Source organism: Lactococcus sp. FSL K6-0773 (assembly GCF_038006485.1).
Lineage (GTDB): Bacteria > Bacillota > Bacilli > Lactobacillales > Streptococcaceae > Lactococcus > Lactococcus lactis.
The window spans coordinates 1,326,445-1,383,520 of sequence record NZ_JBBOVF010000001.1 but is presented as its reverse complement, the minus strand read 5'-3'; the positions used below and the strand labels follow the sequence as shown (position 1 = coordinate 1,383,520).

63 protein-coding genes, 2 tRNA genes and 2 pseudogenes (1 of these 67 cut by a window edge) are annotated in these 57,076 nt (G+C 34.9%); 53 read left to right on the top strand and 14 right to left on the bottom strand.

Going from position 1 to position 57,076, the window contains the following annotated elements; translation table 11 throughout:
• The first annotated feature begins 240 nt into the window (after window positions 1–240).
• From nifJ to glmM, 4 genes and pseudogenes are all read left to right on the top strand, one after another.
• Window positions 241–3,911 (top strand): annotated as a pseudogene (gene nifJ, locus MHB61_RS06655) (pyruvate:ferredoxin (flavodoxin) oxidoreductase).
• A gap of 207 nt (window positions 3,912–4,118) precedes the next feature.
• Complete coding sequence (gene cdaA, locus MHB61_RS06650; protein ID WP_003131542.1) at window positions 4,119–4,997, top strand: diadenylate cyclase CdaA; 879 nt, start codon at window positions 4,119–4,121, stop codon at window positions 4,995–4,997.
• The gene (locus MHB61_RS06645) at window positions 4,987–5,946 is read left to right on the top strand and encodes a CdaR family protein (protein ID WP_012897245.1); all 960 of its coding nucleotides are present in this window, start codon (window positions 4,987–4,989) and stop codon (window positions 5,944–5,946) included. The genes cdaA and MHB61_RS06645 overlap by 11 nt, the downstream gene beginning before the upstream one ends.
• A 45-nt stretch (window positions 5,947–5,991) precedes the next feature.
• Window positions 5,992–7,350 (top strand): phosphoglucosamine mutase, encoded by a 1,359-nt coding sequence (glmM, locus tag MHB61_RS06640; RefSeq protein ID WP_003131539.1) that lies wholly within the window; start codon window positions 5,992–5,994, stop codon window positions 7,348–7,350.
• 75 nt (window positions 7,351–7,425) lie between these two features.
• Here glmM and treR read toward each other — a convergent pair whose 3' ends face one another.
• Complete coding sequence (gene treR / locus MHB61_RS06635) at window positions 7,426–8,142, bottom strand: trehalose operon repressor (protein ID WP_003131538.1); 717 nt, start codon at window positions 8,140–8,142, stop codon at window positions 7,426–7,428.
• A gap of 110 nt (window positions 8,143–8,252) precedes the next feature.
• On the opposite strand from treR, the gene MHB61_RS06630 reads away from it, so the two are divergent.
• From MHB61_RS06630 to pgmB, 4 genes are all read left to right on the top strand, one after another.
• Entirely contained in the window at window positions 8,253–8,738 is a 486-nt protein-coding gene (locus MHB61_RS06630) for a PTS sugar transporter subunit IIA (protein WP_003131536.1), read from the top strand.
• A gap of 136 nt (window positions 8,739–8,874) precedes the next feature.
• A complete protein-coding gene (locus MHB61_RS06625) occupies window positions 8,875–10,440 on the top strand; it encodes a PTS transporter subunit EIIC (RefSeq protein WP_014570385.1) in 1,566 nt (521 codons plus the stop codon).
• Between the two features lie 67 nt (window positions 10,441–10,507).
• Window positions 10,508–12,817 carry a glycoside hydrolase family 65 protein gene (locus MHB61_RS06620; protein WP_003131533.1) on the top strand — a complete coding sequence of 770 codons (2,310 nt, stop codon included), beginning with the start codon at window positions 10,508–10,510 and terminating at the stop codon, window positions 12,815–12,817.
• Between the two features lie 145 nt (window positions 12,818–12,962).
• Window positions 12,963–13,628: a beta-phosphoglucomutase gene (gene pgmB / locus MHB61_RS06615; RefSeq protein WP_003131530.1), complete on the top strand. Its 666-nt coding sequence runs from the start codon at window positions 12,963–12,965 to the stop codon at window positions 13,626–13,628.
• Between the two features lie 58 nt (window positions 13,629–13,686).
• Here pgmB and MHB61_RS06610 read toward each other — a convergent pair whose 3' ends face one another.
• Window positions 13,687–14,454 carry an alpha/beta hydrolase gene (locus tag MHB61_RS06610; protein ID WP_003131528.1) on the bottom strand — a complete coding sequence of 256 codons (768 nt, stop codon included), beginning with the start codon at window positions 14,452–14,454 and terminating at the stop codon, window positions 13,687–13,689.
• A gap of 111 nt (window positions 14,455–14,565) precedes the next feature.
• Here MHB61_RS06610 and MHB61_RS06605 point away from each other — a divergent pair, with 111 nt between their 5' ends.
• The 12 genes and pseudogenes from MHB61_RS06605 to MHB61_RS06550 all read left to right on the top strand — a co-directional run bounded on the left by MHB61_RS06605 (window position 14,566) and on the right by MHB61_RS06550 (window position 24,897).
• Window positions 14,566–15,261, top strand: coding sequence for an ATPase (locus tag MHB61_RS06605; protein WP_137016368.1), 696 nt, complete (start codon window positions 14,566–14,568; stop codon window positions 15,259–15,261).
• Between the two features lie 207 nt (window positions 15,262–15,468).
• Window positions 15,469–15,915 (top strand): tRNA (adenosine(37)-N6)-threonylcarbamoyltransferase complex ATPase subunit type 1 TsaE, encoded by a 447-nt coding sequence (gene tsaE, locus MHB61_RS06600; RefSeq protein WP_003131526.1) that lies wholly within the window; start codon window positions 15,469–15,471, stop codon window positions 15,913–15,915.
• Window positions 15,912–16,430 carry a GNAT family N-acetyltransferase gene (locus MHB61_RS06595; RefSeq protein ID WP_003131525.1) on the top strand — a complete coding sequence of 173 codons (519 nt, stop codon included), beginning with the start codon at window positions 15,912–15,914 and terminating at the stop codon, window positions 16,428–16,430. The genes tsaE and MHB61_RS06595 overlap by 4 nt, the downstream gene beginning before the upstream one ends.
• Window positions 16,431–16,534: 104 nt before the next feature.
• The gene (locus MHB61_RS06590) at window positions 16,535–17,920 is read left to right on the top strand and encodes an LCP family protein (protein ID WP_137016366.1); all 1,386 of its coding nucleotides are present in this window, start codon (window positions 16,535–16,537) and stop codon (window positions 17,918–17,920) included.
• A 78-nt stretch (window positions 17,921–17,998) separates the two neighbouring features.
• Window positions 17,999–18,072, top strand: a tRNA-Arg gene (locus MHB61_RS06585).
• 148 nt (window positions 18,073–18,220) lie between these two features.
• Window positions 18,221–18,982 (top strand): tRNA pseudouridine(38-40) synthase TruA, encoded by a 762-nt coding sequence (truA, locus tag MHB61_RS06580; RefSeq protein WP_003131523.1) that lies wholly within the window; start codon window positions 18,221–18,223, stop codon window positions 18,980–18,982.
• Window positions 18,983–19,014: 32 nt separating this feature from the next.
• A complete protein-coding gene (locus MHB61_RS06575) occupies window positions 19,015–19,803 on the top strand; it encodes a bifunctional hydroxymethylpyrimidine kinase/phosphomethylpyrimidine kinase (RefSeq protein ID WP_010905393.1) in 789 nt (262 codons plus the stop codon).
• Window positions 19,804–19,842: 39 nt separating this feature from the next.
• The gene (locus MHB61_RS06570) at window positions 19,843–20,343 is read left to right on the top strand and encodes an ECF transporter S component (RefSeq protein WP_003131521.1); all 501 of its coding nucleotides are present in this window, start codon (window positions 19,843–19,845) and stop codon (window positions 20,341–20,343) included.
• On the top strand, window positions 20,324–20,866 hold the full coding sequence (locus MHB61_RS06565) for a TIGR01440 family protein (protein ID WP_010905395.1): 543 nt from the start codon (window positions 20,324–20,326) through the stop codon (window positions 20,864–20,866). Before MHB61_RS06570 ends, MHB61_RS06565 begins: the two co-directional genes overlap by 20 nt.
• Window positions 20,867–22,003: a pyridoxal-phosphate-dependent aminotransferase family protein gene (locus MHB61_RS06560; protein WP_003131519.1), complete on the top strand. Its 1,137-nt coding sequence runs from the start codon at window positions 20,867–20,869 to the stop codon at window positions 22,001–22,003.
• Between the two features lie 234 nt (window positions 22,004–22,237).
• The gene (locus tag MHB61_RS06555; protein WP_003131516.1) at window positions 22,238–23,845 is read left to right on the top strand and encodes a CTP synthase; all 1,608 of its coding nucleotides are present in this window, start codon (window positions 22,238–22,240) and stop codon (window positions 23,843–23,845) included.
• Window positions 23,846–23,983: 138 nt separating this feature from the next.
• Window positions 23,984–24,897, top strand: a pseudogene (locus tag MHB61_RS06550) (lactate/malate family dehydrogenase).
• 31 nt (window positions 24,898–24,928) lie between these two features.
• Here the strand turns inward: MHB61_RS06550 and MHB61_RS06545 are convergent.
• The 5 genes from MHB61_RS06545 to MHB61_RS06525 all read right to left on the bottom strand — a co-directional run bounded on the left by MHB61_RS06545 (window position 24,929) and on the right by MHB61_RS06525 (window position 28,117).
• Window positions 24,929–25,801 carry a DUF1003 domain-containing protein gene (locus tag MHB61_RS06545; RefSeq protein WP_003131512.1) on the bottom strand — a complete coding sequence of 291 codons (873 nt, stop codon included), beginning with the start codon at window positions 25,799–25,801 and terminating at the stop codon, window positions 24,929–24,931.
• Window positions 25,802–26,148: 347 nt separating this feature from the next.
• Complete coding sequence (locus MHB61_RS06540; protein WP_012897261.1) at window positions 26,149–26,349, bottom strand: YjzD family protein; 201 nt, start codon at window positions 26,347–26,349, stop codon at window positions 26,149–26,151.
• Window positions 26,350–26,446: 97 nt separating this feature from the next.
• On the bottom strand, window positions 26,447–26,926 hold the full coding sequence (locus MHB61_RS06535) for a nucleoside 2-deoxyribosyltransferase (protein ID WP_010905396.1): 480 nt from the start codon (window positions 26,924–26,926) through the stop codon (window positions 26,447–26,449).
• Entirely contained in the window at window positions 26,910–27,464 is a 555-nt protein-coding gene (locus tag MHB61_RS06530) for an LOG family protein (RefSeq protein ID WP_003131507.1), read from the bottom strand. The genes MHB61_RS06535 and MHB61_RS06530 overlap by 17 nt, the downstream gene beginning before the upstream one ends.
• Window positions 27,464–28,117, bottom strand: coding sequence for a deoxynucleoside kinase (locus MHB61_RS06525; protein WP_003131506.1), 654 nt, complete (start codon window positions 28,115–28,117; stop codon window positions 27,464–27,466). Before MHB61_RS06525 ends, MHB61_RS06530 begins: the two co-directional genes overlap by 1 nt.
• A gap of 479 nt (window positions 28,118–28,596) precedes the next feature.
• Here MHB61_RS06525 and MHB61_RS06520 point away from each other — a divergent pair, with 479 nt between their 5' ends.
• Window positions 28,597–31,779, top strand: coding sequence for a DNA polymerase III subunit alpha (locus MHB61_RS06520; RefSeq protein ID WP_003131504.1), 3,183 nt, complete (start codon window positions 28,597–28,599; stop codon window positions 31,777–31,779).
• 30 nt (window positions 31,780–31,809) lie between these two features.
• Here MHB61_RS06520 and trhA read toward each other — a convergent pair whose 3' ends face one another.
• Window positions 31,810–32,463 carry a PAQR family membrane homeostasis protein TrhA gene (gene trhA / locus MHB61_RS06515; protein ID WP_137016363.1) on the bottom strand — a complete coding sequence of 218 codons (654 nt, stop codon included), beginning with the start codon at window positions 32,461–32,463 and terminating at the stop codon, window positions 31,810–31,812.
• A 201-nt stretch (window positions 32,464–32,664) separates the two neighbouring features.
• Between trhA and MHB61_RS06510 the strand changes: the two genes are divergently transcribed.
• The 5 genes from MHB61_RS06510 to MHB61_RS06490 all read left to right on the top strand — a co-directional run bounded on the left by MHB61_RS06510 (window position 32,665) and on the right by MHB61_RS06490 (window position 36,608).
• Complete coding sequence (locus MHB61_RS06510) at window positions 32,665–33,501, top strand: DegV family protein (protein ID WP_014570388.1); 837 nt, start codon at window positions 32,665–32,667, stop codon at window positions 33,499–33,501.
• Window positions 33,494–34,354 carry an SGNH/GDSL hydrolase family protein gene (locus MHB61_RS06505; protein WP_137016361.1) on the top strand — a complete coding sequence of 287 codons (861 nt, stop codon included), beginning with the start codon at window positions 33,494–33,496 and terminating at the stop codon, window positions 34,352–34,354. The genes MHB61_RS06510 and MHB61_RS06505 overlap by 8 nt, the downstream gene beginning before the upstream one ends.
• A complete protein-coding gene (locus MHB61_RS06500) occupies window positions 34,351–35,562 on the top strand; it encodes a glycoside hydrolase family 3 N-terminal domain-containing protein (protein ID WP_003131498.1) in 1,212 nt (403 codons plus the stop codon). The genes MHB61_RS06505 and MHB61_RS06500 overlap by 4 nt, the downstream gene beginning before the upstream one ends.
• A 9-nt stretch (window positions 35,563–35,571) precedes the next feature.
• On the top strand, window positions 35,572–36,228 hold the full coding sequence (locus MHB61_RS06495) for a YpmS family protein (RefSeq protein WP_010905401.1): 657 nt from the start codon (window positions 35,572–35,574) through the stop codon (window positions 36,226–36,228).
• A 104-nt stretch (window positions 36,229–36,332) separates the two neighbouring features.
• Window positions 36,333–36,608 (top strand): HU family DNA-binding protein, encoded by a 276-nt coding sequence (locus MHB61_RS06490; protein WP_010905402.1) that lies wholly within the window; start codon window positions 36,333–36,335, stop codon window positions 36,606–36,608.
• 107 nt (window positions 36,609–36,715) lie between these two features.
• On the opposite strand, the gene MHB61_RS06485 is transcribed toward MHB61_RS06490, so the two are convergent.
• The 5 genes from MHB61_RS06485 to MHB61_RS06465 all read right to left on the bottom strand — a co-directional run bounded on the left by MHB61_RS06485 (window position 36,716) and on the right by MHB61_RS06465 (window position 40,224).
• Window positions 36,716–37,864, bottom strand: coding sequence for a tyrosine-type recombinase/integrase (locus tag MHB61_RS06485; RefSeq protein WP_137016359.1), 1,149 nt, complete (start codon window positions 37,862–37,864; stop codon window positions 36,716–36,718).
• A gap of 126 nt (window positions 37,865–37,990) precedes the next feature.
• Window positions 37,991–38,488 carry a hypothetical protein gene (locus MHB61_RS06480; protein WP_137016357.1) on the bottom strand — a complete coding sequence of 166 codons (498 nt, stop codon included), beginning with the start codon at window positions 38,486–38,488 and terminating at the stop codon, window positions 37,991–37,993.
• A gap of 18 nt (window positions 38,489–38,506) precedes the next feature.
• A complete protein-coding gene (locus MHB61_RS06475) occupies window positions 38,507–39,406 on the bottom strand; it encodes an exonuclease domain-containing protein (RefSeq protein ID WP_137016355.1) in 900 nt (299 codons plus the stop codon).
• A gap of 38 nt (window positions 39,407–39,444) precedes the next feature.
• Window positions 39,445–39,879, bottom strand: a complete 435-nt coding sequence (locus MHB61_RS06470; RefSeq protein ID WP_058212482.1) for a hypothetical protein — start codon at window positions 39,877–39,879, stop codon at window positions 39,445–39,447.
• Between the two features lie 9 nt (window positions 39,880–39,888).
• A complete protein-coding gene (locus tag MHB61_RS06465) occupies window positions 39,889–40,224 on the bottom strand; it encodes a helix-turn-helix domain-containing protein (RefSeq protein WP_023163790.1) in 336 nt (111 codons plus the stop codon).
• 295 nt (window positions 40,225–40,519) lie between these two features.
• Between MHB61_RS06465 and MHB61_RS06460 the strand changes: the two genes are divergently transcribed.
• The 20 genes from MHB61_RS06460 (at window position 40,520) to MHB61_RS06365 (ending at window position 51,436) form a co-directional block, all read left to right on the top strand.
• Window positions 40,520–40,726, top strand: a complete 207-nt coding sequence (locus MHB61_RS06460) for a hypothetical protein (RefSeq protein ID WP_023163791.1) — start codon at window positions 40,520–40,522, stop codon at window positions 40,724–40,726.
• A gap of 15 nt (window positions 40,727–40,741) precedes the next feature.
• Complete coding sequence (locus MHB61_RS06455; protein WP_137016353.1) at window positions 40,742–41,002, top strand: excisionase; 261 nt, start codon at window positions 40,742–40,744, stop codon at window positions 41,000–41,002.
• Window positions 41,003–41,160: 158 nt separating this feature from the next.
• Complete coding sequence (locus MHB61_RS06450; protein WP_014573405.1) at window positions 41,161–41,355, top strand: DUF1655 domain-containing protein; 195 nt, start codon at window positions 41,161–41,163, stop codon at window positions 41,353–41,355.
• 4 nt (window positions 41,356–41,359) lie between these two features.
• Window positions 41,360–41,785 carry a hypothetical protein gene (locus MHB61_RS06445; RefSeq protein ID WP_137016351.1) on the top strand — a complete coding sequence of 142 codons (426 nt, stop codon included), beginning with the start codon at window positions 41,360–41,362 and terminating at the stop codon, window positions 41,783–41,785.
• 34 nt (window positions 41,786–41,819) lie between these two features.
• Window positions 41,820–42,059: a hypothetical protein gene (locus MHB61_RS06440; protein ID WP_010905408.1), complete on the top strand. Its 240-nt coding sequence runs from the start codon at window positions 41,820–41,822 to the stop codon at window positions 42,057–42,059.
• Window positions 42,056–42,310, top strand: a complete 255-nt coding sequence (locus MHB61_RS06435) for a hypothetical protein (RefSeq protein WP_137016349.1) — start codon at window positions 42,056–42,058, stop codon at window positions 42,308–42,310. The genes MHB61_RS06440 and MHB61_RS06435 overlap by 4 nt, the downstream gene beginning before the upstream one ends.
• The gene (locus MHB61_RS06430; protein ID WP_012898685.1) at window positions 42,307–42,501 is read left to right on the top strand and encodes a hypothetical protein; all 195 of its coding nucleotides are present in this window, start codon (window positions 42,307–42,309) and stop codon (window positions 42,499–42,501) included. The genes MHB61_RS06435 and MHB61_RS06430 overlap by 4 nt, the downstream gene beginning before the upstream one ends.
• Window positions 42,488–42,814 carry an HTH domain-containing protein gene (locus MHB61_RS06425; protein ID WP_137016347.1) on the top strand — a complete coding sequence of 109 codons (327 nt, stop codon included), beginning with the start codon at window positions 42,488–42,490 and terminating at the stop codon, window positions 42,812–42,814. Before MHB61_RS06430 ends, MHB61_RS06425 begins: the two co-directional genes overlap by 14 nt.
• A gap of 7 nt (window positions 42,815–42,821) precedes the next feature.
• On the top strand, window positions 42,822–43,400 hold the full coding sequence (locus tag MHB61_RS06420; RefSeq protein WP_046780977.1) for a hypothetical protein: 579 nt from the start codon (window positions 42,822–42,824) through the stop codon (window positions 43,398–43,400).
• Window positions 43,393–44,835: a VapE domain-containing protein gene (locus MHB61_RS06415; RefSeq protein ID WP_010905412.1), complete on the top strand. Its 1,443-nt coding sequence runs from the start codon at window positions 43,393–43,395 to the stop codon at window positions 44,833–44,835. Before MHB61_RS06420 ends, MHB61_RS06415 begins: the two co-directional genes overlap by 8 nt.
• Window positions 44,836–45,144: 309 nt before the next feature.
• Window positions 45,145–45,729, top strand: coding sequence for a hypothetical protein (locus MHB61_RS06410; protein ID WP_010905413.1), 585 nt, complete (start codon window positions 45,145–45,147; stop codon window positions 45,727–45,729).
• Between the two features lie 176 nt (window positions 45,730–45,905).
• Entirely contained in the window at window positions 45,906–46,091 is a 186-nt protein-coding gene (locus MHB61_RS06405) for a hypothetical protein (protein WP_063283421.1), read from the top strand.
• A gap of 25 nt (window positions 46,092–46,116) precedes the next feature.
• On the top strand, window positions 46,117–46,737 hold the full coding sequence (locus tag MHB61_RS06400) for a hypothetical protein (protein ID WP_137016345.1): 621 nt from the start codon (window positions 46,117–46,119) through the stop codon (window positions 46,735–46,737).
• Entirely contained in the window at window positions 46,734–47,324 is a 591-nt protein-coding gene (locus tag MHB61_RS06395) for an HK97 family phage prohead protease (protein WP_137016343.1), read from the top strand. Before MHB61_RS06400 ends, MHB61_RS06395 begins: the two co-directional genes overlap by 4 nt.
• Before the next feature lie 213 nt (window positions 47,325–47,537).
• Window positions 47,538–47,867, top strand: coding sequence for a hypothetical protein (locus tag MHB61_RS06390; protein WP_003131981.1), 330 nt, complete (start codon window positions 47,538–47,540; stop codon window positions 47,865–47,867).
• Window positions 47,868–47,969: 102 nt separating this feature from the next.
• A complete protein-coding gene (locus MHB61_RS06385; RefSeq protein WP_063283419.1) occupies window positions 47,970–48,320 on the top strand; it encodes a sigma factor-like helix-turn-helix DNA-binding protein in 351 nt (116 codons plus the stop codon).
• 711 nt (window positions 48,321–49,031) lie between these two features.
• Window positions 49,032–49,211: a hypothetical protein gene (locus MHB61_RS06380; RefSeq protein ID WP_058221429.1), complete on the top strand. Its 180-nt coding sequence runs from the start codon at window positions 49,032–49,034 to the stop codon at window positions 49,209–49,211.
• Between the two features lie 117 nt (window positions 49,212–49,328).
• Window positions 49,329–50,009: a hypothetical protein gene (locus MHB61_RS06375; protein ID WP_058221430.1), complete on the top strand. Its 681-nt coding sequence runs from the start codon at window positions 49,329–49,331 to the stop codon at window positions 50,007–50,009.
• A 10-nt stretch (window positions 50,010–50,019) separates the two neighbouring features.
• Entirely contained in the window at window positions 50,020–50,673 is a 654-nt protein-coding gene (locus tag MHB61_RS06370) for a hypothetical protein (RefSeq protein WP_021215908.1), read from the top strand.
• 702 nt (window positions 50,674–51,375) lie between these two features.
• Window positions 51,376–51,436 (top strand) — tRNA-OTHER (locus MHB61_RS06365).
• 251 nt (window positions 51,437–51,687) lie between these two features.
• On the opposite strand, the gene MHB61_RS06360 is transcribed toward MHB61_RS06365, so the two are convergent.
• Window positions 51,688–52,185, bottom strand: a complete 498-nt coding sequence (locus MHB61_RS06360) for a GNAT family N-acetyltransferase (RefSeq protein WP_003131761.1) — start codon at window positions 52,183–52,185, stop codon at window positions 51,688–51,690.
• Between the two features lie 146 nt (window positions 52,186–52,331).
• On the opposite strand from MHB61_RS06360, the gene MHB61_RS06355 reads away from it, so the two are divergent.
• From MHB61_RS06355 to MHB61_RS06325, 7 genes are all read left to right on the top strand, one after another.
• Entirely contained in the window at window positions 52,332–52,841 is a 510-nt protein-coding gene (locus MHB61_RS06355) for a methylated-DNA--[protein]-cysteine S-methyltransferase (RefSeq protein WP_003131760.1), read from the top strand.
• 13 nt (window positions 52,842–52,854) lie between these two features.
• Window positions 52,855–53,415: a bifunctional transcriptional activator/DNA repair enzyme AdaA gene (locus MHB61_RS06350; protein ID WP_003131759.1), complete on the top strand. Its 561-nt coding sequence runs from the start codon at window positions 52,855–52,857 to the stop codon at window positions 53,413–53,415.
• Between the two features lie 93 nt (window positions 53,416–53,508).
• Window positions 53,509–54,318, top strand: a complete 810-nt coding sequence (locus MHB61_RS06345; protein ID WP_010905426.1) for an ABC transporter ATP-binding protein — start codon at window positions 53,509–53,511, stop codon at window positions 54,316–54,318.
• On the top strand, window positions 54,315–55,040 hold the full coding sequence (locus tag MHB61_RS06340; protein ID WP_003131757.1) for an ABC transporter permease: 726 nt from the start codon (window positions 54,315–54,317) through the stop codon (window positions 55,038–55,040). The genes MHB61_RS06345 and MHB61_RS06340 overlap by 4 nt, the downstream gene beginning before the upstream one ends.
• Window positions 55,041–55,102: 62 nt before the next feature.
• Window positions 55,103–55,561: a LytTR family DNA-binding domain-containing protein gene (locus tag MHB61_RS06335; protein WP_003131756.1), complete on the top strand. Its 459-nt coding sequence runs from the start codon at window positions 55,103–55,105 to the stop codon at window positions 55,559–55,561.
• Window positions 55,558–55,935 carry a hypothetical protein gene (locus tag MHB61_RS06330; protein ID WP_003131755.1) on the top strand — a complete coding sequence of 126 codons (378 nt, stop codon included), beginning with the start codon at window positions 55,558–55,560 and terminating at the stop codon, window positions 55,933–55,935. Before MHB61_RS06335 ends, MHB61_RS06330 begins: the two co-directional genes overlap by 4 nt.
• A gap of 113 nt (window positions 55,936–56,048) precedes the next feature.
• Window positions 56,049–57,076, top strand: partial view of a cysteine desulfurase family protein gene (locus MHB61_RS06325; RefSeq protein WP_137015772.1) — the 5' portion only. It continues 118 nt past the right edge of the window; 1,028 of the gene's 1,146 nt are visible here — the first part of the coding sequence; it begins with the start codon at window positions 56,049–56,051; its stop codon lies off the right edge, out of view.

The following is a 57,076-nucleotide window of genomic DNA, read 5'->3' as shown; positions in this document are numbered from 1 at the left end:
AAAAAATTACTGATAGGTCTTGTAAATAAAGGCTTTTCAACGATAATGTCAAAGATAATTGACACTAAGCAGCTTCAACTTTTCAGGCTTAAAATGCTAAAATTAACTTAGTCAAAATAATATTATTAGGAAAGCTCTCGTCTTTTTCGATTTAGTACTAAATCACATAAAGAACACCGACACCGCTCTTTATGCCGTAAAAATGTCGAATAAATGCTCTCCTGAGAAGGTTTGAAAAAAATGAAAAAAACAATGGACGGAAACATGGCGGCAGCACATATTGCTTACGCCTTTTCAGAAATTGCCGTAATTTATCCAATTACCCCAAGTTCACCAATGGCAGATTATACTGACGCGTGGTCAGTTGCTGGTCGTAAAAATATCTGGGGCTCAACAGTAAAAATTACAGAACTACAATCAGAAGCCGGTGCAGCAGGTGCCATGCACGGTGTTCTTAAAGCAGGAGGGCTTGCGACAACTTATACCGCTTCGCAAGGGCTCCTTTTAATGCTTCCAAATATGTATAAAATGGCTGGTGAACTTTTGCCAGCAGTTATTCATGTCGCAGCTCGTGCCGTAGCGGCTGGGGCGCTTAATATTTTTGGAGACCAGTCTGACGTGATGTCAGCCAGAACAACTGGGTTTGCCATGTTAGCAGAGTCATCTGTTCAAGAAGTGATGGACTTGTCAGCAGTTGCCCACTTAGCAACACTTGAAGGTTCAGTTCCTTTCTTGAATTTCTTTGACGGTTTTAGAACTTCTCATGAAATTCAAAAAATTGATGTTATTGATTATCAAGATTTATTACCAATGGTTAATCAAGAAAAATTAGCTGATTTTCGTGACCGTGCAATGAACCCTGATCATCCTACAGTTTCAGGGACAAATCAAAATGCAGATATCTATTTCCAACAAAGGGAAACGGTCAATTCTTACTATGAAGCTCTTCCTGAAATCGTTCAAAAGTACATGGGAAAAATCAATAAACTTCGTGGGACAGATTATGATTTAGTCAATTATTATGGCGCACCTGATGCGACAGAAGTCATTGTTTCTATGGGTTCTGTTGCTGGGACAATTGAGCAAACAGTTGATTATTTAAATGAACAAGGCCGAAAAGTTGGTTTTATCAATGTTCACTTATATCGTCCATTTCCATTGGAAAACTTTCTTGAAAAATTACCAAAGACAGTCAAATCAGTAGCGGTCTTAGACCGTACAAAAGAATCGGGTTCAAATGGAGAACCTCTTTTCCTTGACGTTCAATCAGCGCTTTTCAATTCTAATGTTAAACAAGTGATTGGTGGCCGCTATGGAATTGGTGGAAAAGATACTCGTCCAGAACACATCGTCAGTGTTTTTGATGAATTAGTCAAAGCACAACCAAAACGTATGTTTACAATCGGAATTAATGATGATGTTACAAACTTGTCTCTGACAAATTCAAGAGTCCTTGATTTAACACCAGCAGATACATTTCAAGCAAAATTCTGGGGCTTTGGTTCAGATGGAACAGTTGGTGCCAATAAAGCAGCAATCAAAATTATTGGTGACCATACTGATAAATATGTTCAAGCCGCTTTTGAATATGATTCAAAAAAATCAGGTGGATTAACCATTTCACATTTACGTTTTGGTGATTCGCCAATTACTTCTGAATATATGACAGCTACACTTGATTTTGTTGCTTGTCACAACATGACTTATGTACGTAAATATAACTTGACCAAAGGCTTGAAAGCTGGAGGCCTATTTCTATTAAACACAAGTTGGAATCTAGAACAACTTTCAAAAAATCTTCCGAATGAAATGAAGAAATTCATTGCCGAAAATCAAATTCGATTTTATACGATTGATGCCATGAAAATTGCTCATGAAACCGGAATGGAACGCAGAATTAATACGATTATGCAGGTCGCCTTTTTCAAATTGGCTCATGTTATGCCTTTTGATGAAGCCTATGAGATTCTGAAAAAAGATGCTCAAAAATATGCAAAGAAATCACCAACCATTGTTGAACAAAATTTGAATGCAATGGCACTTGCTTTGAACGGCTTGCATGAAGTAAAGATTCCAGAAAGCTGGGCTGAAACTCAAGAAGAAAAAACGAAAGTTCTTACGACAGAAAGTTCTCGTAAAAAATATGTTTTTGAAATTGTAAATAAAACCAATGCCTTTGAAGGTGATGAACTTTCGGTACAAACCTTAGTCGATAACAAAATGACTTTTGGAGATGAACCATTGGGAACAAGTGCTTCTGAAAAAAGGGTAATTGCCTTAGAAATTCCTGAATGGAATGCCCAAGCTTGTATTCAATGTAATGAATGTTCATTTGTTTGTCCACATGCTGCAATCAGACCATTTTTAGTCGACGAAGACGAATGGAATCAAGCGCCAGAAGGTTTCCATGTTATGGATTATAAAGGAGCTGATGGCTTAAAATATCGGATTCAGGTCTCTGTTGAAGACTGTACAGGTTGTGGATTATGTGTTGAAGCTTGTCCTAAAAAGGGTGAAGCTTTAAAAATGATTCCTTATGAGGGACAAGAAAAAGAATCTGTCAATTGGGCTTTTGCGCAAACCCTTAAAACAAAAGAAAATCCAGCTCGTCCAGGTACAATTGCCGCTAGTCAATTTGAAAAACCACTTTTTGAATTTTCAGGAGCATGCTCAGGCTGTGGTGAAACACCATATATTAAATTATTGACACAAATGTTTGGTGACCGAATGATGATTTCCAATGCAACTGGCTGTTCAGCCATTTATGGTGGAACACAAGCAACACCATATACAACAAATGAGTTTGAACAAGGCCCTGCATGGTCAAACTCACTCTTTGAGGATAATGCGGAATACGGATATGGAATGTGGCTAGCTTCTCAAACCAGACGTCAAAAATTAGCAGCCCAAGTCCTTGAAGCCTTGCCAGAAATGTCAGATGATTTGCAAAAATTGGCGAAAGACTGGGTAGAACACTTAGAAGATTCAGAAGGAACACGAGCAAGAGCCGAAAAAATGAAGGGAATGCTTGCTTCTGAACACTTCAACTCAGCTAAGTTGGATGAAATATATAAACAAAAAGATCAATTTGTAAAACCAACCCAATGGATATTTGGTGGAGATGGTTGGGCCTATGATATTGGTTTTGGCGGTTTAGACCATATCGTGGCTTCAGGTGCTGATGTTAATATCTTAGTTATGGACAACGAAGTCTATGCCAATACTGGGGGACAAGTTTCTAAAGCAACTCCAGCTTCAGCAATTGCACAATTTGCTGCTGGCGGTAAATCTAATACGAAAAAAGATTTAGGAGCGATGCTAATGACCTACGGAGATGTTTATGTGGCTCAGATTGCTTCTGGAGCAAACATGATGCAAACAATCCGTACCTTTGATGAAGCTGAAAAATTTAAAGGTCCATCAGTCATTATTGCTTATACTCCATGTATTTCACATGGTTTATATGGAGGAATACATTTAGCACTTGATGAAGCAAAAGAAGCCGTGAATTCTGGTTACTGGCAACTTTATCGCTATAATCCTCTTCTTGAAGATTTGGGTAAAAATCCGATGATTCTTGATTTCAAAAAACCTGATTTTAGTAAAGTTAGAGATTTCTTATTGACACAATCTCGTTTTGGTAATCTATTAAAAGTTGATGCTGAACATGCAGAAAGTTTGTATGCTAAAGCTGCCAAAGATTCTCGTAAACGATTTATGCGTTATGCTAGAACATCAGGAGATTTAGATAAGTATTTAGAACGTGAAGCAAAAGCACTGGCGAAAAAAATCCTGAATCAGAGGGGACTATAGAAGCTACTCTGCCAAAAGAACGTAAGAAACGTCCAGTTGATCCTGAGCGTGAAGCAAGACGAGCTGCTCGTAAAGCAGAACGTGAGGCTAAAAAATAATATATTCTTACTAATGAAAAGTTACTGACAGAGTTTTTGTCAGTAACTTTTTTATTCTCGTCAGCTAAAAACTACAGTTTTGCTAATGTAAAAATTACAGATAGATTAAGGTAATAAGAACAAGATGATAAATCTTTATTTGGGAATAAAGCAGTTCACTTAAAATTTTGGTATAATTAGACTAACAATATAAAAGGAGGGGGACTTTTGACCGACTTCAATCAATTTTTTAACCTTGAGTTTTGGCAAAAGATTTTTGAATTGAATGAATCACCTCTGCGAATTGCTATTGCAATATTAGACATTGCAATTATCAGTTTTTTCCTTTATCAAGCGATTAGGTTTGTACAAGGAACAAAATTAATGACGCTTGTTCGTGGTGTGATTATTTTCATTTTTATCAGAATTATTGCCGGACTTATTGGACTTACAACAGTTGAGTGGTTACTCAACCAAGTTATTACCTATGGGGTTATCGCCGGAGTTATCATTTTTCAGCCTGAAATTAGGCGAGCGCTTGAAAGCTTAGGAAGAACAACCACATTATTTACACCAACGAGAAAAAGTAGCCCTGATGGGCATATTTCAGCTTACGAGAAATCTTTTGCTTACATGTCTGAGCGAAAAATTGGCGCTTTGATTGCGATTGAGCAAGGGCAAAATTTAAATGAATTTGTAAGTACAGGGATTCGTTTAGATGCGGATATTACTAGTGAATTACTTATTAATATTTTCATTCCAAATACACCTTTGCACGATGGCGCGGTCATTGTTCAGGGAAACAAAATTGCTGTAACCTCTGCCTATCTTCCTTTGACCGAAAAATCGGGGATTTCAAAACAATTTGGGACTAGACACCGTGCTGCAATTGGACTTTCTGAAGTCTCAGATGCTTTAATTTTAGTGGTTTCCGAAGAAACTGGTGGAATTTCAATTGCTCACAATGGAGAATTTTTCGCGGATATTTCCAAAGAAAAATTCCATGATATTCTAGTGGCCATTTTAGTTCCTAAAGTTGAAAAAAATGAAAAAGGAACAGGGAAGAATAGAAAAAATAAAGCAGGAGGAAAGAAAAATGGCAAATAAATTTTTTAATTCCAAAACATTTTATATCCTTGCCTCTGTTTTCTTTGCGATTGTCCTTTTCTTTAATGCTAATGCAACATCCATCCGTAATCAGGGAACTAATCAGTCTGGAGAAGTTTACACAGCCACAATTAATAACGTTCCAGTAGAATTAAAATATAATTCTAATAAATATTTCGTTAGTGGTTATAACAGCACTGCGACGGTTCATCTTTCTGGATATAATCGCTTGTCTATCACTAATGAAGAAAATTCGGACACAAGAAATTTCTTTTTAAGTGTTGATTTGACCAAACTAAAAACAGGAAAATTTGATGTACCAATTCGGATTGAACAACTGCCTGGCGGAGTAACGGCAACGATTGAACCTAAAACAATGAATATCACTTTAGAAGACAAGGTGAAGAAAGAGTTTGAAGTAACACCAAAAGCTGATTCAACTCAATTGCCAGAAGGTTTTACAATTGATTCACTTTCAGTGAGTGATGAAAAGGTAAAAGTGACTGCCGGGGAAGAGAGCATCAAAAAAATTCAAGCAATTGAAGCTGCTTTACCAAATGATGTTAATTTAAATGAAAATTATTCAGGCACAGTCACTCTTCATGCCGTAGATAGCACAGGTAAAATTCTTCCAGCACAAATTGAACCTTCAACGACTCATTTAAAAGTTGTAGTAAATAAATTAACTAAAGATGTGCCGGTTAAAGTGACACAAAAAGGAACGCTTGATAAGACTTTATCATCTATTAAGACAAAAGTATCTGATAAAACAGTTACTCTTTCAGGAGAAAAAAGTGCTTTAGAAGCAATCAACGAGGTTGAAGCATCAGTGGATATCTCTGGAGTTGTAAAAGAAACGAAAGTAACTGTTCCTATACGTGCAACAGGAGTAAGTGCTGATCCACAAGAAGTTGAAGTAACATTAACACCTGTAAAAATAAGTGGATAAATTTTCAGAGTCAAATAAAAATAATAAAAATGGAGACAAGAAAAAATGGGTAAATATTTCGGAACAGACGGTGTTCGCGGGGAAGCAAATGTTGAATTAACGCCGGAGATGGCTTTTAAACTTGGTCGTTTTGGTGGCTATGTCCTTAGTCAACATGAATTAGGTACACCAAAAGTTTATGTTGGTCGCGATACACGAATTTCTGGACAAATGCTTGCGAGCAGTTTGATTTCAGGACTTTTGTCTGTTGGGATTGAAGTTTATGATTTAGGAGTCATTGCAACACCAGGTGTAGCATATTTAGTTAAAAAAGATGGTGCCTCTGCTGGGGTCATGATTTCAGCCAGCCATAATCCAGCACTTGATAATGGAATTAAATTCTTTGGTGGTGATGGTTATAAATTAGAGGATGAAAAAGAACTTGAAATTGAAGCATTGATTGACGCTGAAGAAGACACATTGCCACGTCCATCTGCTCAAGGCTTAGGAATGCTGCATGACTATATCGAAGGTGTTCGTAAATATCAAGCTTTCTTAAAAACAACAGCAGAAGGTAATTTTGAAGGCTATAAGGTTGTTCTTGATACCGCTAATGGTGCAGCTTATACTTCTGCTCGTGCCGTTTTTGCTGATTTAGAAGCGAATTTGACAGTTATTGGTGAAAATCCTGATGGACTCAATATCAATGTAAAAGTAGGCTCAACTCATCCTGAAGCGATGGCTAAAAAAGTTGTCGAAACAGGAAGTGACCTCGGACTTGCCTTTGACGGTGATGCTGACCGCCTGATTGCCGTTGATGAAAATGGAGAAATTGTTGATGGCGATAAAATTATGTTTATCGTTGGGAAATATCTTCTTGGACAAGGAAAATTGGCTCAAGATACGCTAGTAACAACTGTGATGTCTAATCTTGGATTTCATTTAGCGCTTGAAGAAGCAGGGATTAATTCAGTGATTACAGCCGTTGGTGACCGTTATGTTGTTGAAGAAATGAAGAAAAATAATTACAACTTCGGTGGTGAACAATCGGGTCATATGATTTTCCTTGATTACAACACAACAGGAGATGGTCAACTTTCAGCCATTCAATTGTTGAAAGTAATGCGTGAAACTGGCAAATCTTTATCTGAATTAGCAAGTGAAGTTACGATTTATCCACAAAAATTAGTTAATGTTCGGGTAAAAGATAATGCAGCTAAAAAATCAGCAATGGATGTGCCAGCGATTCAAAAAGTAATTTCAGAAATGGAAACTTCAATGAATGGGAAAGGTCGTATTTTAGTTCGCCCTTCAGGAACTGAACCACTCTTGCGTGTCATGGCTGAAGCGCCAACTCATGAAGAGGTCAATCATGTTGTAGATACCATTGTTGAAGTTGTTGAAGCAGAAATTGGTGTAAAATAAAGAAAAAAAGCAAGAACTGATTTTGTTCTTGCTTTTTATTATCAAGTAAAAACTCTCCTTATTGGGAGAGCTTTTTTATCTTTTTTGTCGTCTGGCAAATTCTGTGAAACGAAAGCGGTCGACTTGATGTCGAGATTCAGTATACTGAAAAAGAGTATTATCAGCAAGATAAACATGAGATTTGACAGACACGACATGATGGTCTTTGGGATTTAAGTCAAGATATTTAAAGTCATCTTCGCAGGCAAAATCAATCGTGACTTCCTTTTGAGCATAGGCAATATCAAGCCCTAGAGTATCTTCTAAGTAGTCATAGGTTGAAATTTTAGCATGTTCTGGAGTTAAACCTTCGGAATATTTTTCTAAAAATAAATCCCAATCTAAAATTGAAAATTTGCCATCTACTTTGCGCCTTCTGAGAATACTTATGGCGTGTTCACCAACGGCAAAACCAGTTGTTTCTGAAAGTTTAGGGTTAATTTCAAGTCTTTCAAATCGAATGACCTCAGTTTCACTATGGAAACCCATAGAGGTTTGTAGTTCTTTGTATGAAGTTAAGCCAGAGATAGGGAAAAGGAGCCTATCGTGAGCGAGGACAATGCTACCATAGCCATGTCGTCTTTGAATAAGCCCTTTCTCTTCTAAAATTTTTAAAGCCTGTCTGACTGTTGAACGACTGCTCTCGTAATTAGCAGAGAGCTCATTTTCACTTGGAAGAATATCGTTCGTTTTATAGATATCGTTAAAAATCTTTTTTTCTAAATCTTGCAAAATCACTTCATATTTCTTCATACTTTATATTTTATCATAAAAATAATTGTTACCGCTTGCTGAAAACGTTTTTATATGATACAATGATTTTGTTAACTTGTACGTACAACTTCAAAAGATAGGAGATTCTTATGTTTGGAATAGGAAAAAAGAAAGAATTGAAAGACGATAAAGAGCTATATAATCCAGTTTCTGGAGAAGTTATTGAACTTTCAAAAGTAAACGATCCGGTATTTTCAAAGAAAATAATGGGTGATGGTTTTGCAGTTGAGCCCAAAGAAAATAAAATTTTTGCTCCAGTTTCTGCAAAAGTAACTTTGGTTCAGGGACATGCAATTGGCTTTAAACGTGCTGATGGCTTAGATATTCTTTTACATCTAGGTATTGATACAGTAGCTCTTAAAGGGGCACCATTTAAAATTAAAGTTAAAGTGGATGATATTGTTAATGGTGGTGATGAGCTGGGAACTGTTGATTGGGGGCAGATTGAAGCTGCTGGTTTGGATAAGACAACAATGGTTATTTTTACAAATACTAAAGACCTTTTATCTGGCTTTGAGGTTAAATATGGTTCAGCCAATGCACGTGATGAATTAGGTCAGGCAAGTGTTAAGTAAGTAAAAATATCAACCAATGAATTTATAGCACAAAGAAGACGAGAACTTTGGATATAGATTTTGTGACTATTAAACTCGTCAATTATTATTTTATATTATGAAATGCTTCATAGATAATGAAGCAAAAGGAGAACTTATGGCAAATTATTCACAACTTGCGACTGATATTATCGCAAATGTAGGTGGCGCTGAAAATGTCACAAAAGTTATTCATTGTATCACTCGTCTTCGTTTCACTTTAAAGGACAAGGATAAAGCCGATACAGCAGCAATTGAAGCCTTACCTGGTGTGGCAGGCGCGGTTTATAATTCAAACTTGAATCAATATCAAGTGGTTATTGGACAAGCGGTTGAGGATGTTTATGATGAAGTTGTTGAACAACTTGGTGATGCGGTAGTTGATGATGAGGCAACGGCACAAGCAGTCGCTGTAACAGCACCAGCTAATGGTAAAAAACAAAATCCGATTGTTCATGCTTTCCAAGTGGTCATTGGAACAATTACTGGGTCAATGATTCCTATTATTGGTTTACTTGCAGCTGGTGGGATGATTAATGGTTTACTTAGTATCTTTGTTAAGGGAAATCGCTTAATCGAAGTGATTGATCCTGCAAGTTCAACTTATGTCATTATTTCAACACTGGCAATGACGCCCTTTTACTTCTTACCTGTTTTGGTTGGTTTTTCAGCAGCAAAACAATTGGCACCTAAAGATACTGTTTTACAATTTATTGGTGCTGCAGTCGGCGGATTTATGATTAATCCAGGGATTACTAACTTGGTAAATGCGCATGTTGGAACGAATGCGGCAGGTAAAAATGTTGTTGTTGAAGCAGCTGCTCCTGTTGCAAATTTCCTTGGAGTAACTTTTAATACAAGTTATTTTGGAATCCCCGTTGCTTTGCCAAGCTATGCTTATACAATTTTCCCAATCATTGTAGCCGTGGCAATTGCTAAACCACTGAATGCTTGGTTGAAAAAAGTTTTACCACTTGCCTTGCGTCCAATTTTCCAACCAATGATTACTTTCTTTATTACCGCATCAATTGTTTTACTTTTGGTAGGTCCAGTAATTTCTACAATTTCTTCTGGATTGTCATTTGTGATTGATCATATCTTGTCATTGAATTTAGGAATTGCAAGTATTATCGTTGGTGGTTTGTATCAATGTTTGGTTATCTTTGGGTTGCACTGGTTGGTTGTACCACTTATTTCACAAGAATTGGCGGCTACTGGAGCAAGTTCACTCAATATGATTGTTTCTTTCACAATGCTCGCTCAAGGGGTTGGTGCCTTGGCTGTCTTCTTTAAATCTAAAAAAGCAGACCTCAAAGGACTTTCTGCTCCAGCAGCAATTTCAGCCTTTTGTGGGGTAACTGAACCGGCAATGTATGGGATTAATTTGAAATATGTGCGTGTCTTTATCATGTCTTCAATTGGTGCCGCGATTGGTGCAGGTGTTGCTGGATTTGGCGGATTACAAATGTTTGGGTTCTCAGGTTCTTTGATTGGTTTCCCTAACTTTATTTCTAATCCTTTGACACATCACGCTCCTGCGGGTAACTTGATGCTCTTCTGGATCGCCACTGCGGTATGTGCGGTTGCAACTTTCCTATTGGTTTGGTTCTTTGGTTATAAAGATACAGATGTAATGGGAGAAGGTGTTGAACAAAAAAATGCATTTAAAGATGCAGTTAAATAATTAATAAACTCAGTTGGAGGCAGTGCTGATAAATTCTGCTTCCTTTAGTTTTATATGAGGGGGAAAAATGACTGAAAAAGATTGGATAATCCAATATGATAAAAAAGAAGTAGGGAAACGTTCTTATGGTCAAGAATCTTTAATGTCATTGGGAAATGGTTATTTAGGGCTTCGAGGTGCGCCTTTATGGTCAACTTGTTCTGACAATCATTATCCTGGCTTGTACGTAGCTGGTGTCTTCAACCGGACGAGTACAGAAGTCGCAGGACATGATGTCATTAATGAAGATATGGTAAATTGGCCAAATCCTCAATTAATAAAAGTATATATTGATGGTGAATTGGTTGATTTTGAAGCGTCAGTTGAAAAGCAAGCTACAATTGATTTTAAAAATGCTTTGCAAATTGAACGTTATCAGGTGAAATTGGCCAAAGGAAATTTGACTTTAGTAACAACAAAGTTTGTAGATCCAATTAATTTTCATGATTTTGGTTTTGTTGGTGAAATTATTGCTGACTTCTCTTGTAAATTAAGAATTGAAACTTTTACTGATGGCTCAGTTTTAAATCAAAATGTTGAACGTTATCGGGCTTTTGATAGTAAAGAATTTGAAGTAACAAAAATTTCCAAAGGACTTTTGGTTGCTAAAACAAGAACAAGTGAAATTGAACTTGCAATTGCTTCTAAATCATTTTTGAATGGATTGGCTTTCCCAAAAATAGATTCTGAGAATGATGAGATTTTAGCAGAAGCAATTGAAATTGACTTACAAAAAAATCAAGAAGTTCAGTTTGACAAAACGATTGTCATTGCAAGTTCTTATGAAAGTAAAAATCCTGTTGAGTTTGTACTGACAGAGCTGTCAGCAACTTCTGTCAGTAAAATTCAAGAAAATAATACGAATTATTGGGAAAAAGTTTGGTCAGATGCCGATATTGTTATCGAATCAGACCATGAAGATTTACAAAGAATGGTCAGGATGAACATTTTCCATATTCGTCAAGCGGCACAGCATGGTGCTAATCAGTTTTTAGATGCATCAGTAGGTTCACGTGGCTTGACTGGTGAAGGTTATCGGGGTCATATCTTCTGGGATGAAATTTTTGTTCTTCCTTACTATGCGGCTAATGAGCCAGAAACGGCGCGTGATTTGCTTTTGTACCGAATCAATCGATTGACCGCAGCGCAGGAAAATGCGAAGGTTGATGGAGAAAAAGGAGCTATGTTTCCTTGGCAGTCCGGCTTAATTGGTGATGAACAATCGCAATTTGTTCATTTGAACACAGTAAATAATGAATGGGAACCAGATAATAGCCGGCGTCAAAGGCATGTTAGTTTAGCCATTGTATATAATTTATGGATTTACTCACAACTGACAGAAGATGAAAGCATTTTGACTGACGGTGGTTTAGATTTAATCATTGAAACGACAAAGTTTTGGTTAAATAAAGCCGAATTAGGAGATGACGGCCGTTATCATATTGATGGGGTCATGGGACCTGATGAATATCATGAGGCCTATCCTGGGCAAGAAGGGGGAATCTGTGATAATGCCTATACTAATTTAATGCTCACTTGGCAATTAAATTGGCTGACAGAATTATCAGAAAAAGGATTTGAAATTCCTAAGGAATTACTTGAAAAAGCTCAAAAAGTTCGGAAAAAACTGTATCTAGATATTGATGAAAATGGCGTGATTGCGCAATATGCTAAATATTTTGAGCTTAAGGAAGTGGACTTTGCAGCTTATGAAGCAAAATATGGGGATATTCATCGCATTGACCGTTTGATGAAGGCCGAAGGTATTTCCCCTGACGAATATCAAGTGGCTAAACAGGCTGATACGCTGATGTTAATCTACAATTTGGGTCAGGAGCATGTGACTAAGTTGGTCAAACAATTGGCTTATGAGTTGCCCGAAAATTGGTTGAAAGTCAACCGTGATTATTATCTTGCTAGGACTGTTCACGGTTCAACGACTTCACGTCCGGTTTTTGCTGGGATTGATGTGAAATTAGGGGATTTTGATGAAGCGTTGGATTTCTTGATTACAGCAATTGGCAGTGATTATTATGATATTCAAGGGGGAACAACGGCCGAAGGGGTTCATATTGGGGTCATGGGCGAAACGCTCGAGGTGATTCAAAATGAATTTGCTGGTCTGAGTCTGCGAGATGGCCAATTTGCAATTGCTCCTTATTTACCAAAAAGCTGGACAAAATTGAAATTTAATCAAATTTTTAGAGGAACTAAAGTTGAAATTTTGATTGAAAATGGACAATTATTACTGACAGCGTCGGCGGATTTACTGACCAAAGTTTATGATGATGAGGTTCAATTAAAAGCCGGAGTGCAGACGAAATTTGATTTAAAATAAATGGTTTTACTCTTAATAAAGTTTTGATACAAGGATTTACAATTATTTTTTAATAAAAAAATTACTGACAGAATTTCTGTCAGTAATTTTGGAAAGTCATTGCTTAAAAATATATTTTTAAAATGACGAGAAAGAAGGTAAAAAGATGTTTAAAGCAGTATTGTTTGATTTAGATGGTGTAATTACAGATACCGCAGAGTATCATTTTAGAGCTTGGAAAGCTTTGGCTGAAGAAATTGGCATTAATGGTGTTGACCGCCAATTTAATGAGCAATTAAAAGGGGTCTCACGAGAAGACTCGCTTCAGAAAATTCTAGATTTAGCTGATAAAAAAGTATCAGCTGAGGAATTTAAAGAACTTGCTAAGAGAAAAAATGATAACTATGTGAAAATGATTCAGGATGTGTCGCCAGCCGATGTCTATCCTGGAATTTTACAATTACTCAAAGATTTACGTTCAAATAAAATCAAAATTGCTTTAGCATCGGCTTCTAAGAATGGTCCATTTTTATTAGAGAGAATGAATTTAACTGGATATTTTGATGCAATTGCTGATCCGGCTGAAGTTGCAGCATCAAAACCAGCACCAGATATTTTTATTGCAGCAGCACATGCAGTGGGTGTTGCCCCCTCTGAATCAATTGGGTTAGAGGATTCTCAAGCTGGAATTCAAGCCATCAAAGATTCAGGGGCTTTACCAATTGGTGTAGGGCGCCCAGAAGATTTGGGAGATGATATCGTCATTGTGCCTGATACTTCATACTATACATTAGAATTTTTGAAAGAAGTTTGGCTTCAAAAGCAAAAATGATTCGTAATTAATAAATTAGATAAAACCAATAAAAAAATACCACTTTTGAGTGGTATTTTTAATTTTTGATTTGTCTTTCCAACCAATCAGAAGCCCAAGAAACCCAGCGATGCACTGACGGAAGACAATAGGCATCAGAAGGAGCGGTTGTCCGATTAGCCAAAGAGACACCATGAGGTCCAGATTCAAAAAAGTGAGCTTCAAAAGGAACTTGATGTTTTGAGAGTCGATCACAATATTTAAGGCTGTTATAGATAGGAACACCCTCATCATCAGCCGTATGCCAAATAAAGGTTGGAGGAGTTGAGGAAGTGACTTTTTCCGAAATATTATATTCTGAGATATTTTCAATTTCAAAATTAAAATGTGACAAATCACTAGGCCAACCAAAAGTGAAGGAAGTTACTGGATAGCAGAGAATAACTCCTTTTGGTCGATGGATTTGTTCAGAATTACCATACCAAGCGGCTAGATGCCCTCCGGCAGAGCAACCAAGTAAGAAAACTTGCTCAGGATTGATTTGCCATTCTTTATGATTTTGATGAATCAGAGAAAAAACAGCTTGAACTTCTTCAAGATTTTGTGATAAAAAGTTATAGTTTGTTCCTTTATTCATCACGGTGTAATTAAGGAGAAGCACTTGATAACCTTGGGCGAGAAAAGCTAAGGCAAGAGGGTCAGATTCTCTTTGTGAAATATGTTGATAACCACCACCAGGGCAGATAATAATAGCAGGAAAAGTATAATTTTCGTTTTGACGAGGATTTTGGAGCTGATAAAAATCAACCCATGCAGTATCATTTAAAGAAAACGTTGATTTATTCATAAGTTTATTGTACCAAAAAAGGGTTGAAAGAAATATCAAAATACCTCGTTGTTTATTTATTACATTAATAAATTTTAAGTTCGTTTAAGAAAACTATCATAGAATTTGATTATGAAGAAAATTATTTATAGTATAGGTCTGATATCCTTGCTTAATTTTGGAACGATTGCTTATGGAGAAACGGCAACCGGGACTTCAGCAAGTTCAGGAGATGCAACAGCTCAAAGCTCAACAGGGACTTCAAGTACCTCAAATTCAGCAAGTTCAGCTAGCAGTAGTTCGCAAAATACAAGTTCCTCTGAAGGAACGAATTCGACAAGTCAAAATCAAACACAAACAAGTACAACTGCTCAAAATCAGACAGATAATGTTGGGCAAAATCAAACGCCTCCGGTAGTAGAAAATCGAGACAGTTCAACAGATAAAAATTCTGGCAGTCAAAAAGAAACTAAAAATTCAACCACAATTATTAATGAAACCGTCAACAATAATGCAAAAGGGAACAATATTCTTTTGATGACATTGACCAGTTTGTCAGCATCAGTCACAATCATTGGGGGAATTATTGCCTTTGTGCGTCATTTGCGTGGCCGTGGCAAGAAGAAAAATCCTGGCAGTAAGGCACAAAGTTCTAAAAATGGGAAAACTCCTTCAAATTCAATGACAGCTGAGCCATCAGTAAGTTCTAAAAAAACGCCAAATGAAGAAAAAGTACTGACAGAAACTCAGCAAATTAATATGCAGGCGGATGAATTGCTCAAAAATCATAAAAAACAACAAAAAGAATATCGTCGCAGAAGAAGATAAAAAGCCATTTAAGGTTTTTTATTTTGCCCAAATTTTTGAAAAACTGTCAGTAAAATTTACTGACAGCTTTTATTTTAAAGACTGTGATAATGAAGGAGATAAACTTTTTGAAGTGGCAACACTGAAATTTTCTAAAGTTTGATTGTTTTTAGACTCATCAGTTGCAAACGTTAGATAGTGTCTTAGGGGATGTGTTATAATAAAATCATGAAATTTAACGAAGAAGAAATGTTACAATTTGCACAAAAATTGGGAAGAAAATTAGAGGCTCAAGATGTTATTGTTTTAACTGGCGAGCTTGGGGCTGGAAAAACAACTTTTACCAAAGGCTTGGCTTTGGGCTTAGAGATTCATCAAATGGTTAAAAGTCCAACTTATACAATTGTTAGAAGCCTGGAAGGACGTTTGCCACTCCATCATATGGATGTTTATCGCATTGGTGATGACCCGGATAGTTTTGATTTAGATGATTATTTATTCGGTGATGGGGTTTCGGTCATTGAATGGGGCGAAATGTTAGGCGATGATTTGCCAAAAGATTATCTGGAAGTCATTTTTGATAAGTATTCTAAAGATTTGGTCAACGATCAAGAGCGTGAAATTATTTTGAAACCACATGGAAAAAGATATGAGGAGCTCGTTAATAACTTATGACTACAGAGCTAATTGTTAGAGAAGCAAATGGCGCCGACAGTTCTAGAGTCATTGAATTTCTCAATAAGGTTGGAACAGAAAGTAATTTTTTGACCATTGATGAAGTAGGAATTTTAATCTCTGAAGCAGAAATGACGGACTTTTTAAATCAACAAGCTGAGAAAGATAATAATGCTTATTTTCTTGCATTCGTTGGTGATGAAATTGCTGGTATTTTGCATTTGACGGCGGATTATCATTATCGAGTACGTCATATTGCGGAACTTTTTATCGCTGTGTCAGAAGATTATCAAGGCTATGGCATTGGGACGATTCTACTAGAAGATGCACTTGAGTGGGTAGAAGAAGTTGGAACAATCAAACGTTTGGAATTAACTGTCCAAGCACGTAATAAAAAAGCACGTCATCTTTATGAAAAGTTTGATTTTGAATTAGAAAATGTCAAAAAATGGGGCGCCCGAGATGAAAATGGTCAATTAATTGATGTTTGCGAATATGTTTTATTTTTTGACTAATAGTTGACCCTTTTGTCAGTAAAATTAAATATAATTAAAGAAAAATTAAAATCTAATTTTTCTTTTTTTGTTGTGAAAAATCAGAATTTTGATATAATGCTAATATGAAGCTTTGGATAAAAACACTTCTCATGCTTGGAAGTATTATTTTAGTAACGGCAATTGCTGCAGGCGGATATACATTAACCGTTCTGAACAGTACAACAAAAGCCTTTAAAATGACTTACACTAATGCTGGGAATAAAAAGACAGAACAAGTCATTCAGGCAACTGAACCTCTAACAATCCTACTTATGGGGGTTGACACAGGAGGCGAAGGGCGTGGAACTTCCGATTCATGGAATGGGAATTCTGACTCACAAATTCTGATGACGCTTAATCCTAAAACGCACACGACAACAATGGTTTCAATTGAACGTGATACGATGACTAACATTTTAGATGCTGACGGAAACATTGTTTCTAAGCAAAAAATGAATGCAGCATATCCCTTAGGTTATAACTCAGGGTCATCTTCTGACGGTTTAAAAAATGCCGTAAGTTATGCTATGAAAACTATTAGTGCTCAGACTGGTATTAATATTGACAGTTTTGCAACAGTCAATTTTGATGGGCTAGTCAATATGGTTGATAATGTTGGTGGGATTGATATTAACAATACCACAGGCCAAACTCTCTATATTTCAGATACAGAGCCGCAATATACTGCGAAAGTTCCACCTGGAAAACAACATATTAATGGTGACCAAGCCTTAGTTTATACCCGTGACCGACATCATTTACCAAATGGTGACTATGGTCGGGCAGCTCACCAACGTGAAGTCATTGCAGCACTCATGAAGAAAATTTTAGCCTTAGATAATATCACACGCTATGAACAATTTTTGAATGAAGCCTCAAAAGATTTTAGAACTAATATCCCAATTAATGCTTCAACAATTACTTCATTACTAGGTTATAAAGATTGCTTTAACAAAGTAGTTTCTATTCAATATGAAGGCGTTGGTGAAATGGTTGATGGTGCTTCTTATCAATTTATGCCAACAGATATTTATCTCGCGATGCAAAATATCATGAAGAAATCGCTTGATGAATCAACAGTGACCACTTTGCCAAGCAGTTTGATTACTTATGAATCAGTTTTTGGCTCAGGAACAGCACCTTTTTATTATCTTCCGTCAGCTACTGTAACTGAAAAAGGAAAATCAACGGTGACTTATGGTGTTGATACGCAAGGAAATCTTGTTTCTTTGAATTCTAAAAATTCAGGGAATTATGTTTCGACAAGTGGTGCCTCAGTTCAATCAGATTCAAGTTCGGGCTCCTCTAGCTCATCAAGTGATTCCACGGCAACCTCAAGTTCTGATTCTACTTATCAACAAGATAATACTTACAATGATGGCTATAATAATAGTAATGACAGTACAACATCTAGCTATGGAACAGATGATACAAACACAGGGAACTATGGCTACGGTACAAGTCAATAATTGAAAAAAATAAGAGAATATGATAAACTTGTTTCTGTCAGTAATTTTAGCTTAAAAATTTACTGACAGAAATAATTTGGTCCGATAGCTCAGCTGGATAGAGCATTCGCCTTCTAAGCGAACGGTCGAGGGTTCGAATCCCCCTCGGATCATGGTGCCAAACCTCGCCCCACCTTCGTAGTGGGGCATTTTTTTATACTTTTTTACGAAAAGCAATTTAAAAGAAACATATTAAAAAAGGATAAACCATTATAAAAAAAGAAAATAAAGTCCTAATAAAAATTGTGCTATAATAGAAAAATGACAAGATACAAAGCCACAATAGCCTATGATGGCACAGATTTTGCAGGTTTTCAAAGCCAAACAAATCAAAGAACAGTTCAAAAAGAAATTGAAAAAATACTGACGAAGTTAAATTCTTTTGAGCCAGTTATTTTACAAGGCTCAGGCCGAACAGATTCTGGAGTTCATGCTTTTGGTCAAGTCATTCATTTTGATTTAAAGGGTAAAGTTCGTGATTTGGAACGTCTGCGATTTGGTTTAGACACTCAAACCCCAGCAGATATTGCAGTAAAAAAAGTGGAACTTGTCCCAGATGATTGGCATGCAAGATATCAAAAGCATGAAAAAACCTATGAGTATTATCTAGAAAATTCAATTACACGAAGTCCATTTCAAAGACATTCTAAAGCCTATTTTCGCTATCCACTTAATTTTGAGCGGATGCAAGAAGCAATGTCAAAGTTGGTTGGAGAACATGATTTTACAGGTTTTACAGCATCGGGTTCATCAGTTGATGACAAAGTAAGAACGATTTATCAGGCAGAAATTATCCGTCTTGACGAAGAAAATTTCAAATTTATTTTTCGTGGCAATGGCTTTTTGTATAAACAAGTGCGAAACATGGTTGGAACAGTCATTAAAATTGGTAATGACCGAATGCCTGTCAGCCAAATAGATAAAATATTGACCTCTAAAAATAGAGATTTTGCAGGACCAACAGCGGCACCTGAGGGTTTATATTTGAAAGAAGTCAAATATGCGGAAAATACTGACATCTAAAAGCTACTGTCAGTAAAATTAATGGAGAGAAGATGCCAAAGAATTTAAATGAAAGCAAAAAAATTCTAACAATTGCAGGTTCAGATATCCTATCCGGAGGCGGGATGCAAGCTGATTTAGCGACTTTTGCAGCCAATGGGCTTTATGGCTTTTGCGCCTTAACAAGCATTGTAACTGTCAAAGAAGATAAATTTTTTGTTCATCCAGTAGAAAAAGAACTCTTTCAAGAAGAGTTGGAAAGTTTAAGCGATGTGGACTTTTCAGCCATAAAAATAGGACTATTACCCAATAAAGAAATACTTGAACTGACCAAAAACTGGTTGACAGATCTGTCAGTGAAATCTGATACTCCAATTATATTAGACCCAGTCATTGTTTTTAAAGAAAATGCTGACTATTCGGTCAATGAAATGCGTGACCTTTTCATCAGCCAACTCTTTCCTTTGGCGACTGTAATTACCCCGAATCTCAAAGAAGCAGAAATACTGACAGGGCTGTCAGTAAAAAGTAAATCAGAGATGAAAGAAGCAGCCAAACTTTTGCATGATTTTGGAGCAAAAAATGTCGTCATCAAAGGAGGAAATCGCTTTGACCAAAAACAAGCCATTGACCTTGCTTATGATGGAAAAGCTTTTTATGAATTATCAAGCCCGATTATAGAAAATAATAACAACGGAGCAGGTTGTACCTTTGCTTCATCAATTGCGGCCAATATGGCTTATAATCACCCCTTTAAAGATTCAGTCAAGAATGCAAAAGACTTCGTTTATCAAGCCATTCAAAATGCAAATGAATATGGTGTTTTTCAAAATAAAAAATAAATTTCCAAAAGTAAACCAAACTTCTAGGAAAAGTAGGAGATGAAACTCATGGACAACAGAAATATCAAAAAATTAACTTTACTTGCGATTTGGACAGCAGTCACTTTTGTTCTAGGTCGCCTATTTACCTTCCCTATTCCAGGTTCAGCCGGTAATATATTAACCCTTTTGGATGTCGGAATTTATACAGCAGTCTTTCTGTTTGGTAAACGAGAGGCGGCAATAATTGGGGGCTTTGCAGCCTTTCTACTTGATTTGACTGCAGGCTACAGTAACTACATGTTTTTCAGCTTAATTATTCATGGCGGGCAAGGCTATCTCGCAGGATTGACAAGATACAAATGGCTTAACTTTTTGCTCAGTCTTGTCTTTATGGTTGGAGGATATTTTATTGTTGGTGGATTAATGTATGGCTGGGGTTCAGCCATTGCGGGACTTTGGGTAAATATTATTCAAGTTGTGGTTGGCTTTGCTTTAGCAAAAGTCTTGAGCCCGCTCATTGAAAGGACAGGTATTTTAAATGGATTTAGAAAAGCTTAAAAAAGACACACAAGTCATTATCGATGATGTCATAAAACAAACAGAAATTAAAGCTGGTCAAGTCTTTGTTCTTGGTTTATCTTCATCAGAAGTAAATGGTGGTTTAATTGGCCATGCCAGTTCTAGTGAAATCGGTCAGGTCATTGTTTCTGTCATACACAAGACATTGTCAGACAAAGGAATCTATCTGGCGGTCCAAGCATGTGAACATCTTAATCGTGCGTTACTCATTGAAGAGGAATTAGCCGAAAAAAAAGACTGGGAAATCGTTTCTGTGATTCCGCAACTCCACGCTGGTGGAAGTGGTCAAGTTGCCGCCTACCAACTCTTTAAATCTCCAGTTGAGGTAGAACATATTGTTGCCAACGCCGGTTTAGATATTGGTGATACTAGTATTGGAATGCACGTAAAACACGTCCAAATTCCCGTTCGCCCAATTTTAAGAGAACTTGGTGGCGCTCATGTAACAGCTCTTAAATCACGTCCTAAACTCATTGGTGGAGAACGTGCGAGGTACAAATAAATGAAAGAGATGTTAATCATGACCCCAGGTCCAACTGAGGTGGCTGAAAATGTACGATTAGCAAGAGCAAAGGCAACAACGAATCCGGATATTGATTTAGCCTTTTATGACTTTTACAAAAAAACTTGTAGTAAACTTGCTCAATTTTTAAAAACCAAAAACGATGTCAGAGTTTTAGCTGGTGAAGGAATTTTAGGATTGGAAGCGGCTTGTGCTTCGTTAACCGAAAAAGGTGACCGCGTACTTGTGCTTGATAATGGTATTTTTGGTCATGGCTTTAGTGATTTCATTGAGCTTTACGGAGGTGAAGCAATTCTACTGGAGAGTTCAGGAAAAGAAGCATTTTCCTTAGAAATTCTAGAAAAATTTTTAGAAAAAGACCATGACTTTAAATATGCAACAGTCGTTCATTGTGATACACCCTCAGGCGTCTTAAATGACCTCTCAAGCATTTGTCCTCTCTTAAAAAAATATGGAATTCTAACCGTTGTTGATTCGGTTGCGGCAATGGGTGGTGAAGAGTTACAAGTTGATAAGTGGCAAATTGACATTGCTCTTGGTGGCTCTCAAAAAGTGATTTCAGCTCCACCAGGCTTAACAATTGCATCTATTTCAACAGAAGCTTATCAAGCGATGACAGAGAGAAAAAGCCCCATCGCAAGTTTTTATTGTAATCTCCTTACTTTTAAAGATTATTATGAAAAAAAATGGTTTCCATATACCATGCCAATTTCTGATATCTATGGATTAGACCAAGCGATAGATAATCTTCTTGCCGACCAAGAAATTTTGAAACGTCATGCGATGATTGGTCATGCGACAAGACAAGCAATTGAAAATTCTCCTTTGGAACTTTATTTGCAGAATGGCTATTCAAACACCGTTTCTGTTATTAAAGTGCCAGAAGGTCTGAATGATCAAGAAATCTTAAGGAAAATGCGTGAGAACTATCGAGTGATGATCACAGGATCATTTGATCATTTAGCAGGTAAAGTTTTAAGAATTGGGCACATGGGAGAGAATGCGAGACCAAATAAAGTGGCTTACAGTCTATATGCGCTTCAAAAAGTATTAGAAGATTTTGGTATTGCATTTAAAAATAATTTACAAGAAGATTTTTTAGAAGCTCTGAATTGAAAAAGAAGTGAAGCTTATAGCTTCTAATACAAATAAAAAGAAAAATCTGATATTACAATGGTTCATGAAAAATTAAAAAACAGACTTTTGACAAAAAAGGAAAAATCAGATATAATTATTTTCGGGCACTGGTTTTTTATTATAAAAAATCAGTAACGGTAGGCTCCCCTCTGGGGAGCTGTTTTTGTTTTTCCCAGTTATTTCTGTTTTGTAAAAAGATTAGAGGAGATTTAGATGTCAACTAAGTATATTTTCGTCACTGGTGGTGGTACTTCGTCAATGGGTAAAGGGATCGTAGCGGCATCGCTCGGTCGTTTGCTTAAAAATCGTGGGCTTAAAGTCACTGTCCAAAAATTTGACCCATACCTTAACATCGACCCAGGGACAATGAGCCCTTATCAACATGGTGAAGTCTTTGTTACTGATGATGGTGCTGAAACTGACCTTGACCTTGGTCACTATGAACGTTTCATTGACATCAATTTAAATAAATATTCAAATGTTACTTCCGGTAAAGTTTACAGTGAGATTCTTCGTAAAGAACGTAAGGGAGAATATCTCGGAGCAACTGTCCAAATGGTACCGCATGTGACTAACATGTTGAAAGAAAAAATTAAACGTGCAGCAACAACAACTGATGCAGATATCATTATCACAGAAGTTGGTGGAACGGTTGGCGATATGGAAAGTTTGCCATTTATTGAAGCTTTACGCCAAATGAAAGCCGAAGTTGGTGCGGACAACGTCATGTACATTCACACTGTTCCAATTCTTCACTTGCGTGCTGCTGGAGAATTGAAAACTAAAATCGCCCAAAATGCGACTAAGACACTTCGTGAATATGGTATCCAAGCTAACATGCTCGTATTACGTAGTGAAGTTCCAATCACGACAGAAATGCGTGATAAAATTGCGATGTTCTGTGACGTAGCACCAGAAGCAGTCATTCAATCGCTTGATGTTGAACACTTATACCAAATTCCATTGAACCTTCAAGCACAAAATATGGACCAAATCGTTTGTGACCATTTAAAACTTGATGCACCAAAAGCAGATATGACAGAATGGTCAGCAATGGTTGACCATGTCATGAACCTCAAGAAAAAAGTAAAAATTGCTTTGGTTGGTAAATATGTAGAATTACCAGATGCTTATATTTCAGTGACTGAAGCGCTTAAACATGCAGGTTATTCATCTGATGCCGAAGTTGATATTAACTGGGTTAATGCTAATGATGTAACTGATGAAAATGTTGCTGAACTTGTTGGTGATGCTGCAGGAATTATTGTTCCTGGAGGATTTGGTCATCGTGGCACAGAAGGTAAGATTGCAGCTATTAAATATGCGCGTGAAAATGACGTTCCAATGCTTGGAATCTGTCTTGGAATGCAATTGACAGCAGTTGAATTCGCTCGTAATGTTCTTGGACTTGAAGGAGCTCATTCATTTGAATTAGACCCTGAAACAAAATATCCAGTCATTGACATTATGCGTGACCAAGTTGATGTTGAAGACATGGGTGGAACACTACGTCTTGGACTTTACCCAGCTAAATTGAAAAATGGCTCACGCGCTAAAGCAGCCTACAATGATGCTGAAGTGGTTCAACGTCGCCACCGTCACCGTTATGAATTCAATAACAAATTCCGCGAAGACTTTGAAAAAGCTGGTTTCGTATTCTCAGGCGTTTCACCAGATAACCGTTTGGTTGAAATCGTTGAACTTTCTGATAAAAAATTCTTCGTGGCATGTCAATATCACCCAGAATTGCAATCACGTCCAAACCGTCCAGAAGAACTCTACACAGAATTTATTCGTGTAGCGGTTGAAAATAGTAAATAATATAGGCTAAAAAACCTCCGAGATTAGGAGGTTTTTTATTTGTTTTAAATAATCAGAATATTTAAACATAGCTTGTTTTCCCATACTTTTTGTATTATAATAGATTCAATTTAAATCTGAAGAAAAAGGGGTGAAAAGATGCGTAAAGTAGGTCTAATTGGTTGTGGTCATGTTGGAGCAACGGTGGCTCTTGATATTGTTCAAGGAGGTCTTGTAGATGAGTTGATCATTATTGACAAAAAAAGAGAAAAAGCTGAAGCAGAGGTTCTAGACCTGCTAGATGCCCTTTCTCTTTTGCCGTTCTATGTCGAAATTTATGTTGGAGAATATACTGATTTAGTAAATGCCGATATCATTTTATCGACCTTAGGCCATATTGAACTAATTAAACCTGGCGGAGACCGTTTTACAGAATTAAAAGCAAATATTCCAGAAATTAAAGAAGTTTCTGAGCAATTAAATAGGATTAATTTCAAAGGAATTCTGATTGCAACAACTAATCCAAATGATGTGATTGTCAATCTCTATTCTCAATTACTGAACCTTCCTCAAAGTCATATTATTGGAACGGGAACATATTTAGATACTGCAAGAATGAAAGCACAAGTAAGTAAAGCATTAAAGATTGATGGGCGGGCTATTGAAGGATATGTCCTTGGAGAACATGGAAACTCACAATTTACCGCTTGGTCAACGGTCAGAGTTGGGGACAATCTTTTTTAGAGATTGCTAAAGAAAAAAATCTAGATTTAGAAGACCTAGAAGAAAAAGCGCGTCAAGGAGGCTTTGCTGTCTTTAATACGAAAGGTTATACTAATGTTGCCATAGCTGCAGCAACAGTATCTTTGATGAATCTGGTGCTTTCTGATGCTAAGAGTATTGCTATCTGTTCACATTATGATGAAAAGTTTAAATCCTATATTTCTACCCCTGCTTTGATTGGTAAAGAGGGAGTAGAGGCCCTTGTAAAACTTCCCTTAACTTTTGAAGAAGAAGTTAAGCTCAAACAATCAGTCTGTGAAATTCAGGAAAAAATAGATTATTTTAGTTAAAAAAAGAGCCTGTTCATTTGAACAGACTTTTTTAATCAGCATTAGCCATGCCTTCTTCTTCCTCATCGTCAGTATTTTCTTCAATACTGTCAAGAGTTTCTTCAAAACTATCAAAAGTTTCTTCAAAATCATCAAGTTGATCTTCGACATCATCCAAACGCTCACGAATATCTTGGTTTTGTTGATAAACTTCGTTAAGAAGAATTTGGATATCTCCAAGCATTTCGGTTTGAATTTTTTGAATTTGCATATTTGAAGCTTGATCATCCATCATCAAATGGTCAAGTTTTTCATGGAGGGCAGCTACCCCTTTTTCTGATTTAACATTGACTTGGAAGTCATTTTTAGCAGACAAGCGGTCATGGTGTGCAGCACGATTTTGACTCATCATAATCAAAGGGGCTTGCATTGCGGCCGTAATCGATAGAAAAAGGTTGAGGAGAATGAATGGATATTTATCCCACTCAACTCCGAAAATACCAGAGACATTAACAAACATCCAAACGACTAAAATTCCAAGATAAGTTAGAATGAAAGCCCACGAACCGACAAATTCAGTAACTTTATCAGCCACACGTTCACCGATAGTTTCTTGGGTTTGAAGTTGTTCTTCCACGTCATGAATCTCAAAATTTGCCTTAGTTAATTCTTCATTAAGTAAATCATTAACGGTAAAGTTTTTTTGCAAGTCAAGATGAAAAAGGGTATCTAAGACCTCCAAACGGAATTTAACCTGATGTTCATTACAGATGAAATCATGACTGGTTGCTTCTGGGTAATCGCGCATGATAACGGTTTGAAGGCTAGGGTCAAGATTCTCAAGGAAATCTCCTCCTGACCGGCGATGAACACGACCGTTAACAAGACAGACGACTTTATTTTTATTAATTGGAGTTGGAGCCATTTTATAGCATGGTTCAAGCTTGTAAAATCTAATTTCTTATTTTGTGAAATGGGTCAAGTTTTTTGAATTAAAATCAAAAAGTTGGCACAAGAAGAGCGCCAATCTACTCTTGGTCAATTTGACAGAATAAGTAATCATAATAATTGCGGGTTTGGGTCGACCTTTCAAAGCTTGAGCGCTCTCCTTTCATTTAGGTTTTTAAAGGACAGTTTAAATATGTCCATATTAAATTATAAGGTATTTTAAGAAATTTGCAAGCCTCAGGACCAAAATAAAAACTCCTGCAGAGCAAGAGTTTTTATTTTCAAACGCTTTTTAGCGAAAGAACCTGATAAAATATCAGTAATTTAGTTTGCTTTAGCCTCTTTTTCCACAGCTACAGCTTGGAAAAGATATACAAAAAGACCAAAGATAAGCGAGATAATCGTTGTCCAAAGTTCAGGGTCTGGAACGCCAGCAAGAGCAGTTGCAACATAACCTACAACTTGTCCAAGAGCAAGCGACCAAAAAAGTGTGACAATAAGTTTCATATTTACGCTTCTTTCCATTATTTTCTATCCGCCTATAGTATAGTACAAATTATGACAAATTTCAAATTTTATATATAAAGGAGCAGATAAAAATAAGCAGGTACTTATCTCTTTACTACTGGTATTTTCCACTATATGGGATTAGTTTAGACTCTAAAAAATCATATTCTTCAACTTGTTCAATCTGGGTGAAGAAAGCTCTATTTCGCTCAGTGAGCATTATATTTGCTGGAATAGTATCTTCAAAACGAATAAGATAGGTTGGTTTTTCTAAAGCGATGGCGTAGCCAAGCTCCCAAGCTGTTCCAGAATCAGTATCTTGATGATCGAAATCAACAATTGCAACGATGATATCTGCTTTATTTACCTCATTTACATCATTTTCCATTGTCGCTTTGGCCCATTCAGGGGTAAAAGCTTCAACTTCTTGTGGTAAAGATTCAGGATGTTGACATCTCATTGGGCTAAAAAAGTTTGCTACTGTTTTATTTTTTGAAAGTGCATTTTCTAAAAGTTCAACTTTTTTTATTTGACTTTCACTAAAAAATGGTGCGGCAAGGTAAACGTTAACTGCTTGATTAAACAACTTGTTCAAGTTTCAAATCTCCTAATAATTCTATGGTTTCTTCGGCGGTATCAACAAGAGAAATGGCATCTATGACTTCTTTAGAAATCATTCCTTCCTTAAGTTGCAAGCGCAGTAGGTCAAAAAGAGGTTGATAAAATTTTCGACCAACAAAAATGACTGGGCGGACAGCGGTTTGGTTGATAGACATCTCAGTTAAAAGTTGAAAACTTTCTTCCATTGTCCCAAATCCACCAGCTAAAATGACAAAAGCTTCTCCTAAATCAATGAGTTTACGTTTGCGCTCATCCATTCCACTTGTTAAATAAAGTTGACTGGCATTTTGACGAGGTGGTTCTAAAGGGAGAATTCCATCAGGATAAACGGCAATAACTTTACCTTGATGACGAATGACTGCATCTGAGACCATTCCCATACACCCTTCTTCGGAACCACCATAGACGAGGGTATGGCCTGATTTAGCAAGTAATATTCCTAATTTTTCGCTTGTATCTTTATAGATTGGATTTTTTCCATCTCTTGAAGAAAGAAAGACGGTGACATTCATTAATTATTTTCTCCTTCAATTTCTTTTAATTTTTCTTTGATTTGTTGCAAAACATGAATTTTTGATTGTTCGTCCTCCACAAAATCATATTTATCGCCATCAATTTGGATTTTGGGACAAATATCAAAGTCTTCAAACCAAGTATCATATCTGCTATTTAATTCTTTATAGTAGTCATATAAACTTGGATCGTATTCCAATTGTTCAAATTGACGTCCTCTTTTTTTGATTCTTTCTAGCATTTTATCAAAAGAAACTTTGACATGAATGAGTAAATCAGGCCTTTTTTTGAAAGATAAACTATCAATTTCTTCCAACATATTGTTAAGTAAGTCATCATAAACCTCGACTTCCGTTTCATCTGCTCGTCCTAAATCGGCGTTCAAATGAAAAAGCAGACTATCTTCATAAATCGAGCGGTCTAATACATTATTATTATCAGACAAGGCTCTTTTGATTGAATCAAATCGCTTATTTAAAAAGTATATTTGTAATAAGAAGGCATATTTTTGAGGGTTCTCATAGAATAATGGCAAAACTTTATTATCGTCAACACTCTCATAAAAAGCTTGTGTTTTCAATTCCTCCGCCAACATCTCAGTTAAAGAGCTTTTTCCTGCTCCGATTGTTCCAGCTAATACTAGCACTGTCATTACACCTTTACCATTCTATTTTTAGTTTTAGTGATTGTTTAATTAAAAATTAGTAATAAATAAACAAGGCTTGCTCATTATAGTGCAAAAAAATGTTCTCGTCAAATTGCTAATATATAAGCTATAAATGCTGTTGTTAAAGGATTCTTTTAGTTTTTATAATTTTTTTATTACGATTAATAAAAAGGTGAAACATCTTAGTTTTTTGTAATAAAAACGAATTAAAAATAAGAATGAAAGCAGTTTTTAAAATCAAAAAATGTCAAAAATGTTGGACGTTTTCAGCCGTTAAGTTGTTTTTTGATATCAATTCAGTTAAATTTAATTACTTTTGTTTGCGTTTAATAACTAAAATTTGACACTTTTTTTGTTCTTAGTTTGTCTAAACTTATCCCAAGTTCAAGCTAAAATATAGTATAATAAAATTAATATCTTTTAATTAAGAAATACCAGTCGTTTTAGCAAGAAAGGAGGAAAATATGTTTGCACCCTTGAATACAAAAACTGAATATAGTTTTTTAGATAGTGTCGTTAAAGTTGATGACTATTTGGAAACGGCGCACCGTTTAGGTTATCAAACGGTTGGAATTTGCGATGTTGGGAATCTTCATGCTGCTTTTCGTTTTGTCAGAAAAGCTCAAAAATTTAATTTGCAACCCATTATTAGTATTGAGCTAAATTTTGAATGGCGGGGTTTACCAATTGCTTTTTCTTTTATTGCTAAAGATACTGAAGGTTATAAAAACTTACTTCGGATTTCGACGCTTCATAACTATGGACGCCGTCAATTTTCTGATATTCAAAATCATTTATCAGGAATCGCCTTGATTATTCCTGAAACTTACGGAAGTTTGAGCGAGCTGACAGAACTTTCGTCAGTAGCTGATGAAGCTTTTATTGGGATTGATCAACTGACAGATAAAGGGGCTAAATTTAATTTACCAACACTTCCTTTTCCTGCTATTCGCTATTTGAATTTTGCTGATAATGAAATTTTAGCAATTTTGCATGCAGTGCGTGATGGAGTTTCTTTCGATGAAAGTTTAACAATCAGTTCTAATGAACTTCTTCAAAGACCAGAAGCTTATGAGACTTACTTCCTGAAATATTTTCCACAGGCTTTGAAAAATCTGTCAGCATTAACAGCAAAGATTGCTTATCAGTTCGATGAAAAATTGGAGCTTCCTAGATTCGATAAGAAGAGACAGGCAGTTGAACATTTACGAGAAGAAGCGACTTTAGGTTTGTCAGCTCGACTTGAAGAAAAAAATTTACTGACAGAAGTCTCGTCAGTAAATTTGCAAGATTTGTCAGTTTATCAAGAACGTTTAGAAAAAGAGTTGTCAGTCATTCATCAAATGGGATTTGATGACTATTTCTTGATTGTCGCGGATTTGTTGCGTTATGCCCGTGAACAAGACATTTATTGTGGAATGGGGCGTGGTTCAGCGGCCGGCTCCTTAGTTGCCTATGTTTTAGGAATTACACAAGTTGACCCTGTTCAACATAATCTTTTCTTCGAACGTTTTTTGAATCCAGAACGTGTGGCCATGCCCGATATTGACATTGACATGCCAGATGACCGTCGTGCTGAATTATTGGCCTATATGAAAAACAGATATGGTTCAGACCATGTCGCACAAATTGTTACTTTTTCAACCTTGGGTAAAAGACAGGCGCTTAGAGATGTTGGTAAAGCTTTTGGAATGACTGAAGCTGAATTATCCAATTTGACTCGGATGCTTGTGCGTCGTTTTGGAACTTTGGCTGATGAGTATGAAAATAATCAACGTTTTAAAGCTGAAGTGTTAAAAAATGGAAAATTGAAAAGAATTTATGAAGTTGCAAGACGAATTGAGGGAATGCCCCGTCAGACTTCAACACACGCTTCAGGTGTCGTTCTTTCTGAAGAATCTTTGGTGAATTATGTATCATTAAAACCGTCAGAAGATTTGGCTTTGACGCAATATGAGGCGCCAGATGTTGAAGCAATTGGACTTTTGAAAATTGACTTTTTGGGATTACGTAATTTAACAATAATTTCTAGATTACGTGATTTGGTGAAAAGACGTCAAAAAATTGATATTGATCCACTAAAAATAAATTTGGAAGATGAAGACACATTGGCCCTTTTTCGGGCTGGAAACACCATGGGAATTTTTCAGTTTGAAAATCCACAAATGCGACGTTTTTTAAGAAATCTTGCCCCAAGTAAATTTGATGATATTGTTGATGCAACTTCAATTTTCCGTCCTGGTCCATCACAGTTTATTCCACAATTTGTTGCTCGACGACATGGGAAAGAAATTGTGCCTACTGTGGATGATTCTATTAGTGAAATCTTAAAGCCAACATACGGAATTATGATTTATCAGGAGCAAATTATGCAGGTGGCTCAAGCTTTTGCTGGCTTTTCTCTTGGGAAAGCTGACCTTCTTAGACGAGCAATTTCTAAGAAAAAAGGGTCTGAGTTAGAAAAGTTGCGTGAAGATTTCTTAGATTCAGCAAGCCATAATGGACATTCTAAAGAAAAAGCAGAAGAAATCTATGACTTAATTGAACGTTTTGCTAATTATGGTTTTAACCGTTCACACGGTTTTGCTTATGGGGCACTTGCTTTTCAAATTGCTTATTTTAAGGCACATTTTCCTGATGAATTTTATGAAATTCAATTACGTGATCGCAAACGTGAAGTAATGATTTTAGATGCGTTAGAAAATGGGTTTGAAATAGAAAAACCAAGCATCAATCTGATGAAAATTGGCGATTTTGTAAAAAATAAAAAGATTCGTTTAGGATTGGCTCACGTTCAAGGAATTTCTCGTGATTTAGCAAAATGGATTGTTGAAAATCAACCCTATAAAGATTTAGCAGACTTTGTCGAAAAATTACCTAATAATTTTCATAAAAAAGAAAACATTCTCCCTTTGATTCAGATTGGAGCCTTTGATTATGCAGATTCAAATCGAGGGAAATTAGCTTATAATTTGGCTGACCATGCTAATTTATTAAATTATTATAGTGATGATATTTTTATGGCAAGTTCTGGTGGGGGCTTTGCCTATCATGAGGCAGAAGATTATTCAGAAACTGAAAAATACGATTTTGAAAAAAATTTATTAGGAATTGGGGTAACACCACATCCTTTGCAAAATCTAGCTCGCAGATTTGAAGGTAATTTTACACCTCTTGCTCAACTTGTGAAAAATAGGCGAATGACTATCTTGGTTGAAATCAATTACATTAGAACGCATCGGACTAAGACAGGGCAAACAATGGCCTTCTTAACAGTATCTGATAGTCGTGAAAATTTTGATGTGACACTTTTTCCAGAGATTTATCGTCAATTTTCTGGTGAGCTTGAACAAGGGAAATTTTATCTCATCAGTGGAAAAGTAACAGAACGTAATGATGAATTACAGCTGGTTACTGACCGAATAAGTCCAGCTTTAGAAACGGATAGAAAACTTTGGCTAAATTTAAGAGATGATAAGTATAATCAAAAAATTTCACAAATTTTGCGTGAATTTCCGGGCTCTCATCAAGTGATTCTTCACTATTCAAATTTGAAAAAAACAATCCAAACAAAAATTTATGTGGAAGAATCGGAGATTTTACAAAAAAGGCTAGAAGGGTATGTTATAGCTGGTATTTATAAATAAAAAACCCGTTCATCCGAACGGTTTTTTATCTTATCCCACATAAAGGTAAACAGAGAAGAACATGAGCATTGCAGCCAGTAAAACAAAGAGGTGCCATACCACATGGGCAAAAGGAAATTTAAAGTGATAGATGAGTGCTCCAACAGAATAAACAACGCCACCAGCGACTAAAAGCCAGAAACCTACGGGATCCAGGGCATTCCATAAAGGATAAATGACAATTAAAATCATCCAACCAAGAACGACGTATAAAACGGTTGATAATTTTGGTGTTTTACCCCATTTTGGTAAGTATATTGATGTTAAAACAATCCCTAAAATAGAACATATCCAAATAACTGCTAGGACAATCCAACCTAGCCAATTGTTTAAAGCAACTAAACAGTAAGGGGTATAAGTTCCAGCAATCAAAAAGAAAATTCCGTTGTGGTCAAAAACTCGAAAGACTTTGACTGCTTTAGTAAAATGTAAACCGTGCGCTAAAGTTGAACATAGAAAAAGAATGACTAACGAAGCTCCATAGATTGTAAAAGCAACCACTTCAAGTGCAGAACCAGATGCGGCACCTTTAATGACAAGGAGAACTAATGCTGCAATTGCTAGACCAGTTCCTGCTCCATGAGTAACTGCATTGAAAATCTCATTGAGAATCTGATAGGTTTTTGAACCTTGTGTTTTTTCCATTTGGTCTCTCCAATTTATTGATTTATTCAGCTTTTGAGCAATTTTTAATTTGTTTTTGGAATCAAAAAAATAATATTATCAACCTTTTTTGCTCTTTCCAACTGAAAATTTGTTATAATATATGATAGCACAAATTGTATAGAAAAGGAATTGGACTGCCGACTTTCTCTTATGAGAAAAATGGGAGTTCAGATAGTAAATATGCCAATAAAAATTGTGACAGATTCATCCATTACGATTGAGCCAGGAATTGCTCGTGAACTTGACATTACTATTGTTCCGTTGTCAGTAACGATCGATGGAACAATGTATTCAGACGACGACTTGAAGTTTGAAGATTTCATGGTCAAAATGGCTGCATCAAAAAACTTGCCTAAAACAAGTCAGCCACCAGTTGGTGTTTTTGCCGAGGTTTATGAAAAAATTGCTGCTGAGGATGATGAGATTATCTCCATTCATTTAACAGAAGCATTGTCAGGAACAGTAGAAGCAGCACGCCAAGGGGGAATGCTTTCAGGTCGTAACGTAACGGTCATTGATAGTGACTTTACTGACCAAGCACAAAAATTCCAAGTGGTTGAAGCAGCGCGCCTAGCAAAAGCAGGAGCATCTAAAGAAGAAATTTTAGAAAAAATTAAATATATTCGAGAAAATACAGAGCTTTTTATCGGATTTTCAACATTAGAAAATTTGGTTAAAGGTGGTCGTGTTAGTCGAATGACAGGACTATTTGGAAGTCTTTTACAAGTTCGCGTTATTGGAACTTTGAAAGACCGTGAATTGAATACTCTTTTACGTGGACGTGGAAGTAAAACTTTTTATAAATGGCTTGAAGAACTTTCAGATTCTATTAGTAGTTCTGGACGTAAAATCCGTGAAATTGGAATTTCTCATGCTCAAGGTTTAGAATTTTCACAAAAAGCGAAAGAAGTTTTGCAAAAATTTGTTGAAAAACCTATTTCAATTTTAGATACCAACACGACAATTGCCACTCATACAGGTCCTGGAGCTTGGGCAATTATGATTGATTATGAATGATAAATCTAAAAATATGATGAAAAATTTTATACGTACATTTGCCGGCTTGTTGCTGGCAATTTTGCTAATTTTGGGCTTCTTTTTGCTCGTTTTTCCAAAGGCAGGAGACCGATTTTTAGCTGACAAAAAAGTTTCAACTCTGTCAGCAAAAAATCTGACTTATGCAGCTTTAGGAGATTCACTGACAGAAGGAGTTGGAGATGCCACAGGACAAGGTGGTTTTATCCCTTTATTTGCCAAAGATATTGAGAATAAGACAGATAGCTCTGTCAGTAGTCAAAATTTTGGGAAAGCTGGAGATACAAGTACTCAAATCTATAATCGTATGATGAAAAGTAAAAAAATTACTGACGGCTTAAAAAAGGCTGATATCATTACGATTACCATTGGAGGAAATGACGTCTTAAAAGTCATTCGTGATAATGTCAGCAAACTCTCATCAATGACAGAAAAAGATTTTACTAAGCCAGAGGAACTTTATCAAGCACGAGTGAAAAAATTATTAGATAAAATTCGTGAAGACAATCCCAAAGCGCAGATTTATGTCCTCGGAATTTACAATCCTTTTTATCTTAATTTTCCTGAGCTTACAGTCATGCAGAATGTGATTGATAGCTGGAATACAGCGACTGCTGGCGTTGTAAGTCAAGAAAAGAACACTTATTTTATTCCAATCAATGACTTACTTTATAAGGGTTCAGGAGATAAACAAGCGGTTGAATCTGGCAGTACATCCGATGCAGTTTCCAATAACTTACTTTATACAGAAGACCATTTCCACCCAAATAACGTAGGTTATCAACTTATGGCTGATGCAGTATTTGCAAGTTATAAGGAGGTCAACCAAAAATGACTAAGCGCTTAAAGAAAAAAGCAAAACCAGTTGTTTTTCTAGCTCTTGTTCTTGGTTGTGCATTAATTTTATCAGGAGTTCTTGGTTTGGCGGGACATTTAAACGAACAAGAATCGTCTAAAACAAAAAAGAAAAGTCAATTGTCAGAAACTAAAAGGAGTTCAACTTCCCCAAAAAATATGGATAAAAATATTGAGCAGATGACTTTGGAACAAAAAGTTGGTCAGTTATTTATGACAGGAATGCCAGCAAATAACTATAATCAGGCAACTTTTGATGCGATTGAAAAGTATCAAGTAGGTAGTATTATTTTGACTGGTCGCTCTAATCTCAGTGTCCCAGAAATGAAAGATATTACTGACAAACTACAAGGCTTAGCACCGGCTAATCGCAAACTCTTGATATCCTGTGACCAAGAGGGAGGAAATGTTCAAGTTCTCCAAGGTCAGGGTTTTTCACAGATTCCTGATGGATTAACTCAAGGAAGTTGGACAGCTGATAAATTACAAAAGGAATCACAAACTTGGGGAAGTGAACTTTACGCAGCTGGAGTGAATTTTGACTTAGCACCAGTTGCTGACCAAGTTTTATCTGCCGACTTTGCTCCACAAAATGCTCCAATTGGCTATTGGAGTCGCCAATATGCTTATGATAAAGCAAGTATCATAAGCCATGCTCAAGCATTTACGGAAGGCATGAAAGCAGCCAAGGTTTTGACAACTGCTAAACATTTTCCAGGGCTTGGAGCGGTGACAGGCAATACAGATATCAGTGCAGGTGTTAGAGATGACCAAACGAATTCCAATAGCGAATCTGTTCAAATTTTCAAAGATTTAATCTCTTCTGGGACACCTTCGATTATGACCGCAACCGCTATTTATGATAAAATTGACCCTAATCTTCCCGGTGCTTTTTCATCCAAAATGGTTGATGGTTTACTACGGAAACAATTAGGCTTTGATGGTTTGGTTATTACAGATGATTTATCAAATGCTGTCCAAGTACAATCATGGACGCCTGGTCAAAGGGCAGTTTTAGCATTGTCAGCAGGAAATGACCTTGTTTTAGCAAATGAGCCTACACAAATTCCAGAAATGATCTCAGAAGTTTTGCAAAAGGTAAAAGCAGACCCAGACTTTGCTAAAAAAATCAGTCAATCAGCCACAAGAGTGATTAAAGTAAAAGAAGAAATGAAACTTGTAGAATAGAGAAGCAAAATGGAAAATAACGAAAATCAAACAAGAAAATCAAAAACAAAAAATTCCACTAAGCCAAAAACTGAAAAAGAAGAAGGCCTTAAAAAACGTCCTATTTGGAAATGGCTCTTTATTATTCTTTTGGCTCTGAATATAGCTGGAGTTGTGTTTATTGCCATTCGCGTGACTAGCCCAAGAGACCAAACGGTTCTCAATCAAAAATCAACTAATAGTTCAGACCAAAAGGTTGCTCAGATTACGAGCACAACTTCGCAGCTTAATGAATTGATAAATAGTTATTTAGAAACTTATCAAACTAAAGAAATGACTTATAAGTTTTATATTTCTAATCAACAAGCAGTTCTTGAAGCATCTTATAAACTTTTTGGAACCAAAATTCCACTTTATATTTATTTTGAACCTCTGGCACTCTCAGATGGTTCAATTAGTCTATCTGTCCAAAATATTTCCGCTGGAAGTTTGAGTTTACCAACTTCGGAAGTTCTGCAAATCGTTAAGGCATACGACTTGCCAGACTTTGTTCAAGTTGAAAGTAAGAAAAATCAAGTGGTCATTAATTTGTCCAAAATAAATGTCTCAGGTAATCTTTATATTAAAGCGAATCAAATTGATTTAGCCAAAGGGAATTTTGTCTTTGATTTCATGAAAAAAGCCTGAAAAACGCATTAAAATGGCATTTTGACTTGCAAACTAGGCTAAGATTTGCTAAAATGAAAATTGCCTATGTTTAAGGTAAAAAACAAATGGAGGACATTTCTAAAATGGCTAACAAACAAGATCTTATCGCTGAAGTTGCAGCAAAAACAGGATTGACTAAAAAAGATTCAGAAAAAGCAGTTAATGCTTTTGGTGAAGTTGTAACTGAATTCCTTGCAAAAGGTGAAAAAGTTCAATTGATCGGTTTTGGTACTTTCGAAACTCGCGAACGCGCAGCTCGTGAAGGACGTAACCCACAAACTGGTGAAGCAATCAAAATCGCTGCTACAGTTGTTCCTGCATTCAAAGCTGGTAAAGCATTGAAAGACGCAGTTAAATAATTATAGCTATAAAACATCAAGTATCACGCTAGTTCGTGGTACTTTTTGTTTTTTTTAAAATGAAAAAGGGGCACAAAAGGGGCACAAAATAAAAAACTGGCAAAGGCTCAGTTCTTTTTATTTAGTATATCTATTATCGAAGATTTCATATTTTCGGTAACGTGAGTGTATATAGCAGTTGTTGTTTTACCGCCATCCTTATGCCCTACTCTATCGACAATTTCTTTGAGGGGAACATTGTTTTCTGCCAGATAGCTTATTAATGTATGACGGAAGATATGGCTTGATAGATTCTTGTTTATTGGCGATTTAAGGCGAGAATTTGCTCTTTTAATTGCAAGGTTAAAGGAGTTTGTCTGCAACGGAATACCACGCTTAGAAACGAAAATATAGCCCATTTCGTTATAATCGTTTCTTACAGATTTGGACAAATTATTTTGTTCAATTATTTCGTCTAATATCTCTATTTCTCGGTCACTCAAATCTACTGTTCTAAAACTAGATGCGGTTTTAGGAGTTGTTTTGACTCCTTTTGAATAACCAACCGTTTTATCTAAAGTACCGTGAATGTCTATTTTTCGTTCACTTCTTTTATAATTTTCTTTTTTTAAAGCTATCGCCTCTCCCATTCGACATCCATTCAATGACATGAACTCAGCAAGTAAAGCCAATCTACGAGTGTTTGACCTGCTGTACAGTTCTGAAAGTAGGGCTTTTAATTCGTTTTGTTCAAGGTATTTGTTTTGTATTTTCTCTAAATCCTTTACTGTCTGAATCTTTTTTGGAAGTTTAGCTTTTCGAGCTGGATTATATTCAATGTATTCTAAATCAACAGCATAATCAAATATAAGATTTAGGGTTGATTTTGAGCGTTCTAACTTGCTACGAGGACAGTCTGCATCATTTATAAATTTTTGTATAACTTTAGATGTAACATTTGATATTTTAATTTCCTTGTCAAAATAATCAATTATAAAATTAAAAGAACTTTGAAGAGCACTAATGGAGGATTGTTTTATAGATTTTTTATAAAAGCTCCACCATTCTTCAGCTATATCTGTAAATTTAGCATTGGAAGTAGAACTGTTATTAATTTTAGATTCTATTTTTTCAAGGAGTTCTGCCTGTGCAACTTTCTGTGCTCGTGGAGTTTTTTTATCAAGTGTAACAGATACTTTTTTTAGTTTCTCTGTTAGTGGATCACGGTATCTTTCAAAATACTTATATTTCCCGTTTGGTAAATCTTCTATCCACATTTGCTTTTTATACCTCATTTCTGATAAAATGGTATAGTAAAAAGCTTGTTAAAAGCCTTTATACTATATTTATAGTTTAAATCTGCCCCCTCCGTCGTAAGTTGTGGCGGATTTTTTTATAGATAATTATAAGTCAAAAGATAAGTTAGAATTTTCAGCATTTATGTGCTTCTTAGAATTTTCAAGCTCATCGTTGATTTGTATATTTAATGTACTAATAGAGTCTTCAATTTTACGAATTTCTGCTGTGCTATACTCTAATATATACTTTTTGAAGTTTTTGAAAATTAGTGTTGGTAAATTATTTTTCTTTCCGTATTTTTCTTCAGAATTTGTTTTAGAAACAGCATAGGAAAATCCTTCTCGAATTATTTGTTCTCTATTAGAAAATATCTTTGGCATCAACGCTTCTATAGCTTTATCAAAAGATTGTTCATCGAGAAGCCCCTCTCTGCATATAACTTGTTTGTTTAACATAATTATTACAAATTTAGACTCGTTTTCGTATTCTATCTGTCTAATTAACTCTTTTTCAAATGCCTTTAAATCACGAAGTTTTTGTTGTTTCCCTTTAAGATTTATCTGCATTTTTTCGAGATTAGATTTCTTTGATTCCTTTACCATTTTTTCTCCATCTAAATTTTAATGTTGGCTTATTATGTCAAGAAAATCAGATTCAGTAATAATAATTAAATCTTGTCCTTGCTCAATAAGCATCTTTGCTTTTTTCATTTTTGAAGTTTCTTTATTTCCTTTAGTATATTTGTAATCAATATCTCCAACAACTAATATATTGGTTGATTTTGTGACATTATTTTTTTCAGGAATGGCACCAATAATTTTAGATATCTCTATAGCTTCGTTTCTTTTAAATTTATTTAAACTTCCAGTAAAGATTATTTTTTTATTATATATAAATGAAGTTTCGTCTAAATGATAATTTTCAAAACTAATTTTATCTTTTACTTTTAGTGCTTGTGATTGATAACGAGGGACAAAAAAAGTATTAAGGTCTAATTTTTTATATTCATTTTTTAGTATATTAAATGCATGATATGTTGTTTTCACGTCAGATAAAGCTCTGTGAGCTTGCTCTTCAGAAATATTGAAATTATTTTTTAAATCCTTTAATCGATAGTGTGGCCAATTTTTAAATATTTTCCTCGTTAAGGTCATAGTATCAAAGTATTCGTTATCTAAATGCCTGTTTATACCAGCGCTCACAAAATTTATATCAAATTTTACATTATGACCAATTAGATAGTCCTGACCAACAAAGCTAACAAATTTTTCTAAAGTTTCTTTTTCTGGTTCACCATAAAATAAGTCTTCATCAGAAATCCCTGTTAGTGTTTTAATGATACTGGGTAGTTCAAAATCTATTTTAATCAATGAACTTAACTCATCCACTATTTTATTATTTCTTACTTTTACAGCACCTATTTCAATGATTTTGTCATTTCGTGGGGAGAACCCTGTTGTTTCAACATCAAAAACGACATAATCTGTAATCTTATCTATTTCTATTTCGCTATTAGTCATATTTCATCCTTTTAGACTTGAGGTATTTTTTGAATGATTCAAAAAATTAATTGTGATTGATTCTCAGCAGCGATTTGTTCCATCTCCTGAGCTGCCATATCATAAAATTCTTTCACGGATAGTTTAAATCTAGTCAAAAATCGTTCTGGAGTATAGTAGCAAGCGTTATAGTCGATTTCTTCTAAATAATCGACAGCCTTACAATGTATCATGAATCTATTTGCCTTAGCTTCATTAATAATATGCAATTGACTTGGACTTAGTTTAGAAAGTGTACGTCCTTTAATTTTATGTCCGCATTCATGTAATATTACGCATTCAGTTTCATCTTCACTTAGACCTAGTCTAACAAATACAATTCCGTTTTCCGATTGACACTCTTCGGCATAAGGAACATAAAAACCCTTATCGTGCAACTCAGGAGCCCATATTAAGACTATTCCTGTTTCACGCAAAATATCGTGATAGTCCATATAAACTCCTTATTTTTTGTTCTTACCTGCAAAATAACCAGCTAGAAGGCCTTTTATTATTTCCTTATCATGATCATCCATTGGTTGACCTGAATAACCTTCTGCATTATCAATTGCTTCAAGAAGTTCAGGAGAAAACTGAGGCCCGTCAATTTCTTCTCTACCTAGCAAATAATCTACAGAAACATGGAAGTAATCCGCTATTTTAGCTAAATCCTCACCTTTTGGTTTACGAGTTTTCCAACCGTAAATAGCATTTTCGCTGAGACCGATATCTATTGCAACTTTTTGTAAGCTAATTTTTTGGTTATCAGCTAAATTTTTTATTCTTTCAAACGTAGTCATATCAAGCCTTTCAAGGTATCACAAAAAAATATTTTATAATTTTGAATAAAACACTTGACAATGTTTATGAATTTGTATAAAATAGTTTTTGTAAAGATAAATAGTTATTTTTATAAATGAAAGATAAAGAAAACCTAAATAAATACTAATGAACAACGCCGCCAAGCTAGTTTTATAAAGTGTTTTATAGGCTCTTTAACTATGCTCTTATTTTATGACATTGAATAAAAAAAGTCAAGAGTTAACTACGAAAAATAATAAAAATACTTTACTAATACTTTGAGAGGAGTAAAAAATGACGGAAATTGCATTAGAAAAAATGCGAACAGCAGTGAATAAATACCGTAAAGAATCTGGTATTTCAATTAAAACATTAGCGTTTGCACTTGATGGAATCAGCGAACAACAATTGAGAAATGCACTCAATAAAACTGATGGTGGTCCTAAGGCTGTTGAAATGCTTGCAAAATTAATGGAAATTTATCCAATTAAATTTAAGTAAAGAAAGGAATAAAGCATGCCATACGCAAAAATAACATACCTACCTGTAGATAAAGAAGAAGACGCAGAATGGTGTGACAAAAAACACCTTATGGAAGTCTGGCAAGGCTTATCAAAAGGCACATTAACAGCCTGGCTTACTGAAATGAGAGATCGACCTGAATTTAAAAAAGGCGTACTTAATCCAACTCACGGACTTGTATTTATCAATAAAGAAATATTCAAAGAGTTTGTAGAGTGGAAAGAAGCAACTCGCTATAAAAGTTATAAAAAGTAGGAAGAAATATGCTTCTTGATACAGTTACTATTAAATCCATAATAACAACAAAAAAAGCCGAACATCTCCCCAGATAAACGACTTTAAACTATAAGTAAGGCAAGCTCTAACAAAGCTTTTCTTACTCTAATTATAACAAATTGGAGAATAAAAACAAAATGAATAATACAGCAAACAAAGAAACTTATATCTTAGATGACACCGTAGCTTTTGAACTCATGGACTTATTAAAAGCTAAAGCAAGACACTTTATCCAACTTAACGAGTACGTTTATCGCTTGTTTGACGGTCAATCAGTAGTAACTTTCACAACTTTAGAAAACGATATTCAAGTAGAAATGGTTAAGGGGTAAGAATATGAAAACAATAGACGAAAAATTGAATGTACGTGAAGAAATCGAACAAGCAGTCGCAAAAGAATGCAATTATATAGAATTTAACCCAGTATTTGAAGATTTGTTTTTCTCTCTTAACTGGCCCGAAGAACAAGACGGCTTAAAATTGGAAAAATACGATATCTATCAAGCATTAATGACCGCTTATAGTGTGGGATTTAATCGCGGTAAAAAAGCGCACAAACCTACAAAATGGCTAGAAAAAGAAACCAAAGAATTTGAAAATTATTGGCAACTCTATAACACTGTAAAAAATCAGGCTATTAAAGATATATCAGGCGGAAGCGTGGCAAGAAAAAGCCGTGAATTTAATTCTTTGGTAACTCGTAGAATGTACGAGGCAGGAATGGCAGAGGAAAAGAAAAACTGGACTTCTTGGGATAAGTAAGGGGTCAAGGCAAACTTTTATCAGAGGATTGAAAATGCAAAATATTATTAGAGCTTGCCCTTATGTGGCTGGTATTGATAGCGTAGGGTTGCGAAGTTTAAAAGGCTATCACACAGAGCTGACAGATAAGCAGATTGAAAAATTAGACCCATTGAACGCCAATACAGGCACTGTTGATTATAGCTTTAAAGTTCGTAAATATAAGCAAGGTGTCCGATTTGAGGGCGAAAAAGAGGGCGGAGAAATCAGTCTCTTTGATGAGGTAGCGAAATGATTGAATACCACCAAGGTTACACGGCTATTAAACGGTACGGACGGAATAGTTTTAGACCAGCAGGCAAACACCCGTTTAAGATGATTCACAATGCACGAGCAGTCAAATATGACTTGATACAGCAGTTCGAAGCAAGTACAGGTATTCTCTTATCTAGCGGAGTGAAAAGCAATTTATGCACGCAACCAGTACCGTTTTTAGGTAAGCAATTAGCTGTTATGAAAGTACAAATAAAGGAAAATAAACCATGAAAATTACGATTGATGTCCTTGAAAATGAAAGTAATAAGGACAATTTAGAGTATCTTATCAGCGATACAAGCAACGAAGCTATTACTGTTTTAATGTTTGCCTTGATTGGCGAAGCTAGACAGAGAGCAAGCTATGAGCAATTTTTAGAAACCATTACTAGAATTTGGGGGTATCTCAATGAAGATAACTGATTTACAGAAATTAGATCAAAACATTATTAAAATACTGGCAGACCATAAAGGGATTGATAAAGCAATTAACGGTAAAATGTTGGCTCAATCTCTAAATGTAGATTTTCGGACGTTGCAAGGAAGAATTGCATTTTTGCAAGGGAAGGGTTGCGCCATTGGCTCAATTGATAATATTGGATATTTTGCCCCTACTAATGAAGAGGAGCGCACCAAAGGCATTACGAAAAAAGAAAACATGGCTTATAGCACTCTAAAAGCGGTCATGGGCGTTCGAAGTGCCTCACTTGACTGGTTAGATGAAATGATTGATTAGGGGAGATATGGAACTATTAACAATTCGCCTAAATAAAATAGTAGCTAAAAAACTGATGAAAGGTGCAGGAGAGACACTCATTTTGGAGAAAGAAGATTTCTATCAATATGTTTATCTTGTCCCTAATAATATGAGCTTTAGTGGTCATTTTGATTCGGTTCTTGATATCAGTGTGAGCCAACATTGGGAGATTTTTAACTTTCTAACCTCTAAATATCAAGAACAAGGGTATAAAAAAGTGCATTATAAACATCCAGCGCATCCATCCAATAAATTTATGAAGTTTCTTAATAAGCTGCAGCGTGATCAATCTGAAAAAGTCGCTACCGTTTATCGACAAAATGCCTTCGAGAAATTCAAAGATGAAATCGTGATGCATCAGGGCTTCTTGAATAGTAAGAACATGATGAAGTTTATTATTTTAGGAAAGAAACACGGCTATAACTATAAATATCTCATGATGTGGGCTGTTTCAGAAATTGAAGCGACTTGTGACGGGACTCAGAAACAAGGCTTACTGGCTGATTTTATAAGTCTTGCGGATGAATATTTTGATGAAAAAGAAAGAGAGGTGTTGAGTGACTAATGTAGATGATGATTTTCAAAATATGATTAACAGCTACGAGGAAGAAAAAGCAAAAGCAGAGAGTAAGAAGTCAGAACAAAAACCACCTCAGAGCGATAAAATCGTTAAAGTTAAATTTGAAGCTGAAAATTTCGCCCTCAATCAGTATGGTAAACCAAAAGTAAATTCTTTAAAAAACATACGAATCGCCATAGAAAATGACAACATTTTAAAAAATCAATTTGTGTTTAATTCTTTTACACAAGAAATAGAAATCAGAACCCCTTTCAAGTTGAGAGGAGTAGAGATTGAGAATGACGGGTTAAAAGAGGTTTATATTACGGCTATTCTTGAACATTTTGAAGAAAAATATGATGTTTTATTTGATAGTCGGCTTCTAGTCAATGTAATTAATAAAATTGCTTACGAAAATAAATATAATCCTGTTCAAGATTTCATGGAAGACTGTTACAAGAATTGGGATAAGGTCAAACGTGCAAGAAGTCTATTTCCTGATTATTTGGGGGCGAAAGAAAGTGATTTAACCGAACGAATGACCAAACTGTTTTTTGTTGGGGCTGTCAGTAAGGTTTATCGTCCTCATGATAAGTTTGACTTTGTTTTGGATTTGGTAGGAGGCCAAGGCTCTGGAAAGACGACCTTTCTTACTAAGATGGGGCAAGGCTGGTACACAGATTCAATGAAAAATTTTGATGATAAAGACCAGTTAGTCATGATGTTACGTGCTTTGATTGTGAATGATGATGAAATGGCAATCAGTAACAAAATACCCTTTGCGGATTTAAAGAAGTTTATCACTCAAACAGTTTTGTCTTTCAGGGCGCCCTATGGCACAAAGGTAGAAAATTATGCCAAAAACTTTGTTATTGCTCGAACAACTAACCATGAAGAATATCAAAAAGACAGAACAGGGGCAAGGCGATTTCTTCCCGTTCATTGTTCAAAAGAGTTACAAAAATATCATCCTGTTTCTGATTTAGATGATGCCACCGTCCGCCAAGTTTGGGGTGAGATGGTTCACTACTACAAGGAAGGGTTCAGTTTTAAACTCTCAGAGGAAGAAGAAAAGCAACTCAATTTGGAGCGATCAGATTATGAATATTTTGATGAACAAGAAGAATTACTTGAACAGTACCTTGAAATTCCGATTCCTACAGATTTCTATAAAGTACAAGGAAATAATACAAGGATGCACGAGCGGAGAGCCTATATTGGCTTTATTCTTCAATCTGGAGAAACCCCTAAACATGAGTTTAGAGGGGAAATCAAACCAAGAGAATTTGTGACGGCTACCTATTTCTATTGGGAAGCGATGGGGATTGAGACTGGTAAGGGAAGCGCAAAAATAGTTTCTAAGTTCAAGAACTCGATGAATAATAAGAATGGCTGGCAAAAATCTAAACGGAAGGGGACGAGGGGTTATAAAAGAGAATAGGGGGCAAATTAAATGCCCCTAAAATTAAAATGCCCCCCGTAAATGCCCCCTTCGAAACCCCTTATTATATAAGGGTTTCGATATACTAAGGGGCATTAGGGCATTTATATCTTAGTAAAATAATAGTTAGTGTTAATTATAAAAAGGGCTTGCTTATCACGGACACATAGTAAAGTTTTCAAAGTAAATGCCCCCTTTGGAAATACCGCTTTCAAAACTTGTCAAGCGTTGGTACTATTGAGCTTTTCAGGGGGCATTTATTAATGCCCCCATGAAATCAAATGCCCCCTAAAAAATAGGAGAAAAAACATGAATAACAGTTACCCCAAATCATGGTCAAGAATCATGACTCAAACGATCGCAGAGTTAAATAAAAAAAAGAATCTGACTCGGCTAGATTTAAAACGTGGAGCATTAGCCCTTGTAAAAGGCTTGAATGTTCGAAATAAGAAAATCAATGCGGAAAGTGAAGCAAATTATATCAAAGCGGTTTGGGATAATTTCCAGCTTTATGAAATGGCTTTGTCAGTCATTGGAATGCTTACGCCTAAAGAAGTCATTGAAACATTCCCAATTTACAAAAGATATGATGGTCATAAATACGAGACAAAAGATTACTTTAGTGTACAAAAATCTTTAGCAGCGTATGACCTCAATCAGCCCATCAATACAGTGGATGATAAAGCTTTTGAATTTCTTTGGGATTATGACAACGATGATTTAGTAGAGTTCGCGGTAGACTTCATGGGAGCTATGAGTCATATTAATCGCCTTGAGAAAGGTAAAGATTTATTTTCTCAATTCTTAGAGGAAACGCAGGGGATAAAATCTCGTGTGATTGAAATTAACGGGATTGAAGTCATTACTTTTGATAATGATGATGAATTAGATTAAATAAAAAAAGTTGCCCAAAAAGAAAGGAAAGATTATGCGAGCGAGGTCTCCAACAAAATCAGTTGTTTTAACTCATTTATAAAAAGCGCAATTAACGTAATGAACAAAAGGAGTTACAGGTTTTATCTGTAGTTCCGATTATAATATATATTTACCATTAGAAAATAGAGGATAAAATGGCGAAAGATAAAACAAAAAAATTAGAAATCCCAGTCGCTGAAAACGAGAGAAATAAAGCAGTTGAAAATCTTCTCTCATTAAAAGAATACTTTGATAACCAACTTCAATCAGACCAAGAAACTTATCAAGCGATCGCGACATTAGGCGATAAGTTGGGCGTTCTGTGGAATGCCGATAAGTAATAAATAACGAAAATGGAGAAATAACATGCAAGTAAAATATATTGAAGAAGCAAAAAACAAACTCGAAAAACAAGCTAAACCACTCACTCAAAAAGTGGATAAAACGAATCAATTAATTTCTGAATTAAAAAACAAAATTGAAAAAATGGAAAACCATTCTCAAAATGATGATATTGATGAATCACTCAAAGCCTTATCTGAATTGAATAACGCTAAGCAATTACTAGAGACATTAGAAAAACGGCTGACGGAGGAACAGAAAGAGCTTGATGTTTTCTGGAGTTCTCAAGAAGTTGATGATACTATCGGAGAAGCATTAAGCCGAGCAGATAATTTAAGTAACATTCAACAAGATTTATTAAAAAGTACCTTATCTAAAGATACGAAGAAAAAACTAAAGGAATATAACAAGGAAGTTGATGACCAACGTTATCGCCTTCAGGAATCAGGAAATTACTTACTAGAAAAATCAAATGTTTATTCTCGAGGCCCATTATATAAGTTAATTGCTCAAAAAAACGGAAGTCACAAAAATAACTGGTTCTTTGGAATTGTTAGATTAATGGCAAGCCAATATGAAAAAGAATTAATGGCATTCCTAAAATCTGAAAAAATCATGACTGATTTAGATTATGGGATTAAATGACTAAAAAAACAGAAATTAATTTTGGGATTGATAGCAAACTAGAAATCAGAGACGCAAATAAAAAAGAGGGATTCATTGGACAAATTGCAGGGTATGCCATTGTATTTAATAAGCCAAGTGTACCTAATGCGCCTTTTATTGAATATATCGCACCGACAGCGCTCAATAATGTCGATTTAAGCGATGTATTAGCTTTATATAATCATGATTATGCCAATGTGTTAGGCAGAGTTGAGGCAGGAACATTGAAGTTAAGCATTGATAAAATTGGCTTACATTTTGTTTTGGATATGCCAGATACAACAGTTGGCCATGATGTTTATAACAATATTAAGGCTGGAAACCTTAAAGGCATGAGCTTCGGTTTTGTCGTGGCAGACCGTGGCGATTCATGGCAACAGGGATCAAGTAAACCTATCCGAACAATCAACCAACTTGAAACATTAGGCGAAATAAGCGTAGTAAGTAAACCAGCTTATGATGATACTTCTATTAATGTCACTCGTTCTATCAAACAATTTGAAGACGAGCGTACACGAAAGTATAAAGAAAAAGTAAGAGCTTATCTTGACGGATTAAGTGATTAGATTATAATAAAAAAACCTAGTCTTTATTGGCTAGGTATTTATTGTTAATGTCATAAAAAGCGAAAGTGACACCGTACTTCGGTAACATGTTACCGTTAGCGGTAACAATTTTATAAGCGTGGTTAAGCCATTTGTGGGACTTTGATACCGTGGTACCGTACTTTTCCTACTTCGCTAGGAATTTATAATATAGCATGAAAGGATATAAAATAGATGGTTAGATATTATTGGGGGAGACCTCAAGATGTTGTAAGGTGGTATCTTAGAGGAACACTATACCTAAGCGCTCAAAGCAGAAAGTCATATATTGAAAAGACTGGCGCTGATCTAGGCAACTTACCAAGACTTCTAAAACTATTAGATAATCTTGATGAGTTATTTGATTCAGTCGATACTGATAGCATAGCTGTATTATGCTTGAGGTATGTAGAGCTATTAAGTATCGCAGAGACTACAAAACGCACAGGACTATTAGCTTATCAGATTACAGCTAAGACAGGTAAAGTCATGAAGAAAGCTAAGGAAATTATATCTAAAGCATGATATAATAGAACTATCATAAGTCCCAGAGATGGGCAGTGGTATAATAAGTTCAGGAAAGTATCTCTAATTGTGGGGGTGCTTTTTTGTTTGGAGGATTATATTATGAATGAACTAGAGTTTAATATCAGATTATATCTCACGGGTACAATGAAGTCATGGACGGATAGGATAGACAGCACACACCAACTCACACCACAACGCTTTATATTCAACGCAATGACAGAGCTGTTTGATTCATTGAGTGATGATGACCTAGAGTTAATCAGACTTAGATACATGGAACGCTTAACACTCTCAGAAGTTGCGAGTCGTTATCTGTTACACGAACATACTATTAGAAACCACACGAACCCAACCATTAAGCAAGTGAAAAAGATTATAAAACAAGGTAATGAACTTTCAATAAAACAAAAAAGCCCGTTAATTTTCACGGACAAATATAAAGAAAAGTAGTAATAATTTACCTAACCCTATTATATCATTTTTTCTCTATAATTTTTAGATACCCCCCCCGTCATCTCTTTTAGGAATACCGTATACCAATGGTGGCTCCCTGATCAAAAAAGTGATTTTTTAAAATTTTTGCATAGGGGGGGTACAATCGGTAAATGGCATGGTTAAGGGATTTTTTGGTAATAGTTTCCCCTTTTTAGCCTTTTTTTAGAGTTTTTAGCCTATTTCCTCCTTTCTACTACATAACTTTTAGGGGTAAATTATCCTTGTAATCGTTGTGGTTGAGCGATTTCGTTTCAGAAAAAAAGTTTTCAAAAATCACTTTTTTTGAAAGGAAGCCACCATTGGTATACGGTATTCCTAAAACAAATAGGGGCGGGGGTATTCATTTTTTAATATTTTTTTTACGTTTTTATAAAAAAAGTTTTCAAAATTGGTCTGTGATGCAAGAAAACAGTATATGTGTGCTCTCTTAAGTCTTATTTATTGGCAATTATTGGAAAAAAGGAGAAAGAAATAAAATATGTTGTAAGAATATACTCTAACGTGGAGGTACTTTCTTTTATTCATAAAATTTAGGATTACTACTTACGGTCATGATAAATGAATGCAGATAAATTATAAAATTAACTTCTGACTTTGGTCACTACTTTTTTTATTTTTCAGAATATGATATACTTTTTAATAAAACTAAAAAATGGTGGTAGTAATATGAAATTTGAAGGAACTTGGTTTGTTGTTATTATACTAAGTATTGAGGTTTTTGCTTTCGGAGCATTTGAGCAGTCTGATCAAATTCTTTTGATAGGGGGAATTTCTTTTATATTATCTATACTATTTGAAGCTTCTATTTTGATTAGACACTTTATTCAAAAGCAAACTAAAACATAACCCCGCTTCGGCGGGTGTTTTTTTTGACAATTTTAAAAAATAGTAGTAAAATAATTTGGTTTTACAATATTTTAAATGGTATAATATCAATAAGTAGATAGAGAGTGAGGTATAATTATGTTCGATGTGATAGGTAATTTTGTGAACGTCATAGGATTATTATCGATAATTTATGCAATACTCCAATGGCTCTATTTTCACAAGGTCAAATTTTATATTTCATTAAATAAAATATTTTCATTTAAGAAAGATGTTAACTTTGAAATATCAGGTTTTTTTAACTTTGATAAAGTTGAACAATTAGGCATCACAACGCTATTCGATGAAACCAAAAAACATTATAGAAATAATGTAAAGAAGATTAGTCAGACAAAACAAAAAATTGTTTTTCAGATGGATTCAATGATTGTGAGCATAATTCGCCATAATATTAACGAAATTGATGAGTACGAGTACGAAATTTTTATAAGTGTACCTAACTCATCGTATAAATCTGCAATTAAAAATATTAATACCCTAGATAGATTATTTGATGATTTAAATAACAGATTTAGAATGGAAGATAAAAAATTTACATTTAAATCGGATTATTCAAAAAAGAATCCTTTTCTAAATCCTAGTGTTACAAAAATTGGGGTAGATAAAATAAAATCATTTATTATGGTTATTTCAGCCGCATCATTAGAAAAAAATGCTTTTGATGATAACGATATAAGAGTTGGGTTGAATTCTATGAGTTATGTAGATACAAAATTTAGCGATATAAGAGTTATTGCTGAATTAATATTAACGATGTAAAAGGGGAATTATGCAGTCTGTATCAGTTTATGGGGTAGATGGAAGTTTAACTTTTGATAATACAAAAATTGCGGACTTTACCAAAATAGAAGAAAAAGTTGTCAGTGATCACAACGAGGAATTGTCTTTTCAATTATTTAAAAATGAAGTTATCGGAACATATACTAGATGTCGCATAGTTATGGATGAAGTAATTCCTTTGAGAGCTAGAGTATTTGGGCAAGATACAACGGAAGTCATCGTAAATGTAGAATATGATATACTAATCGCTAATGATACTGGTAAGCTAATTATTTTAGCAAATAAAAAAAGTTGTGATAAAATTTCTGATTATATATCTGAAGAATTTGGTATAAATTACCAAAAGATAGCTTACAATTTACCACGAATTATTGAGGACTCTACGGATGTTAAAAAAGCTCAATTTCGTAAAGTGAGAATTGAAACAATCCATGGAAGTAGTATCACAGGAACACGGGTGACAGACACCAATGTGTTTAAAGATTTCGATGATGCTGGTGAATTAAGCAATATTGCGGTAGTATACGCTGTTGATGGTGAAGAGGTTAGTTTTTCAATATCTGATATTGGATCAATTGTTATTTTTTCAACAATTAATGAAATACAAAATATAATAAGTTTAATTAGTTTACTTCCAGAGTAACTAAAATTCTCGCCCTCCGGGGCGTTTTTCTTTGTTCTCGTTAAGAAGTTTGTTATAATTAAACTTCTAACACTGATCCCCCTTAATTGGGGGTCTTTTTTGTTAACAAATGTTACTGTTTTTCTTAAGATAAATTAGTATAATATCCTTATCGTAAATGCTATTCCAAATACAGGTACAAATAACTAAGTATTTCTGGAGAGATAAAGCGCTCTTTTCCAAAGCGAGGGCGCTTTTTTCTTGACAACGGAAATGGAAAGTTATATAATTTTTACATCCCAAAAAATACTTTTTTAATAAATTCATTCCTTAGCGTCCCTCTCCTAACTGGGGCGCTTTTTTTATGCTATAATATAGTCGGGATGTTTGTGAGATTTCATCTCCTTTCTAGAGTCAAGCCATTCTTCGGAGTGGCTTTTTTCAAATAAAAAAGCTCTAGCTGGATGACTTCAAGGAGTCCAACTAGAGGATAATGAGTGTTAGTACAAATTCAGAAAAAGTTTACTATATACAAAACATAAGAGGTACTAACAATTTAAATATTAACAATTTTTCAGACAATTGTCAATTATTTATAGTAGTTTGTTATAATAGTTTTAGTGGATGAGAAAAACATTCAATTACACACACTTGATAATCTGCAGTTCCATCCATACAGATCTTATATAATAACCAAGATAAGTGCTACAGATTATCATACTAGGTTCTTTAGCTCAGTTGGAAGCTAACCGTTCGGTCGCTGGTTCGAGTCCAGCAAGAACCATAAATAAAAAGGGGCACAAAAGGGGCATAAGTCTTAAACTTCTATGTGAATATTACATTTTTTTGAAAATGTTCTAAATCTATTAAGGCTTATGTATCAACGTTTTAGGATACTTTGTGAAAATCAAATATATTTATATCAGAAAGACGCAGTTAAATAATTATAGCTATTAAGCATTAAACACCGTAATTTTACGGTGTTTTTTTCTTGTCTGTCATTAAAATAAAAAACATATCCCGGGATATGCTTTTTTAGATTTCCTTTGTAAAAAAAGATTCAGTGATAATTTCCCCTAAATTTTCTTCCTTAACAATTCCTGTGTCAGAAAAACCAAGTTTCTTGTAAAAGTGAATGGCATTTTCATTGCTACTTAGTACCCACAGACCAACTTTTGGATAATTCTTTGTTGAAAGTTTTTCTAAGGCGAATTCAAGCATTTTTCGACCTATTTTATGTTTTTTATAGGAGTCGAGTAAGTATATGCCATGAATTTCACCAAAGTTTTCTTCAAAAGAATTATTCCGAAGAGGGCCCCAGCCGCAAAAACCAATAATTTTGCCTTCAACAATGGCAACCACTGTATTTGAACAAAGATTATTTTTAAAAATATTAATGCTTGATTCAAGCGTTCTGTTTTTTAAGAAACTTTCTGGGAGAAGTCCAGTGTATGTTTCTAACCAGGCTTTATAGTGAACAAAAGCAATTTGCTCATAATCATCTGGGAGTGCTTTTCTTAGTATTACTTTCATTGTCAGACCCTTAATCTTTTTTTATATTATATCATTTATCAAGAATGATATTCAAAAAAATGAAAAAGCCAAATAGTGATGTTTTCTGCCTTATTTTTTTGTTATACTATTGAATATAAAAAAGTCGGAACGAAGAGGAGGGAAAAATGTTAACTAAAAAAAACTATCAGTCACCTTTAGGAGAAATAACGCTTTTAAGTGATGAAACTTATTTATTAGGAGTGTGGTTTAAAGAGCAAAAATACTTTGCGGCCAATTATGATTTAAATCAGGCAAAAGAGGATAAGAGTCTTCCAATTATTAATGCTATAGATTGGTTGGACGCTTATTTTAAAGGAGAAAACCCTGATTTTAAAAAAATAAAATTGAAACCAGAAGTAACGGAATTTAGAAAAAAAGTACTCAAAATATTAAGTGATGTCCCCTATGGTAGTCTAATTACTTATAAAGAAATATCAAATCTCCTTCAGGTTAATGAAGAGAAAAAAAGAAATATGTCACAGGCGGTTGGTGGAGCAGTTGGACATAATCCACTTTCAATCATTATCCCTTGTCACCGAGTTGTGGGGACCGATGGTTCCATGACAGGATACGCTGGTGGACTAGAGAAGAAAAAAGCTCTTTTGACACTTGAGCAAGCACATTTAAAAAAATAATTGGAGTTTTCATTTGGAAATTACTGACGAAACTTGGGAAATCATTAAAAATAATGATAAAAACTTTGATAATAAGTTATGGTATGGCGTAGCAACGACCAAAATATTTTGTCGTCCTTCCTGCGTCTCTAGACTACCAAAAAGAGAGAATGTAAGTATTTTTCAAGCAGCTGAGCAAGCCTTAGAAGAAGGTTATCGTCCTTGCAAAAGATGTCGACCAATGGATAAAATTATACCAAATGAGGTTTGGGTAGAAGAGATTGATTTACTTTTAAAAAATCATTATGATGAGGACTTAAGTCTTGAGGAGCTTGGACAAAGACTTCATGGTTCTTCGTCTTATCTTCGCCATATTTATAAAAAAATAAAAGGGCTAACTCCACAGCAAGAACTAACAAGAATAAGACTTGAGCAAGCAAGAATACGATTGCTTAAAGGAAATGAAGCAATCTCTGAAATTGCGCGTGACGTTGGAATGATGAATACTCCTTATTTTATAAAATCTTTTAAAAAGCGCTATGGACTTGCTCCCAATCAATACCGTAAAGCTTATAATATAAATTCCAAAAAATAGGAGAAAAAACTCTTATTTTTTTATCCCTAAAATTGCTTAATTTATCCCAGACTTTTGGTCAGTACTTTTGATAGATTGAGTTAAAATAGCAATATGAAAATAAAAAATATAAAAAAATCCTATGGTAACAATCAAGTGCTAAATGATATCAGTTTTGAATTAAAAGCTGGCGATAAGGTTGCTTTATTAGGTAATAACGGTGCGGGAAAATCAACATTAATGAATATTATTAATGGAAATGTCAAGGCTTCTTCAGGAAAAATTGAATATGGCAAAATGAAACCGACTTCCAATAATACTGGTTATATCATGCAAAATATGACCTTACCTCCTGATGCTTTAGTCAGTGAAGTTTTAGCTTTGTTTTCAAATGATGAACAATCTAAAGAATATGGCTTAAAACTGGTCAAAGAATTTAAAATGGAATCCTATTTAAGGCAAAGATTTTCAAATTTATCTGGTGGTCAAAAACAAAAACTCTTTTTAGTATCTGCACTACAAAATAGTCCTGAATATTTCTTTTTGGATGAAATTACAACGGGTCTTGACAGTGAGAGCAGAGGAGAGCTTTTTAAATTTTTATCTTCAAATTTGAAAGTAAAAAATTCAACTTTACTTTTGGTAACCCATTATTTAGAAGAAGCATTGCAATTATGCGACCGATTTATCATTCTTAAAGATGGAAAAATTATTGCAGATTTACAAAAATCAGATTTAATTCAAGAAGAATTTTCTTTTGTTGAATTTTTAGTAGAAGTTCCAGAATTTGAAGCCTATAAACTAAAAGAAAAACAGTACAAATTACCAAAGGAATTGGCTGAACAAGCCATCATTAAATTCAATAAAGAACTTGTTTTATATCAAAAGACTTACCGTATCAACTTGGAGGAACTATTATCATGAAATTTCTAAAATATTTTACATTTGAACTACGTTTACGCTATCGGAATCCTTCACAAATTTTCTTTGTATTTATCTTTCCCTTATTTTTAATGTTTGCTTTTTCATCAAGTTTTGGAAAAAGCATACCACATTATATTGAAAATAATATTGCATCAATATTATTATACAGTGTTCTATCAGCTAGTTTGACTTCACTGTCAGTACAAATTGCTGACCATCAGTCTGGAAAAATTTACCAATTATTTGTCCAAAGAGGAATAAAAAAATTATTTTATATTATTGCACAAATTGTTAGTTTTATGATTATTATCTTTTGCTCAACGCTTGTTATTCTAGTAGTTGCTCATTATGCTTATGATTATGAGTTTCCTAAGTTGAGTTTATTAATTCTTTTTTATCTAAAACTTTATTTATATTCAATTCCATTTTGTTTATTAGCAATGATTATTGGACTTCTTGCTAAAAACACGGCAACAGCAAGTGCGATTGCTATGCCTCTGATGTTTCTTTCCTTCTTCTTTTCAGGAATGATGATTCCGTTAGCACAACTTTCAGGAGGAATTCGTAAGATTGCTGACAATTTTTTCCTCACTCAGTTACTTTCTGATTTAAACCATACATTAACTTCCAACTATACAGTCGTTCCAAATTGGTCAAGAATATCTTTAAGTGTCGGATTGATTTGTCTCTTAGCCCTATTAGTTTATCGAAGGAAGGCCTAAATACTTTAGCTTTTGTCAGTTAAATAATTGTTTAAGTGAGTATTTATTTATATAATGAAAAAGTGAAATTAAAAAAACAAATTGACCCTAATATAGAAGAAGCGGAAATTGTCATTGTTGCTCGAAGGCAAGAAGAATTTTCGGCTATTGTAAAAGAATATCATTTAGAAGATTTGTCTTCTATAGATAACGAAAAACTCTATTTGGCAACAAATAAAGGTTTTGAGATTGTTAATATCAGAGAAATTTTATATTTAAAATCAGAAAAAAATTATCTAGATTTCCATATGACGGATGGAGTGATAAGAGTAAGATCTCCTCTCTATTTTTATGAGAAAAAATTGGCTTTGAATTTTATTAAAATATCAAGAAATACTCTGGTTAATTTTGAACAAATAAGGCGCTTGGAAACAGACTTTGTTTACGGAGTATTGCTTTATCTCGGAGATGAAAAGTTGCCTGTCAGTCGTAGATACTTGGCAAATATCAACAAGAAGTTAGAAGAAGGAGCTAAAAAATGAAATATGTAATTTCGGGACTCAAAGGTGCCTTCATTGCTATAGTATGTGGAGTCTTGCTTACTTTGTATTTTGGTGGAGAAATTGATTTTGAATCAATGACTCTAATTCTTGTTTATGGTTTTGTTCAGGGGGCCATGTCTAAAGTGATAGATGAATATGTCACAATTGCCTTGCTTGAATTTGTTAGTCAAGCTTTAGCAAGTTATTTGCTGGCTTGGGGTTACTTATTAGTTAATACTTGGCTTTTTGATAGCTCGTGGCAACATCATATTTGGAGTTTTACTATTACTTGGTTGCTCATTTTTATTTTGGTATATCTTTATTCAATCGTCAGAAATCGGAAAATTGTCAAAAGATTTAATAGACAGAAATAGCGAATGTCAAAAGTTTTTTATGGTAATTTAATCATCATTCTTATATTTTAGTCAAACTTTTCGGTATTTTTTGTGTTAAAATAAGATTGATTTTTAAATATTAAGGATAAAAAATGATATATTTTGATAATTCTGCTACGACAGCAGTTAATCCAATGGTTTTACGAACTTATACAGATGTTGCAACAAAAATTATGGGAAATCCGTCAAGTCTACATGGTTTGGGGACAACAGCGACGAGATTATTAGAGGCTTCAAGACGACAAATTGCTGAACTGTTGGGAGTCGATTCAAAAGAAATATTTTTTACAAGTGGAGGGACTGAAGGAGATAATTGGATTTTAAAGGGTGTCGCTTTTGAAAAGCGTCCTTATGGTAATCACATCATTGTTTCTAATGTAGAGCATCCAGCTGTAAAAAATACAGCAGAATGGTTAAAAACGCAAGGTTTTGAAGTTGATTTTGCACCTGTTGATGGGGATGGTTTTGTTATTGTTTCTGAGCTTGAAAAATTGATTAGAGATGAAACGATTTTGATTTCAATTATGGCAGTCAATAATGAGGTTGGAACCATTCAACCGATTGGCGAAATTTCTGACCTACTTGCTGATAAGCCAACAATTTCTTTTCATGTAGATGCAGTACAGGCCATTGGTAAAATTCCATTAGAGGCTTGGTTGACAGAGCGGGTAGATTTCGCGGTTTTATCTGCTCATAAATTTCATGGGCCACGTGGTGTGGGAATTGTTGTTGCAAAAAAAGGGAAAAGACTGACTCCGCTTTTACATGGGGGAGGTCAAGAGCATAATTGGCGTTCGACTACAGAAAATTTAGCTGGAATTGCTGCGACTTCTAAAGCCCTTCGTTTAGCTTTAGATGATGATGACTTTAAACGTCAAAAAGTACGAGCAATGAAGCAGGTGATTTTAGAAGAGTTAGAAAAGCATCGAAAAGTTCATGTTTTTAGTAAAGTGGAGAATTTTGCTCCTAACATTTTGACCTTTGGGATTCGTGGGGTTAGAGGTGAGGTCGTTGTTCACGCTTTTGAACAACATGAAATCTATATTTCGACAACCTCAGCTTGTTCTTCAAAGAAAAATGCGGCGGCTGGAACTTTAGTTGCGATGAATGTCCCTTCAAA

Coding starts and splice junctions, on each gene's coding strand:
- MHB61_RS06645 (WP_012897245.1), top strand. CDS start 4,987: ATGGCAAATAAATTTTTTAATTCCAAAACATTTTATATCCTTGCCTCT.
- glmM (WP_003131539.1), top strand. CDS start 5,992: ATGGGTAAATATTTCGGAACAGACGGTGTTCGCGGGGAAGCAAATGTT.
- treR (WP_003131538.1), bottom strand. CDS start 8,142: ATGAAGAAATATGAAGTGATTTTGCAAGATTTAGAAAAAAAGATTTTT.
- MHB61_RS06630 (WP_003131536.1), top strand. CDS start 8,253: ATGTTTGGAATAGGAAAAAAGAAAGAATTGAAAGACGATAAAGAGCTA.
- MHB61_RS06625 (WP_014570385.1), top strand. CDS start 8,875: ATGGCAAATTATTCACAACTTGCGACTGATATTATCGCAAATGTAGGT.
- MHB61_RS06620 (WP_003131533.1), top strand. CDS start 10,508: ATGACTGAAAAAGATTGGATAATCCAATATGATAAAAAAGAAGTAGGG.
- pgmB (WP_003131530.1), top strand. CDS start 12,963: ATGTTTAAAGCAGTATTGTTTGATTTAGATGGTGTAATTACAGATACC.
- MHB61_RS06610 (WP_003131528.1), bottom strand. CDS start 14,454: ATGAATAAATCAACGTTTTCTTTAAATGATACTGCATGGGTTGATTTT.
- MHB61_RS06605 (WP_137016368.1), top strand. CDS start 14,566: ATGAAGAAAATTATTTATAGTATAGGTCTGATATCCTTGCTTAATTTT.
- tsaE (WP_003131526.1), top strand. CDS start 15,469: ATGAAATTTAACGAAGAAGAAATGTTACAATTTGCACAAAAATTGGGA.
- MHB61_RS06595 (WP_003131525.1), top strand. CDS start 15,912: ATGACTACAGAGCTAATTGTTAGAGAAGCAAATGGCGCCGACAGTTCT.
- MHB61_RS06590 (WP_137016366.1), top strand. CDS start 16,535: ATGAAGCTTTGGATAAAAACACTTCTCATGCTTGGAAGTATTATTTTA.
- truA (WP_003131523.1), top strand. CDS start 18,221: ATGACAAGATACAAAGCCACAATAGCCTATGATGGCACAGATTTTGCA.
- MHB61_RS06575 (WP_010905393.1), top strand. CDS start 19,015: ATGCCAAAGAATTTAAATGAAAGCAAAAAAATTCTAACAATTGCAGGT.
- MHB61_RS06570 (WP_003131521.1), top strand. CDS start 19,843: ATGAAACTCATGGACAACAGAAATATCAAAAAATTAACTTTACTTGCG.
- MHB61_RS06565 (WP_010905395.1), top strand. CDS start 20,324: ATGGATTTAGAAAAGCTTAAAAAAGACACACAAGTCATTATCGATGAT.
- MHB61_RS06560 (WP_003131519.1), top strand. CDS start 20,867: ATGAAAGAGATGTTAATCATGACCCCAGGTCCAACTGAGGTGGCTGAA.
- MHB61_RS06555 (WP_003131516.1), top strand. CDS start 22,238: ATGTCAACTAAGTATATTTTCGTCACTGGTGGTGGTACTTCGTCAATG.
- MHB61_RS06545 (WP_003131512.1), bottom strand. CDS start 25,801: ATGGCTCCAACTCCAATTAATAAAAATAAAGTCGTCTGTCTTGTTAAC.
- MHB61_RS06540 (WP_012897261.1), bottom strand. CDS start 26,349: ATGGAAAGAAGCGTAAATATGAAACTTATTGTCACACTTTTTTGGTCG.
- MHB61_RS06530 (WP_003131507.1), bottom strand. CDS start 27,464: ATGAATGTCACCGTCTTTCTTTCTTCAAGAGATGGAAAAAATCCAATC.
- MHB61_RS06525 (WP_003131506.1), bottom strand. CDS start 28,117: ATGACAGTGCTAGTATTAGCTGGAACAATCGGAGCAGGAAAAAGCTCT.
- MHB61_RS06520 (WP_003131504.1), top strand. CDS start 28,597: ATGTTTGCACCCTTGAATACAAAAACTGAATATAGTTTTTTAGATAGT.
- trhA (WP_137016363.1), bottom strand. CDS start 32,463: ATGGAAAAAACACAAGGTTCAAAAACCTATCAGATTCTCAATGAGATT.
- MHB61_RS06510 (WP_014570388.1), top strand. CDS start 32,665: ATGCCAATAAAAATTGTGACAGATTCATCCATTACGATTGAGCCAGGA.
- MHB61_RS06505 (WP_137016361.1), top strand. CDS start 33,494: ATGAATGATAAATCTAAAAATATGATGAAAAATTTTATACGTACATTT.
- MHB61_RS06500 (WP_003131498.1), top strand. CDS start 34,351: ATGACTAAGCGCTTAAAGAAAAAAGCAAAACCAGTTGTTTTTCTAGCT.
- MHB61_RS06495 (WP_010905401.1), top strand. CDS start 35,572: ATGGAAAATAACGAAAATCAAACAAGAAAATCAAAAACAAAAAATTCC.
- MHB61_RS06490 (WP_010905402.1), top strand. CDS start 36,333: ATGGCTAACAAACAAGATCTTATCGCTGAAGTTGCAGCAAAAACAGGA.
- MHB61_RS06485 (WP_137016359.1), bottom strand. CDS start 37,864: ATGTGGATAGAAGATTTACCAAACGGGAAATATAAGTATTTTGAAAGA.
- MHB61_RS06480 (WP_137016357.1), bottom strand. CDS start 38,488: ATGGTAAAGGAATCAAAGAAATCTAATCTCGAAAAAATGCAGATAAAT.
- MHB61_RS06475 (WP_137016355.1), bottom strand. CDS start 39,406: ATGACTAATAGCGAAATAGAAATAGATAAGATTACAGATTATGTCGTT.
- MHB61_RS06470 (WP_058212482.1), bottom strand. CDS start 39,879: ATGGACTATCACGATATTTTGCGTGAAACAGGAATAGTCTTAATATGG.
- MHB61_RS06465 (WP_023163790.1), bottom strand. CDS start 40,224: ATGACTACGTTTGAAAGAATAAAAAATTTAGCTGATAACCAAAAAATT.
- MHB61_RS06460 (WP_023163791.1), top strand. CDS start 40,520: ATGACGGAAATTGCATTAGAAAAAATGCGAACAGCAGTGAATAAATAC.
- MHB61_RS06455 (WP_137016353.1), top strand. CDS start 40,742: ATGCCATACGCAAAAATAACATACCTACCTGTAGATAAAGAAGAAGAC.
- MHB61_RS06450 (WP_014573405.1), top strand. CDS start 41,161: ATGAATAATACAGCAAACAAAGAAACTTATATCTTAGATGACACCGTA.
- MHB61_RS06445 (WP_137016351.1), top strand. CDS start 41,360: ATGAAAACAATAGACGAAAAATTGAATGTACGTGAAGAAATCGAACAA.
- MHB61_RS06440 (WP_010905408.1), top strand. CDS start 41,820: ATGCAAAATATTATTAGAGCTTGCCCTTATGTGGCTGGTATTGATAGC.
- MHB61_RS06435 (WP_137016349.1), top strand. CDS start 42,056: ATGATTGAATACCACCAAGGTTACACGGCTATTAAACGGTACGGACGG.
- MHB61_RS06430 (WP_012898685.1), top strand. CDS start 42,307: ATGAAAATTACGATTGATGTCCTTGAAAATGAAAGTAATAAGGACAAT.
- MHB61_RS06425 (WP_137016347.1), top strand. CDS start 42,488: ATGAAGATAACTGATTTACAGAAATTAGATCAAAACATTATTAAAATA.
- MHB61_RS06420 (WP_046780977.1), top strand. CDS start 42,822: ATGGAACTATTAACAATTCGCCTAAATAAAATAGTAGCTAAAAAACTG.
- MHB61_RS06410 (WP_010905413.1), top strand. CDS start 45,145: ATGAATAACAGTTACCCCAAATCATGGTCAAGAATCATGACTCAAACG.
- MHB61_RS06405 (WP_063283421.1), top strand. CDS start 45,906: ATGGCGAAAGATAAAACAAAAAAATTAGAAATCCCAGTCGCTGAAAAC.
- MHB61_RS06400 (WP_137016345.1), top strand. CDS start 46,117: ATGCAAGTAAAATATATTGAAGAAGCAAAAAACAAACTCGAAAAACAA.
- MHB61_RS06395 (WP_137016343.1), top strand. CDS start 46,734: ATGACTAAAAAAACAGAAATTAATTTTGGGATTGATAGCAAACTAGAA.
- MHB61_RS06390 (WP_003131981.1), top strand. CDS start 47,538: ATGGTTAGATATTATTGGGGGAGACCTCAAGATGTTGTAAGGTGGTAT.
- MHB61_RS06385 (WP_063283419.1), top strand. CDS start 47,970: ATGAATGAACTAGAGTTTAATATCAGATTATATCTCACGGGTACAATG.
- MHB61_RS06380 (WP_058221429.1), top strand. CDS start 49,032: ATGAAATTTGAAGGAACTTGGTTTGTTGTTATTATACTAAGTATTGAG.
- MHB61_RS06375 (WP_058221430.1), top strand. CDS start 49,329: ATGTTCGATGTGATAGGTAATTTTGTGAACGTCATAGGATTATTATCG.
- MHB61_RS06370 (WP_021215908.1), top strand. CDS start 50,020: ATGCAGTCTGTATCAGTTTATGGGGTAGATGGAAGTTTAACTTTTGAT.
- MHB61_RS06360 (WP_003131761.1), bottom strand. CDS start 52,185: ATGAAAGTAATACTAAGAAAAGCACTCCCAGATGATTATGAGCAAATT.
- MHB61_RS06355 (WP_003131760.1), top strand. CDS start 52,332: ATGTTAACTAAAAAAAACTATCAGTCACCTTTAGGAGAAATAACGCTT.
- MHB61_RS06345 (WP_010905426.1), top strand. CDS start 53,509: ATGAAAATAAAAAATATAAAAAAATCCTATGGTAACAATCAAGTGCTA.
- MHB61_RS06340 (WP_003131757.1), top strand. CDS start 54,315: ATGAAATTTCTAAAATATTTTACATTTGAACTACGTTTACGCTATCGG.
- MHB61_RS06330 (WP_003131755.1), top strand. CDS start 55,558: ATGAAATATGTAATTTCGGGACTCAAAGGTGCCTTCATTGCTATAGTA.